At 48.9% G+C, this 57671-nt stretch carries 53 protein-coding genes and 1 tRNA gene (2 of these 54 only partly in view); 16 read left to right on the plus strand and 38 right to left on the minus strand.

Going from position 1 to position 57671, the window contains the following annotated elements:
* Both B9Y77_RS06015 and B9Y77_RS06020 read left to right on the plus strand, forming a co-directional pair.
* On the plus strand, positions 1 to 2786 hold the 3' portion of the coding sequence (locus B9Y77_RS06015; RefSeq protein ID WP_085490837.1) for an SNF2-related protein. 1123 nt of this gene lie to the left of the window's left edge; 2786 of the gene's 3909 nt are visible here — the last part of the coding sequence; the start codon falls outside the window, past its left edge; its stop codon occupies positions 2784 to 2786.
* A gap of 58 nt (positions 2787 to 2844) precedes the next feature.
* Positions 2845 to 3393 carry a pyridoxamine 5'-phosphate oxidase family protein gene (locus tag B9Y77_RS06020; protein ID WP_085490838.1) on the plus strand — a complete coding sequence of 183 codons (549 nt, stop codon included), beginning with the start codon at positions 2845 to 2847 and terminating at the stop codon, positions 3391 to 3393.
* Between the two features lie 23 nt (positions 3394 to 3416).
* On the opposite strand, the gene B9Y77_RS06025 is transcribed toward B9Y77_RS06020, so the two are convergent.
* The 8 genes from B9Y77_RS06025 to B9Y77_RS06060 all read right to left on the minus strand — a co-directional run bounded on the left by B9Y77_RS06025 (position 3417) and on the right by B9Y77_RS06060 (position 13127).
* A complete protein-coding gene (locus tag B9Y77_RS06025; RefSeq protein WP_085490839.1) occupies positions 3417 to 4133 on the minus strand; it encodes a fibrobacter succinogenes major paralogous domain-containing protein in 717 nt (238 codons plus the stop codon).
* Positions 4134 to 4298: 165 nt separating this feature from the next.
* Positions 4299 to 5192 (minus strand): riboflavin biosynthesis protein RibF, encoded by an 894-nt coding sequence (gene ribF / locus B9Y77_RS06030; RefSeq protein WP_085490840.1) that lies wholly within the window; start codon positions 5190 to 5192, stop codon positions 4299 to 4301.
* 15 nt (positions 5193 to 5207) lie between these two features.
* The gene (gene truB, locus B9Y77_RS06035; protein ID WP_085490841.1) at positions 5208 to 6164 is read right to left on the minus strand and encodes a tRNA pseudouridine(55) synthase TruB; all 957 of its coding nucleotides are present in this window, start codon (positions 6162 to 6164) and stop codon (positions 5208 to 5210) included.
* Positions 6165 to 6518, minus strand: a complete 354-nt coding sequence (rbfA, locus tag B9Y77_RS06040; protein ID WP_014546935.1) for a 30S ribosome-binding factor RbfA — start codon at positions 6516 to 6518, stop codon at positions 6165 to 6167. It lies immediately after the preceding gene.
* Complete coding sequence (gene infB / locus B9Y77_RS06045; RefSeq protein WP_254899938.1) at positions 6518 to 9607, minus strand: translation initiation factor IF-2; 3090 nt, start codon at positions 9605 to 9607, stop codon at positions 6518 to 6520. The genes rbfA and infB overlap by 1 nt, the downstream gene beginning before the upstream one ends.
* An 81-nt stretch (positions 9608 to 9688) precedes the next feature.
* Positions 9689 to 10912 (minus strand): transcription termination factor NusA, encoded by a 1224-nt coding sequence (nusA, locus tag B9Y77_RS06050; protein ID WP_085490843.1) that lies wholly within the window; start codon positions 10910 to 10912, stop codon positions 9689 to 9691.
* A 13-nt stretch (positions 10913 to 10925) separates the two neighbouring features.
* Positions 10926 to 11378 (minus strand): ribosome maturation factor RimP, encoded by a 453-nt coding sequence (gene rimP, locus B9Y77_RS06055; RefSeq protein WP_014546932.1) that lies wholly within the window; start codon positions 11376 to 11378, stop codon positions 10926 to 10928.
* 141 nt (positions 11379 to 11519) lie between these two features.
* Complete coding sequence (locus B9Y77_RS06060; protein ID WP_085490844.1) at positions 11520 to 13127, minus strand: fibro-slime domain-containing protein; 1608 nt, start codon at positions 13125 to 13127, stop codon at positions 11520 to 11522.
* A 187-nt stretch (positions 13128 to 13314) separates the two neighbouring features.
* Between B9Y77_RS06060 and B9Y77_RS06065 the strand changes: the two genes are divergently transcribed.
* On the plus strand, positions 13315 to 13524 hold the full coding sequence (locus tag B9Y77_RS06065) for a hypothetical protein (RefSeq protein ID WP_073423247.1): 210 nt from the start codon (positions 13315 to 13317) through the stop codon (positions 13522 to 13524).
* Between the two features lie 97 nt (positions 13525 to 13621).
* Here the strand turns inward: B9Y77_RS06065 and B9Y77_RS06070 are convergent, their stop codons facing one another.
* The 5 genes from B9Y77_RS06070 to B9Y77_RS06090 all read right to left on the minus strand — a co-directional run bounded on the left by B9Y77_RS06070 (position 13622) and on the right by B9Y77_RS06090 (position 18291).
* Entirely contained in the window at positions 13622 to 14344 is a 723-nt protein-coding gene (locus B9Y77_RS06070; RefSeq protein ID WP_014546929.1) for an NUDIX domain-containing protein, read from the minus strand.
* A complete protein-coding gene (locus B9Y77_RS06075) occupies positions 14341 to 15453 on the minus strand; it encodes a hypothetical protein (RefSeq protein WP_085490845.1) in 1113 nt (370 codons plus the stop codon). The genes B9Y77_RS06070 and B9Y77_RS06075 overlap by 4 nt, the downstream gene beginning before the upstream one ends.
* Positions 15454 to 15463: 10 nt before the next feature.
* A complete protein-coding gene (locus B9Y77_RS06080) occupies positions 15464 to 16249 on the minus strand; it encodes a M23 family metallopeptidase (RefSeq protein ID WP_254899939.1) in 786 nt (261 codons plus the stop codon).
* A gap of 132 nt (positions 16250 to 16381) precedes the next feature.
* Positions 16382 to 16972: an STAS domain-containing protein gene (locus B9Y77_RS06085; RefSeq protein WP_254899940.1), complete on the minus strand. Its 591-nt coding sequence runs from the start codon at positions 16970 to 16972 to the stop codon at positions 16382 to 16384.
* A gap of 8 nt (positions 16973 to 16980) precedes the next feature.
* A complete protein-coding gene (locus tag B9Y77_RS06090) occupies positions 16981 to 18291 on the minus strand; it encodes a PorV/PorQ family protein (RefSeq protein ID WP_176221716.1) in 1311 nt (436 codons plus the stop codon).
* Between the two features lie 59 nt (positions 18292 to 18350).
* On the opposite strand from B9Y77_RS06090, the gene B9Y77_RS06095 reads away from it, so the two are divergent.
* Positions 18351 to 19295 carry a tyrosine-type recombinase/integrase gene (locus B9Y77_RS06095; protein ID WP_085490848.1) on the plus strand — a complete coding sequence of 315 codons (945 nt, stop codon included), beginning with the start codon at positions 18351 to 18353 and terminating at the stop codon, positions 19293 to 19295.
* 8 nt (positions 19296 to 19303) lie between these two features.
* Here the strand turns inward: B9Y77_RS06095 and B9Y77_RS06100 are convergent, their stop codons facing one another.
* The 4 genes from B9Y77_RS06100 to B9Y77_RS06115 all read right to left on the minus strand — a co-directional run bounded on the left by B9Y77_RS06100 (position 19304) and on the right by B9Y77_RS06115 (position 23549).
* Positions 19304 to 20425, minus strand: a complete 1122-nt coding sequence (locus B9Y77_RS06100; RefSeq protein WP_085490849.1) for a hypothetical protein — start codon at positions 20423 to 20425, stop codon at positions 19304 to 19306.
* Between the two features lie 8 nt (positions 20426 to 20433).
* Positions 20434 to 21624 carry a hypothetical protein gene (locus tag B9Y77_RS06105; protein WP_254899941.1) on the minus strand — a complete coding sequence of 397 codons (1191 nt, stop codon included), beginning with the start codon at positions 21622 to 21624 and terminating at the stop codon, positions 20434 to 20436.
* A 95-nt stretch (positions 21625 to 21719) separates the two neighbouring features.
* Positions 21720 to 22253, minus strand: a complete 534-nt coding sequence (locus tag B9Y77_RS06110) for a DUF4416 family protein (protein WP_085490850.1) — start codon at positions 22251 to 22253, stop codon at positions 21720 to 21722.
* Positions 22254 to 22256: 3 nt separating this feature from the next.
* Positions 22257 to 23549 (minus strand): M12 family metallo-peptidase, encoded by a 1293-nt coding sequence (locus B9Y77_RS06115; RefSeq protein WP_254899942.1) that lies wholly within the window; start codon positions 23547 to 23549, stop codon positions 22257 to 22259.
* Between the two features lie 258 nt (positions 23550 to 23807).
* Between B9Y77_RS06115 and B9Y77_RS06120 the strand changes: the two genes are divergently transcribed.
* Positions 23808 to 26051 carry a DNA internalization-related competence protein ComEC/Rec2 gene (locus B9Y77_RS06120; RefSeq protein ID WP_254899943.1) on the plus strand — a complete coding sequence of 748 codons (2244 nt, stop codon included), beginning with the start codon at positions 23808 to 23810 and terminating at the stop codon, positions 26049 to 26051.
* A 100-nt stretch (positions 26052 to 26151) separates the two neighbouring features.
* Here B9Y77_RS06120 and hisN read toward each other — a convergent pair whose 3' ends face one another.
* Together hisN and hisC are read right to left on the minus strand one after the other, a co-directional pair.
* Positions 26152 to 27000 (minus strand): histidinol-phosphatase, encoded by an 849-nt coding sequence (gene hisN / locus B9Y77_RS06125; protein ID WP_085490853.1) that lies wholly within the window; start codon positions 26998 to 27000, stop codon positions 26152 to 26154.
* 9 nt (positions 27001 to 27009) lie between these two features.
* The gene (gene hisC, locus B9Y77_RS06130; protein ID WP_085490854.1) at positions 27010 to 28095 is read right to left on the minus strand and encodes a histidinol-phosphate transaminase; all 1086 of its coding nucleotides are present in this window, start codon (positions 28093 to 28095) and stop codon (positions 27010 to 27012) included.
* A 66-nt stretch (positions 28096 to 28161) separates the two neighbouring features.
* On the opposite strand from hisC, the gene B9Y77_RS06135 reads away from it, so the two are divergent.
* Positions 28162 to 28860: a hypothetical protein gene (locus B9Y77_RS06135; RefSeq protein WP_139260766.1), complete on the plus strand. Its 699-nt coding sequence runs from the start codon at positions 28162 to 28164 to the stop codon at positions 28858 to 28860.
* A gap of 5 nt (positions 28861 to 28865) precedes the next feature.
* Here B9Y77_RS06135 and B9Y77_RS06140 read toward each other — a convergent pair whose 3' ends face one another.
* The 15 genes from B9Y77_RS06140 to B9Y77_RS06210 all read right to left on the minus strand — a co-directional run bounded on the left by B9Y77_RS06140 (position 28866) and on the right by B9Y77_RS06210 (position 44345).
* The gene (locus B9Y77_RS06140) at positions 28866 to 31433 is read right to left on the minus strand and encodes an ATP-dependent Clp protease ATP-binding subunit (RefSeq protein WP_073423260.1); all 2568 of its coding nucleotides are present in this window, start codon (positions 31431 to 31433) and stop codon (positions 28866 to 28868) included.
* A 149-nt stretch (positions 31434 to 31582) separates the two neighbouring features.
* The gene (locus tag B9Y77_RS06145) at positions 31583 to 31996 is read right to left on the minus strand and encodes a hypothetical protein (protein WP_073423261.1); all 414 of its coding nucleotides are present in this window, start codon (positions 31994 to 31996) and stop codon (positions 31583 to 31585) included.
* A 113-nt stretch (positions 31997 to 32109) separates the two neighbouring features.
* The gene (locus B9Y77_RS06150; protein ID WP_085490855.1) at positions 32110 to 33807 is read right to left on the minus strand and encodes an ABC transporter ATP-binding protein; all 1698 of its coding nucleotides are present in this window, start codon (positions 33805 to 33807) and stop codon (positions 32110 to 32112) included.
* Positions 33780 to 34049 carry a PqqD family protein gene (locus B9Y77_RS06155; RefSeq protein WP_085490856.1) on the minus strand — a complete coding sequence of 90 codons (270 nt, stop codon included), beginning with the start codon at positions 34047 to 34049 and terminating at the stop codon, positions 33780 to 33782. The genes B9Y77_RS06150 and B9Y77_RS06155 overlap by 28 nt, the downstream gene beginning before the upstream one ends.
* Positions 34046 to 34525 (minus strand): S24/S26 family peptidase, encoded by a 480-nt coding sequence (locus tag B9Y77_RS06160; protein WP_217807222.1) that lies wholly within the window; start codon positions 34523 to 34525, stop codon positions 34046 to 34048. Before B9Y77_RS06160 ends, B9Y77_RS06155 begins: the two co-directional genes overlap by 4 nt.
* Positions 34522 to 35415, minus strand: a complete 894-nt coding sequence (locus B9Y77_RS06165; protein ID WP_085490857.1) for a hypothetical protein — start codon at positions 35413 to 35415, stop codon at positions 34522 to 34524. Before B9Y77_RS06165 ends, B9Y77_RS06160 begins: the two co-directional genes overlap by 4 nt.
* A 14-nt stretch (positions 35416 to 35429) precedes the next feature.
* Positions 35430 to 36557 carry a nucleotidyltransferase domain-containing protein gene (locus tag B9Y77_RS06170; RefSeq protein WP_085490858.1) on the minus strand — a complete coding sequence of 376 codons (1128 nt, stop codon included), beginning with the start codon at positions 36555 to 36557 and terminating at the stop codon, positions 35430 to 35432.
* A gap of 27 nt (positions 36558 to 36584) precedes the next feature.
* Positions 36585 to 37685: a nucleotidyltransferase domain-containing protein gene (locus B9Y77_RS06175; RefSeq protein ID WP_085490859.1), complete on the minus strand. Its 1101-nt coding sequence runs from the start codon at positions 37683 to 37685 to the stop codon at positions 36585 to 36587.
* Between the two features lie 391 nt (positions 37686 to 38076).
* Positions 38077 to 39477 carry a TldD/PmbA family protein gene (locus B9Y77_RS06180; protein WP_085490860.1) on the minus strand — a complete coding sequence of 467 codons (1401 nt, stop codon included), beginning with the start codon at positions 39475 to 39477 and terminating at the stop codon, positions 38077 to 38079.
* 1 nt (position 39478) lies between these two features.
* Entirely contained in the window at positions 39479 to 40270 is a 792-nt protein-coding gene (hisF, locus tag B9Y77_RS06185; RefSeq protein ID WP_014546916.1) for an imidazole glycerol phosphate synthase subunit HisF, read from the minus strand.
* A 92-nt stretch (positions 40271 to 40362) separates the two neighbouring features.
* On the minus strand, positions 40363 to 40686 hold the full coding sequence (trxA, locus tag B9Y77_RS06190) for a thioredoxin (RefSeq protein WP_073423270.1): 324 nt from the start codon (positions 40684 to 40686) through the stop codon (positions 40363 to 40365).
* 40 nt (positions 40687 to 40726) lie between these two features.
* Positions 40727 to 41488: an RsmB/NOP family class I SAM-dependent RNA methyltransferase gene (locus tag B9Y77_RS06195; RefSeq protein WP_085490861.1), complete on the minus strand. Its 762-nt coding sequence runs from the start codon at positions 41486 to 41488 to the stop codon at positions 40727 to 40729.
* A 470-nt stretch (positions 41489 to 41958) separates the two neighbouring features.
* Positions 41959 to 42029, minus strand: a tRNA-Gln gene (locus tag B9Y77_RS06200).
* A 56-nt stretch (positions 42030 to 42085) separates the two neighbouring features.
* Entirely contained in the window at positions 42086 to 43489 is a 1404-nt protein-coding gene (locus tag B9Y77_RS06205; RefSeq protein ID WP_073423272.1) for a hypothetical protein, read from the minus strand.
* Positions 43476 to 44345 (minus strand): TIGR02147 family protein, encoded by an 870-nt coding sequence (locus B9Y77_RS06210; protein ID WP_073423273.1) that lies wholly within the window; start codon positions 44343 to 44345, stop codon positions 43476 to 43478. Before B9Y77_RS06210 ends, B9Y77_RS06205 begins: the two co-directional genes overlap by 14 nt.
* Before the next feature lie 600 nt (positions 44346 to 44945).
* On the opposite strand from B9Y77_RS06210, the gene B9Y77_RS06215 reads away from it, so the two are divergent.
* From B9Y77_RS06215 to B9Y77_RS06225, 3 genes are all read left to right on the plus strand, one after another.
* Entirely contained in the window at positions 44946 to 45722 is a 777-nt protein-coding gene (locus B9Y77_RS06215) for an alpha/beta hydrolase (RefSeq protein WP_085490862.1), read from the plus strand.
* Positions 45723 to 45907: 185 nt separating this feature from the next.
* Entirely contained in the window at positions 45908 to 46645 is a 738-nt protein-coding gene (locus B9Y77_RS06220) for a hypothetical protein (protein ID WP_085490863.1), read from the plus strand.
* Positions 46646 to 46670: 25 nt separating this feature from the next.
* Positions 46671 to 47102, plus strand: a complete 432-nt coding sequence (locus B9Y77_RS06225) for a hypothetical protein (protein WP_085490864.1) — start codon at positions 46671 to 46673, stop codon at positions 47100 to 47102.
* Between the two features lie 20 nt (positions 47103 to 47122).
* On the opposite strand, the gene B9Y77_RS06230 is transcribed toward B9Y77_RS06225, so the two are convergent.
* The gene (locus B9Y77_RS06230; RefSeq protein WP_073423902.1) at positions 47123 to 47842 is read right to left on the minus strand and encodes a UDP-2,3-diacylglucosamine diphosphatase; all 720 of its coding nucleotides are present in this window, start codon (positions 47840 to 47842) and stop codon (positions 47123 to 47125) included.
* A gap of 118 nt (positions 47843 to 47960) precedes the next feature.
* Between B9Y77_RS06230 and B9Y77_RS06235 the strand changes: the two genes are divergently transcribed.
* The 3 genes from B9Y77_RS06235 to lnt all read left to right on the plus strand — a co-directional run bounded on the left by B9Y77_RS06235 (position 47961) and on the right by lnt (position 51271).
* Positions 47961 to 48461 carry a hypothetical protein gene (locus B9Y77_RS06235; protein WP_244536439.1) on the plus strand — a complete coding sequence of 167 codons (501 nt, stop codon included), beginning with the start codon at positions 47961 to 47963 and terminating at the stop codon, positions 48459 to 48461.
* Between the two features lie 171 nt (positions 48462 to 48632).
* Positions 48633 to 49319 (plus strand): 16S rRNA (cytidine(1402)-2'-O)-methyltransferase, encoded by a 687-nt coding sequence (gene rsmI, locus B9Y77_RS06240; protein WP_073423278.1) that lies wholly within the window; start codon positions 48633 to 48635, stop codon positions 49317 to 49319.
* Positions 49320 to 49339: 20 nt separating this feature from the next.
* On the plus strand, positions 49340 to 51271 hold the full coding sequence (gene lnt / locus B9Y77_RS06245; RefSeq protein ID WP_254899944.1) for an apolipoprotein N-acyltransferase: 1932 nt from the start codon (positions 49340 to 49342) through the stop codon (positions 51269 to 51271).
* A 59-nt stretch (positions 51272 to 51330) separates the two neighbouring features.
* Here lnt and B9Y77_RS06250 read toward each other — a convergent pair whose 3' ends face one another.
* The gene (locus B9Y77_RS06250; RefSeq protein WP_073423279.1) at positions 51331 to 51969 is read right to left on the minus strand and encodes an alpha/beta fold hydrolase; all 639 of its coding nucleotides are present in this window, start codon (positions 51967 to 51969) and stop codon (positions 51331 to 51333) included.
* 211 nt (positions 51970 to 52180) lie between these two features.
* On the opposite strand from B9Y77_RS06250, the gene B9Y77_RS06255 reads away from it, so the two are divergent.
* From B9Y77_RS06255 to B9Y77_RS06270, 4 genes are read left to right on the plus strand one after another with little or no spacing between them, the layout of a single operon-like run.
* Positions 52181 to 53251: a hypothetical protein gene (locus B9Y77_RS06255; RefSeq protein WP_085490865.1), complete on the plus strand. Its 1071-nt coding sequence runs from the start codon at positions 52181 to 52183 to the stop codon at positions 53249 to 53251.
* 2 nt (positions 53252 to 53253) lie between these two features.
* Positions 53254 to 54471, plus strand: a complete 1218-nt coding sequence (locus B9Y77_RS06260) for a hypothetical protein (RefSeq protein ID WP_085490866.1) — start codon at positions 53254 to 53256, stop codon at positions 54469 to 54471.
* A 60-nt stretch (positions 54472 to 54531) separates the two neighbouring features.
* Positions 54532 to 55332 (plus strand): TPM domain-containing protein, encoded by an 801-nt coding sequence (locus B9Y77_RS06265; protein ID WP_085490867.1) that lies wholly within the window; start codon positions 54532 to 54534, stop codon positions 55330 to 55332.
* A 15-nt stretch (positions 55333 to 55347) separates the two neighbouring features.
* A complete protein-coding gene (locus tag B9Y77_RS06270; protein WP_073423283.1) occupies positions 55348 to 56034 on the plus strand; it encodes a hypothetical protein in 687 nt (228 codons plus the stop codon).
* Here B9Y77_RS06270 and B9Y77_RS06275 read toward each other — a convergent pair.
* Both B9Y77_RS06275 and B9Y77_RS06280 read right to left on the minus strand, forming a co-directional pair.
* A complete protein-coding gene (locus B9Y77_RS06275) occupies positions 56031 to 56876 on the minus strand; it encodes a helix-turn-helix domain-containing protein (RefSeq protein WP_244536441.1) in 846 nt (281 codons plus the stop codon). The two genes, B9Y77_RS06270 and B9Y77_RS06275, sit on opposite strands and share 4 nt — an antisense overlap.
* A 159-nt stretch (positions 56877 to 57035) precedes the next feature.
* Positions 57036 to 57671: the end of a DUF3943 domain-containing protein gene (locus B9Y77_RS06280; protein WP_085490869.1), read on the minus strand. The gene runs 873 nt beyond the window's last position; the window shows 636 of its 1509 coding nt (coding positions 874-1509); the start codon falls outside the window, past its right edge; the stop codon is at positions 57036 to 57038.

Here is a 57671-nt window from a genome sequence, read left to right on the forward strand (position 1 = left end):
ATTTTTCGTGGCACCATTACTCCGTGCGTTACTTGCACTTGATGTTGCAAGTGGCGTTTTACCTTGTGCGCACCGGAGCGATTTACCCGCAAGTTTTCTGGATAGGGAAAGACGTGGCTCAAATGCGCTGGCTCCCCGCCGAGATGCTCCCCGAGATTTTGTACATTGTCGCAGACCTTGAAGTTACCGCCCCGCGAGAACTCGCGTGGACAAGCAAAGAAGAATCCTTCTTCGAAATTGCAGAACCCGCCGAGCACATTCTTTCGCTGTTCATCTCGCAGCTCTTGAAATTTGCACGCAAGTACAAGACGCCGATCAAGACGAATCACGGCAATTTGCTCTCGTTCTTTTTCGATAGCGTTTCGGGAAAGCTAGCGAACAACTCACATGCCATTCCGGGGAAAATCCAGCAATGGCTTTCGGTATATTCTTGCCTCGGTTGTCGTACGCAGATTCTCTTTGTCTGTAGCGAAAAGGATGAAGATGTGGCGCTGGACGTTTTTGTGCTAGACGAAGACGCTGCGAGTGCCGCCGGAAATATCGCAAGACGCACGCCACTTTCGGAACTATTCGAAAACAACGACTCGCGACTGCTCTCGATTATGAGCGTTCTGAACGGCATTGCCGATGGCTTCAAGCCGCTCGATGCATACTTGGAACGCCGTGCAAGCGAACCCATTTTGATGCGAGGCGCCGAACTCCTCGACTTTTTGCAGGATTGCCTCAAAAAACTCCAACTGTTCGGCATCCAGACGGAAATTCCAAAGAACCTTTTGAACATCGGAAAGCCGAAGCCCAAGATGCGCTTGCAAGGCAGCATGAGCTTTGGTGCATTTACTGCTGGCGACCTGCTTGACTTCGATTGGGAAATCGCCATCGGAGACGAAAATATTTCAGCAAAGGAATTCTTGGAACTCGCCGAACAAGCGGACGGACTTTTAAAATACAAGTCCAGTTACGTGCAAATTACCGAACAGGATTTGCAATCCATCCGCGATAAAATTGAAGGCAAGTCCGGAGAGTCTGCGAAAAACAGCAAAGGCAAAAAAGCAGCTAGGGATGATGCGGGAACGTCTTCTGAAAATGCCGCGGAAAACGCCGCGACCTCCACAGACGAAATCCTCGAAGAAGATTCCGTTCCAGAAATCACGCAAGCCAAACTCGTACAAGCTTGCTTCACCGGCGAATGCGACAACATCCCGGTTGAAATGGCGAGCGATTTCAAGCAGCAGTTCGATGCCTGGCGCGCCGAAACAGATATTCCGTTGCCCGAGAATCTGAATGCAACACTCCGCCCCTACCAAATGCGCGGCTACTCCTGGATGTACAAGAATCTGGAAATCGGATTCGGTTGCATTCTCGCCGATGACATGGGTCTTGGCAAGACGCTGCAAGTCATTACGTTCCTCCTCAAGATGAAACAGGAAGGCAAGTTCGCGGAGAAAAAAGCCATCGTCGTGATGCCCGCCGGCCTCCTTTGCAACTGGCAAGTCGAAATCAAGAAGTTTGCTCCAGAACTCACGTTCTTTGCGTACCACGGAGGCCGCCGCGACTTGCAAAAGTTCAGCGCCGACGTATTGCTCACGACGTACGCCACGTTCCGCAAGGACTTTGCTGAACTCGACAAGCACGAATGGCAAACGATTATCATCGACGAAGCTCAAAATATCAAGAACGCCGATAGCGAACAGAGTAAATTGCTCCGTCGGATGCGCGCCCCCATGAAAATTGCCATGAGTGGTACCCCTGTCGAAAATCGCCTCATGGAATTCTGGACCATCATGGATTTTGCAAACCACGGATTCTTCCCGAGCGCAAGTGAATTCCGCGAAAAGTTCGAAACGCCGATTCAAAAGAACGGCAATCAAGTCGTTGCCGAAACGTTCCGCAAAATCACAGCACCGTTCATGCTGCGCCGCCTCAAGACCGACAAGAGCATCATCAGCGACTTGCCCGACAAAATCATCCAGGACGAATACGCCGAACTCACGCGCTCACAAGCCGCCCTTTATCAAAAAACGCTCGAACACTTTATGCAAGAGCTTGAGATGGAGCAGGCGCTCAGCGAAAAGGCAAACGATGCCCACGCACTATTCAAGCGCAAGGGCATTATTTTGCAGATGATTCTTGCGCTCAAGCAAATCTGCAACCACCCCGCCACATTCCTAAAAGGCCTCGCCACAACCTCAGCACAAGACGCCGCGGCAGTCCCTACAGAAAGCGCCGCGCCCCAAAAGTCCAATAAGCTCGAATCCGGCAAGATGCAAATGCTCTTGGACCTTCTCACCTCCATCCAAGAGCAAGGCGAAAAGACGCTCATCTTCACGCAATTCGCCGAAATGGGCCACCTGCTGAAATCAACCATTGAAAGCGAACTCGGCCTCCGCACGCATTTCTACCACGGCGGTTGCACACAAACGCAGCGCTCCGAAATGATCCAGGATTTCCAGGAAAACCCGGACTGCAAAGTGCTCATACTCTCGCTCAAGGCTGGTGGCACCGGTCTCAACCTCGTCGCCGCCTCGCAAGTCATCCATTACGATTTGTGGTGGAACCCCGCCATCGAAGCGCAAGCCACCGACCGCGCCTTCCGTATCGGGCAAAAGCGCAACGTCCAAGTCCACCGCTTTATCACCAAAGGCACCTTCGAAGAGAAGATCAACTCCCTCCTCGAAACCAAAAAAGCCATCGCCAACTTGACCGTGAACGCTGGCGAAACATGGCTCGCCGACATGGACGACAAGCAACTCGCCGAAGTCTTCTGCCTGGACAACACGATTGTGTAGAAATTTAAATCGAAACCTATATTATATTTAAATCCAAACAGTAAAAAGTTGAGGAAAAATGCGGCGCAAGGACAGAGAAGTTTTAGGCGACGAAAACATCGCAAAGATTATCGAACAATGTACAACTTGTCATGTCGCAATGACTGATGATGCAGACCCAAGCATGCCCTACGTGATTCCATTGTCATTCGGATACAGCCTTAACAGCGGTGTTCTGGAACTGTATTTCCATTGTGCACATGTCGGCAAAAAGCTCGACTGCATCCGCAAAAATCCGAATGTCGCGTTCAGCATGTGCGTGGAGAATCGCATCGAGATTCACGAAGAAGCATATTGCAAGAGCGGGCGCTTTTATGCAAGCGTTGTCGGGCAAGGCAAAGCTGAAATCGTCGAAGACATCGCCGAAAAATGCCGTGGACTCTCGCTCCTAATGAAACGACAAGCCGCCCATGAGCCTCACCACCCAGATTCCGCGCATTCCTCGCAATCAGCGATCCCGCACAAGTTCGAATTCACGCCCGAACAAGCCGCCACCGTGACCGTTTTCAAGATAACGAGCACTAACTTTACCGGAAAAGCGAAAAACGACAAGGCACAAAAGTGCTAGAAAAATCCTAGCACGCTACACATTTAGTCCTTGACACAACGAACAGAAAAGCCACTGCTCTTGCCGAAGTCGAATGTGCTTATTGCCGCGTTACCATATTTGGACAAGTACATGTAGTACGCAGTCAAGTTATCGACCTCTGTAGAACTCCAGAAGTACGCATAGTCGCCCGTGCCCTCGTGATTATAACAGTCGCCCGAGCCATAGGGACCAACACTGATACCGCTGTGGCCAACAGGCAACGCCGAAAACGAGAAATCATCCGTATTGCCGTAATTATTCCAATCGGTTGTGGACTTGAGTCTTGTATCGATGTGTGCCAGTGGGTCGCCGAGTTTGACTGCATTGAATAGGGTACTCCACTCGTCTTGGCTTGGCAGGTGCCAACCACTAGGGCAAGCCGTTGTCGCCACATCCCACGTGTACAGGCGACCACCGTACTCGGCGCATTTTGCGCAGTAGCTCTGGGTGAAGTAGCCACCTGGTGCGTAGTTCACATTTACGGTCTTCATCTCGGCGCATCTAACGCAACAGCTGCCTTTTGTTTCGTAGTTCAGATTTTCGGCCATCCATGTCTGCGAACCGATGACAACCGTTTTATAGACCTGCCCATCGCGAGAATCAGTGAATGGGATTATTTCCGCAGCCTGAATTGGAGACGTGCCCACAGAATCTGACGAAGAATCACCACACGCCCACAGCAACAGAACAGGAGCAAATAACAAAATTTGTTTGGTCATAACACTACACCTTAGCAAAAGCACTACTAAATGTAAAAAAGAGCGATACATTGTCAAGTTTTTATTTTCGCTCATGTGTTTTACGATAGCACATGTTCCGTTTTGGAACATGTGAAAAAAAAGGCAACTCGTAAAGATTATTTACAAGTTGCTCATGCTAGTTCTCTACTCCGCCCAATGGTTTCCGTTGTAATTCTTGGCGGTGTCCGCGTCCATGCCGATTTGGCGAACCAAATCTTCAATGCTTGCGAATTTCTTTTCAGGGCGCAAGAAGGCGAGCAAGTCCAGCGCTAAGTGCTGGCCGTAAATGTCTTCGTTAAAGTCAAGCAGATACGCTTCGACCGCAAGGTTATGCGTTCCGGGCGTTGTCGGTTGCGTTCCGATGTTCACGACAGAGCGATAAATGCGACCGTCCGAGAGTCTTGCGCTTGCAACATACACGCCGCCTTTCGGCAAGAACTTGAACTGTTCCATCTGCACATTAGCCGTCGGAAACCCGATCGTATGACCAAGGCGCTTGCCTACCACAACAGTTCCAGACAAGCGATACGGGCGCCCCAGATAAGTCTGCGCGCGGTCCACATCGCCGTTCAAAAGCGCATTGCGCACTGCAGAAGAGCTCACGCGTTCGCCCTTGTGCAAAACCATTGAAAGCATCTGCGTCGAGAGTTCCGGGAACGCAGCGGTAATCGTCTCGTAATTGCCTTTGCCGCCAGCGCCAAAGCAATGGTCATGTCCAAAAAACATCGAAACGACTTCGCGCTTTTCAATCAGTTCCGTGCGGACAAATTTATCAAACGGGAGTTTTGCCAATTCGTGCGTGAACGGCAAAACCAAAAATTCAATACCGAGGCTCTCGACGAATTCGCGTTTTTCTTCGGTCGTCGTGAGGAGCAACGGATCGCCCGGCCCACGCAAGACGTAATTAGAATGGGGTTCAAAGCTGATGACCGTCGGCTGCAAATGGTTCACTTCGGCAACCGCTTTCAGCGTACGGAAAAGCGCCTGGTGCCCCAAATGGCATCCGTCAAAATTACCCATTGTCACAGCGCGTTTCATCCAATCATCACCTTTTTAATCATCACCTAAAAAGAACTTGGGGCAAATGCGGCCCGGGTCATAAACGCCAAGCCCAATCACAGCGCCATCTTTATCGGCGGTAAAGACAAACTTTTCCGACCCAGGCGTCGTGCTTAAATTTTCAACAGGAGTGCGCCACGGCACCCAATTTCCTAAACGAATCGCTTTCACCTGGTCGTCATTCAAGCGAACAACCGGAAAATCAAGCACCTGGTCCACAGGGAGCAAATGTTCCGGCGTGAGAGCGTCCCCGCGAACAGCACGATCCACAGTCACATCGCCAATGCGATGGCGGCGGATCATCGAGACGCAGCCGCACGTTCCAAGCGCACGGGCCAAATCACGACCGAGCGAACGGATGTACGTTCCCTTGCTACAGTTGCATTCCAAATCAAACGAGGCAAAGCTCTTGCCAGTGCAGCCTTCCGTCACAAGCCCCTCGCCCACGACTTTGAGCGATTCGATATGGATGCGGCGTGGCTTGAGTTCAATTTCACGACCACGATTTGCCAAGTCGCTTGCGCGATGTCCGTCGATTTTCACAGCACTGTAATTCGGCGGAACCTGGTCAATGTCGCCAATGAACTGCGGCAAAACCGCTTCGAGGTCCGCACGCGTCACCGAAGGCACTCCGCACTGGATCCTATCGCCTTCGGCTCCAGGATGACAACCCATCTTATCCTGTTCCACGACTTCCCCGTCCCATTCCAGGGTGTCGGTTTCGTAGCCAAGGTGGAGCCTGAACGTATAGCACTTGTCCTTCGCCTCAATGTAGGGCAAAAGGCGCGTTGCACGACCAGTGGCAGCAATAATGAGCCCGCTTGCACGCAAATCGAGCGTACCCGCGTGGCCCACGCGTTTAGTACAAAAGACCCTTTTCAGAGGGAAAAGGGCCTTAAAAGATGTTTCACCTGCAATTTTGTCCAAGAGGACGAAGCCGGAAGAGGACAATTAAAGTTCCCCTTTCTGCTTCAGTTCTGCAAGGATTTCTTCAATGTGCATGGCATGTTCGAGATTTTCGTCAAGAACGAACTTGAGCTCCGGAACCTTGAAAATCTTCAAGGCCTTGCCCAAGACGCCACGGATAAAGCCGGCGGAATTGTTGAGTCCGACAAGCGTATCGCGCTTTTCTTTATCGGAACCCATCACCGAGACGAGGGCCTTTGCATAGCTCAGGTCTTCAGTAATGTCCACACGGGTAATGCTCGCGAGAGTGCTCACGCGCGGATCCTTCAAGCCCTTCTGGATGAGCTTGGAGATCTCTTCGCGGAACTGCTCGCCTAATCTATCGGTTCTACGAGTCATTAAGCGTTTTCCTTCGCTGCGGCAGCTTCTTCAGCAGCCTTCTTTGCCTTTTCTTCAGCTTCTTCGCGGGCAACGTCTTCCAACGTACGGGCGACCTTGACTTCCTTGAAGAAGATGAGGCTATCGCCTTCCTTGATATCGTCGTAACCCTTGAGGCCGATACCGCACTCGAAGCCACGAGCGACAGACTTGACGTCGTCCTTCATACGCTTCAAGGACTGAACCACGGTCGTACCGAGTTCGATACCGTTGCGGTAAACGCGGACATGGCTCGTGCGGTCGACTTCGCCGTCGGTAACCATACAGCCAGCGATGAGACCGACCTTCGGGACCTTGAACACCTGGCGGATTTCGGCTTCGCCAACGAGTTCTTCGCGCATGATCGGCTTGAGGAGGCCTTCCACAGCGTTCTTGATATCTTCAATGCAGTCGTAAATCACGCGGTAGTTGCGGATTTCGATGCCTTCCTTCTGAGCCATTTCGCGGACAGCGAGAGACGGCATAAGGTGGAAGGAAATAATGATAGCCTGTGCGGTCGTTGCAAACAGGATATCGGATTCAGTAATCGTACCCACGCCCTTGCGGATGATGTTGACGCGGACTTCCTTGTTGGTAAGCTTTTCGAGGGAAGCGGCCAAAGCTTCTGCAGAACCACCCACGTCGGCCTTGACGATGAGGTTGAGTTCGGAGAGCGTACCTTCCTTCTTTGCGTTGAAGGAGTTTTCGAGAGAGACCGTCTTACGGGCGCGGAGATCGCGTTCACGAGCAGCCATACGGCGCTTGGAAGCAATTTCACGTGCGGTCTTTTCGTCTTCCACCACGACAAGTTCGTCACCGGCCTGCGGAGTACCGTCAAAGCCGAGCACCTGACACGGAGCAGAAGGAGGAGCTTCCTTCATCTGTTCACCGCGTTCGTTAAACATGGCACGGACACGGCCAGCGTAGATACCGCAAACAAACGGGTCACCCACATGGAGCGTACCGTTCTGCACGAGGATCGTAGCCATGGAACCCTTACCCACGTCGAGCTTGGATTCAACGACAGCGCCACGGGCGTGCGTATCCGGATTGGCTTTAAGTTCAAGAATTTCAGCTTCGAGAGCGAGCGTTTCAAGGAGGACATCCATGCCCTGACCCGTACGAGCAGAAACTTCGATACAGCTGGTCTGACCGCCCCACTGTTCGACTTCCACACCGCGTTCTGCGAGCTGGGCGCGAATCTTGTCCGGGTTTGCGGTCGGGAGGTCCATCTTTGTAATGGCAACGACCATCGGGACGTTTTCGCGCTTTGCAAGTTCAATACATTCAACCGTCTGCGGCATCACCATGGAGTCAGCAGCTACGACGAGAACGATAACGTCGGTCACCTGGGAACCGCGAGCACGCATAGCACTGAAGGCTTCGTGACCCGGAGTATCGAGGAAGGTAACCTTGCCCTGCTTGGTGGTGACTTCGTATGCACCGATGTGCTGCGTAATGCCACCCGATTCGCCGGACACCACGTGGGTCTTACGAATCCAGTCGAGGAGAGAAGTCTTACCATGGTCAACGTGGCCCATAACGGTAACCACCGGATGACGCGGCTGGAGATTTTCCTGAGATTCTTCCTCGATGCCGAGAGCTTCTTCTTCGTATTCTTCCATCAGCTGAGCTTCGTAACCGAATTCATCAGCCAAAATCTGGATCGTTTCGAAATCAAGGCGAGCGTTGATGGTCACCATCATGCCCATTTCCATGCACTTTGCAATGACGCGTGCCGGCATCTGGTCCATGAGACCTGCGAGTTCGCCCACGGTAATGAAGTCAGAAGTCTTGAGGATCTTCTTTTCTTCACCCGAGTTGTTTTCGGAATGTTCCTTGTGATAAACTTTCTTGACCGGGTTCTTGGAGAGGGATGCCATCACGCGGGAAACGTTCTGACGAACGGCTTCCTGCTGCTGTTCCCTCTGCATTTCCTGACGGTCCTTAGTATTGCTGCGGCGGTTCTTGTCGTTGCCATGGCGGCCGTTCTGACCCTTGCCATTGCCCTTACCATTCTGGTTGTTCTGACCGAGAGACTGGTTATTGTTGTTGGAAGCATTGAAAGCTTCCTGCATGGAACCGCTGGAGAATCCACCGTTACGACCGGTATAGCCGCGGCTACTGCTGCTAGCGTTACCGCCGTTCGGGCGACGATTATTGTTGTTATTGTTGCGGTTATCGTTACCGCCATTGCCGTTGTTCGAGAGACGGCCAAACGTACCCGTGTAACCCTGGCCATTGCCGCCATTGCGGTTTCCGCCATTCGGGCGATGGTTGTTGCGAGCGGCCTGAGCCTGCTGGCGAGACTTTTCGATACGGGCAAGGATTGCTGCATCGGGCTTGAAGACCTGAGCCTTCATCGGCGGCTGCTTGAGTTCCGTCGTAGCAGACATCATAGTCGGCTGCGGAGCAGCGGGCTTTGCGACGGCCGGAGCGGCAGGCTTTGCAGCCGGAGCAGGAGCAGCGGGCTTCGGAGCGGCTTGTGCAGGCGCCGGGGCGGCAGGCTTTGCCTGAGGTGCCGGGGCCGGGGCGGGAGCGGCGGGCTTAACAGCCGGAGCAGCAGGTGCTGCGGCCGGTGCGGGAGCAGGTGCTGCCGGCTTCGGTGCCGGAGCGGCAGGAGCCACTTGAGCCGGAGCAGGTGCGGCAGGCTTCGGTGCAACTTGTGCCGGGGCCGGGGCGGCCGGTTTTACGGTAGCCGGAGCAGCGGGTTTTGCAATCGTGGATTTCAATTCCGGTTTAGCAGCAGGCTTCGGAGCCTCCTTGCGGGGACCCGGGCCTTTCTTGAGGCTCACCTTCAAGCCAAGTCTGTTCGTCGCAACCGACGTTTCCTTCTTCTTTGCAGGAGCGGAAGCGGAAGAATCAGATTCAGAAGCGGTCGGCCTCTTGAGATTCTTGTTGCGGGCATCCTGCTTCTGTTTTTCGGCAGCGGCAGCATCCTCGATTTTAGCAAAGTCTGCCATATCCAATTTGGACATATGGGTACGAACTGCAACGCCTGCATCGCGGAGCAGCTTCATCACCACATCAACCTTCAATCCATGAGCATCAGCCCAATCCTTAGGTTTCATTTGAGATTCATTCGTCATGAATAGCCTATTCAATTCCTTTTCTTATTCTTCCGTTAAACTATTTGCCCTGCGCAAAAGTTTTTAAGCGTTCACGTCCTTCTTGACAGCTGCGGCCTTTGCCTTTCTGTCTTCGTCCATACGCTTCGCTCTCATTCTTCTTTCATCCTCATAGTTCGGAGCGAGGATGTTGTTCTTGGCTTCTTCGTCCATCTGAGACCATTCCTGTTCTCCATGGACATCGAGCTTGCGATCCACCAAACGGCCGGCGAGTTCCACGTTCTGGCCACCCTTACCGATAGCCTGAGCGAGGTTTTCGTCATCCACGATGATCACGATACGGTCCGTATCCGGAACCGGGAACATCTTGAGGACAGAAGCCGGAGCCAAGGAACGCTGAACGAACACATCGAAGTTTTCGTCCCAGTGAACGATGTCGATACGTTCGTTGCCGAGTTCGCGGACAATCGTCTGCACGCGAGCACCCTTCATGCCGACGCAAGCGCCAACCGGGTCAATCTTTTCGTCACGAGAATAGACGGCAATCTTTGCACGGCGATTCTTGGAGTCACGGGCAACAGCCTTGATTTCGACAGTGCCTTCGTAGATTTCCGGAACTTCCTGACGGAGAAGCGCCTTGAGGAAGTCGGCGTTGGATCTAGACAAAATAACCTGAGCACCGCTCTTCGTAGATTCTTCCACGCGAGCAATCACAGCCTTCACAGAAGCGCCCTGAGTCAAGCGTTCGTGCGGGATCTGTTCGCGAGCCGGGAGCTCAGCTTCAATCTTGTTGCCAAGGTCAACGATAACATTACGTTGTTCCAAACGGAGCACCGTACCGTTGATGATCGTACCGATGCGGCTGCGGTAGATGTCCATGATGCGCTGGCATTCGGCACTGCGGATGTGCTGGGTCAAGAGCTGCTTTGCAGTCTGGATGGCCTGACGACCAAAGGAGGAGGTCGGGAGTTCCATATAAAGGCTGTCGCCTGCCTGAGCATCTTCGTTGAAGTCGCGAGCTTCATCGACGAGCATGTAGCCTTCGTCCATTTCAGCCACTTCGTCGGCAGTCATGTTCGGGTCGTAGTCCGGATAGTCATCAACAACTTCGACGTTCAAGAACACATGGACTTCGTTGGTTTCCATGTCGATATCGACGTTAATCTTCTTTTCGATGTGCAGATACTTGCGGGCCGCAGAAATAAGAGCCTTCTTGAGGGCGTCCAAAATCACGGAATCATCGACACTCTTGTCTTCAACGACTTCCTTGAGTACGTCGAGCAAGTTTACTTTCGGTTCGTTCTTCATATAGTTGACCTTCCTATTTAATTTCTACTTCGACCTTGGCCGAAAGCACTTCGGACCGCGGTATGACGATTTCGCCGGCATTGCCCTTGAGCTTGAGCGTCAGATTTTCTTCGTCGGCATTCAAAAGTTCACCAGTCACTGGCTTGCCCGTCGAGCGTGTCACACGGAGCAGGCGCCCCTTGTTGCGTTCAAAATCCGCCATAGACTTGAGGGGGCGGTCTATTCCCGGAGAAGAAACTTCAAGCGTATAAGCGCCCTCGATCAACTCGGGATCCAGGTCCAGCGCATCCGAAAGGAAATGACTCACGTTCGTGCAGTCATCGATAGTAACACCTTCGGGCTTGTCGATAAAGATTCGCAATGTCTTGCGTTTGCCAGCACGGAACACATCAGCTTCCACAAGCGTAACAGATGCGGACTTGCATGCATCGGCAATGAGAGAATTCAGTTTTTCTTGGGCGACCAAATAAACCTCTTACAATAAACGGCGTTCGTATTCGGGCCCGAATCCGGCTCGTTCAAGCCAAATTTGAACCCACGAACGTCAGTACATACCAAATAGAGAAATTTTTTTGCCCTTAGGCAACTCTCCTAAATGACTTTAGCGTCAATTAACGCAATTTTCGTCATCAGCGCCCTTCTTATCCGATTCACCAGAACCTGCAATTTCTCCAGGATCAACAGCAAAAGACGAAGGTAGCGACATCGAGAAATCAGAGATTTCGGTCTGACGGTTAGCGACAAAGAAATGCAAATGGTGCAAGGATCCATCCGCCCAGCCCGTCACATCAGAAGCCCCCTCACAATTCGAATGCTGCGCTAACGGTTCTCCGATATGGCAACCATGATTATTTTGGGCTAGAGTCTGTATTTTTACACTACCCGGAGCAGGCATGTGCGTACCGCCCAAATCAATGACCAAAACACCATCGACAAACACCCACAAGTCTCCACTACTAACAAACTTCAGTTCTTCTGGTTCCGGCAACTGGTTTGACGCCTTATACTGGAAACTCATGTACCCCATCATGGTAAAACCATAATTGCGCAAGTGTTGCAAACCAAGTTTTCCATTTGCTATTGCGGCCTGCAAGGCGGCGCTATGTCCAGTACCATTAGAATTTACAGCACGCGGACCACCCGCATTCAACCAGTCTGCACAAAGCTTATAGGTGTTCTGACCAGACAGATCCTCCTGAGTTCTTGCATACTGATAATCATAAGGCGGACAGAAAATAGAGAGCGACTGAGGTTCAAAGACTTCACAAGAACCCGTCGGCTGGATAAATTCAATACAAGATTTTGCACTTACCCATTCATGATTCACCGGATTCACGCTATCTAGCGGGAAGAACCCTCCATTATTAGAATTAAAATTGTAAACAAAGTCATTACTTTCGTCTGTGGACTTCGGAAGTTCAAGAACCATATTGACGCGCTTGTTTACAGTAGGATCATCCACAAACCACTGGTCAAAGTTCTTATTGTCACAGCGTTCATTCAGCTTTTGGATGACAACATCATACATATCGACAGATCCGTCATCGCCCATGTTATTAAACAACAAATGAGGATTCACCATGCCCGGTGTATAAACAACCGGGTTTGCCCAATTATTTTTTTCATCAGAGCACTTATCGCCATTCACGTTACCAAGAGCATTTTTGTAGCCGCGTAAAAACTTAATCCCAGATTGAACATTCACAACCTGAAAGCATTCCCCGTATTCCAAGACCGGACCCGCAGAAACCTGCTGCAAATACTCTGGCAAAACAGGATTTTTCCGCATCGGTAAGCCATCTACGCCAATTTGTATTCCAGTACCATTTTTTTCAAAAGAATACATATTGCCACATGAACTATGATAAGCCGCAGCCGAATACCATTCTTCATCAAAGCCAAAAGCTTTCATGGCAGCGCCGGTTGTACTCTCATAGCTATAGATATCATCCAGATGTTCAACCGTTTCTTCCGAGAAATTTTCAAAATCAGAATGATTCTGCTGAAAATCGCGAATAACGACATCTAAATTAAGCGAAGAAATTTCAGCACTACTCCCCTCTTTCGCAAGAGGTCTAGCCCCATCCGTAGGGCAAGTCGTTTTTTCTGGAGATCCACTAACAGGATCATCTGGCGCCGGGTCAACTTCTGAGCAAGCGGCGCAAAACATCATCATAGGCACAATTAGTGCCATCTTTCTTTTATTCCTATTCATTTTTCCTCCTTACTATAGCTATAGCGACAAAAATCGCACTAGCACCGAATAAAAGTTTGTTCTTAAAATATATTATTTTTTTGCCAATATGCTATATGGCACTCCGTTGGAGTGCATATAGCTCAGCTCGGTCATGCCAACAAGTAAACTTGTTGTCGCGACGCTCGCTTTATGCTATATTTAGTATATGGCTTACGTATTACTCATCCTTATCAGCATCGGCGGGCTTGCGCTCTGCGGTTTTTATCTCAAAAAGAACATTATCCGAATCAAGGATAAGAATAAGGATGAACCGAAAAAATACAAGCGTATACTGAACTACGTCCCGACCGGACTTTGGTACGGCTACTTGATCCTATTCTTCGCAGGACTTACAATCAACAATACGATTTTCTAGTCATTAGTCAATAGTCAATAGTCATTGGTCATTAGCATAGTAACTGCAGCATAGCCGCCTAACTTCAAACTAATAACTAGAAACAAACAACTAATAGCTAATAATACACTTTCTGGGCTTCGAGCCAGCGTTCGTACAAGAACAACGCAATCAGGTTCTTTCCATCAATGAACTTGTGAGCAGCTTCTTCGTACGGCAAAACTTCCGTACGGATCCATTCGTTCTCGTCGGTGTAGGTCTGGTTCTTGCCATCCATCGCTTCAAGTTCTTCGCGCGTCACGCTACGTTCAATCGCATAAAGGCGGATGCGCTCGTCCAAAAGACCACAGCTCCCGGCAAAGCCTTCGCTTGAGCCCTTGTACCAGAAGTCCATCAAGTCAATCAGTTCAGAATCCTTAGCCTTGATTTGCGCTTCTTCTTCAAGTTCCGAGAGCGCCACCTTGCGAAAATCGCCCGACCAGTCGAGAATCCCCGCCGGGATTTCAAGCGACGCCGTTTCCGAGATTGCAAATCGCGGTTGGCGCACCAAGAGCAAATAGCGTTTGCCTTCGCAATGGAGCACGACAAGCACACCCACGGCATGGCCACGCACAAGCACAATCCCATGCACCGGCTTGCCGTCCGGCAAAAAAGCGGTCGCATTCAGCTTGATGAACAGCGGTTCGTGGCGCTTGCTAAAATAGTCGACCGAAGCAAAATGCACCTTCGTGATATTGAATTTTTTTTCAGAAGCTTCAAGCCACTGCTTATAAATCTTGCTTTCAAGAATTACAGGCTTGTCTTCTTCGGCAATTTCAGCGGCAAAGGTATATTCAATCATTTTGACTCCGTCGAATCGGTGCGGAGCGTATCGTTTGCAACCGTCGCCGACTTCCAAATATTATACAAACTATCTATAGGCGATTCTTCGTCATCTTCGCTTTCGAGTACGAGTGCATTTTTATCTAAGCGATAAGCCACCCAGTCTTCTTTTGTCGAAGGTCCACAAGAACGTTCGCTTTCATCAGGCACAAAAAGCTGCCGTACAAACGTAGTTTTAGCACCATAAGTAAAACCTGAATACAAAAAGCCGTTCATCATCGCGCACTTGGGAATTTCTTCGACGTAATACGTGCTCGTATGCCAAACCGTATCCAAGCGTTCCATGATCTTACCCAAAGATGTCGAATCGTATTCCCATTTAGAACTCAGGCAGTACGTGGAATCCGAAGATGCGCAAGCATAACGTACCGGCACAAGCGCCGTATCATTTTCGCTCCAACTCGACGGATAAATCGTATCTGCAACAACCTCATCGCACATATCCACACGCATGGTGCAGTTTGCACGGAGCGTCCTCCAATGGAATTTCTGCGGAGTCAGAGAATCCAAGACTCGCAAAATCGAAGGAGATTCCTTCGTGCGTAACGGAAGTGAAGCAGGTTCAGCAAATGCAGAATCCACAAAGATGCGGAACGTATCGAGTTCAATTTTTCCACGACGCAGCATAATGGAATCCAAAAGCGAATCCACATCATTTTTCACAACGATCTTCGTGATATTCGAAGACACACTATTCGTGAGCATCTTGAACGTCGAATCCGGGCGGTACATCGGCGATGGGCAATCGTCCGTATTAACCTTGATATTCACAGTCGGCGCAAAAACGACAACCGAATCATCAAAGGAATAATTCAAGTCAATCGATGTAAGCGAGCAATTCGAAAAAGACCAAATCTTCGAAAGCGTAATATAAAGCGTATCCGAAATCAGATGAATCGTCTTGCCAGAATCCAGTGATGCCGCCTCAAAAAATCCCTTGCCTTCTACAGATTGTCCATTAGGCATCACATCCAGCGGGCCATCGCCATCCTGAGCACAAGACGCGAAAAAAGCTACCAGCAGGGAAAATAGAAAAACAAGAGAAAACTTGACAGACTTAGGGTTCATACAAACTCACTCAAAAAGGCAACTTCTTTTTGAAACTAGCAATTTGGGCGGAGTCCACCGGATGCGTCAACTTGTAGAAATCTTTCCAACGCACAAACAAGCCGTTCTGTCGCACCGTCAAGAAAAACGAGGAACTGTCCTGCGGAGAGAGGCGCCCCACGGCATCACTAACATTCAGCATTTTACCCACCGTAGGTGCCATCTTCCAGGACCCGATGCCAAACATGCGCGAAGTAATCCCGTTTCCGTGATTGAGTTCCACAAACATGCCAAGAGAATCGCGCCCTGCCTCAAGCACAATACCCGGAAGCACAGGGTAAATAGGAGCTTCCCCAAGACCTTTAAACAAGTCCGCCGACAAGAGCTGTTCCAAGCCTTCAAAGTCAAAGTTGTCTACAATCGCAAGAGCAGACCATCCGAGCGGCACGTGCGGGCACGGCCCCGGGAAAAGGCAACCCGTCTTGCTCGAAATCCAGACTTTCGAAGAATCCTCTCGCATCATGTGTAAAAAGACATTGCGCGTTGAATCTTCAAGGACCACCAGGAGAGCATCGCCAAAATCTTTCTTGGATGCCACCCAATGAATTTTCGACCCGTCCGACGCCAAATTTTTCACATAGCGCAAGAACGTGTTCGGAAGCGCCAAAGAGTCGGTTACAATCCACGAACACTGGGCATAGTCATTCTTGAGTTCAAACGGAGTCCCGTCATACGAAGTACACCCCGCAATCCAATCCTCAACAACAGGAGGTGCAGGTTCTTCGTTCCCAGGCAGCGGGAGTTTATCCACCAACATACGGAACCACCCATTGGTATAGGCGGCAATAGTCAATGAAAAGACTATAATAATCCTAATTAGCGGAAATTTACGAGCTTCCCGTTTTCTTTTCCGTTTACCGTGATACTCAGAAAATTCAACAGCCATCGGTTACAAGACCAAATAAGATACAACCGCTATGAGAATCAGCAAAAGCACCAAAACCGCAACAAGAGTTCCCTTCGAAGAAGAAGTCTCGTCCACTAGCGGATTTGTATCCATGATTTTCGGAGCGACCGGAGCTTGCGGAGCAGGGCTTGCCTGAAGAATAGCATCTGCGGGTTTCTCGACCGCAGCATTTTTTGCAGGCTCAACAGCAGCTTTAGCAGGTTCCTCAGCAGGAGCCACCCCCTGTTCGACCCGAGGATACGCAGCCATATCCGCTTCACTCATGAATATACGGATAAAGCGTTCAAGCCCCACCTTTTTTAAGCTCCTGGCTAGCGATTCCCTATCGGCAAGAACCGCAAACGTACCATTACGTTTGGAAAGTTCCTGATGGAACTGCATAAAGGCGTTATACGCATCGCTATAGACAAAATCGAGTCCGGACAAATCTACGCCTATAAACTTGGCGTCAGCTTTTTCCGTCATCAAAGAACGGAAATTCGCCTTGAACGTTTCGGCATCGAAAGCTCCAATCGGATTGAGTGGAGCGGGAAGCACAAGGAATAAACCCACATTTTTTGTTTCAGTCATCATGTAGCCCTCTATTCCAAGATTTCATCATCAGTTTCAATAATCGGAGTTGCTGGCGCCGTAGGTGCAATCGGTGCAGCAGGCGTTACCGGAGTAGTAGCTGTCGGAGCTGAAGCCGGAGCTGTTGCAGGAGCCGTTTCAACCTTTGGAGATTCCACTTTTTCTGGAGCTTCATTCAAAGCAGGTTTTACCGGAGCGACAGGAGTTTCCTCCACGCGTTCTTCCACAAATTCATCCGCTGGGAATTCATCTTCCGTCACAAGTTTCTTTGCGGCATCAGTCTTGCTCAAGTGTCCTTCTTTCTTCGGCTTGTGGCCAAAGAGGTACGGGCTAAAGCTTACACTCACGCGATGCACCGGAGAGAACACCGGATGCGATTCAAACGCGTAATCCACCACAAGGAAATTTGCAATCGTAAGACCGGCACCAGCCGTCACGCTCTTGAATGTCGTAAAGCTGCTGAGGCCGACTCGCAACTTGAGTCCAAAATCAAACGCAAATTCGACGCCACCACGACCGCCAGACAGCCAATCCAACGGATCTTCCCAAATGCGATCGCCACCATGGGTATCTTCGTCAAAGTCCAAGTCTCTTGCATCATGATGGAAAAAACCTGCACTCTGCCAGTAAAAATTGAACTTGCCATACAAGTACTGGACGGGCAGCCCATAGCTTAAAGCCAAGTAAAATTCAGGAGCGGAATATTCAAATTCGCCAGATTCCCAAGAAGTCGCCGAAGAAGTCCAGCCTTTCAAAAGACCCGCTACGTAAAAATCATCCATGATTTGATAACGAGCGCTAGCATCGCCGCGGAAGCCCCAGCCAGTCTGGTCCATATCACGATAAAGCACATGGAACGCAATTCCCAAGTCCAAGCGGTCTATAATGCGACGCCCCCAGGCGACAGAAAATACCCAGTCCGCATAGGAGAGCGTGTTGTAGTCCGAGCCTTCAGGCACCGGTTCCCCTTCCCTAATGTACGGGATATCATCGGCACCAAACCTTGAGAAAGAAACACCTAACCCCTGGTTTTTAGGGAGAGGGATGACCATGGATGCATAATCGTACTTGGTATCTTCGTAATAAGCCGTATGCGAAAACGATGCCCACATGTATTTGGCTTGAGATAACTGGTACGCATTGGTCAAAAGTCCAAGGTAATCGCCCTCAACAGCCAGAGTTGCAGAACCCAAAGCCGCAGAGCGTGCACCCGGTTCCATATCAAGAGTCGCATTCGCACCCACAACGCGGTCAGCAGCAAAAGCCGATGACGCAAACGCACAGGCAAGGAAACAAGTCCGCAGAGATATAAATTTTTTCAAAAAAGACATTTGGTGACAACTAAAATAGATATTTTTCTTTTTGAAAACACTTTAAAAAAATGCTTTTAGACGATTACATCCAAAATTTCTTGATATACCTGCAAACCCAGCGCAGGTATTCCGAAAGAACAGTCATTACATACCGCAAATCGCTCGAAAAATACCTCGCGATGCTAGCCGGGGATGCACAGCGCAACCCCAATGCACAGCAAGCAACCGCAACCAAGACGGCTGCGCCTCTTGAATCGTTCTCTGAAACAAACGTCAAGAATTTCGTGTGGGACATGAAAATCAAGCAGAAACTTGCACCCACAAGCATCTGCGAGCACCTCGCCGCACTGAAAAGCTTTGGCAAATACCTCGTGCGTTCGAAGATTTTGCAAAAGAACCCCGCCGAAGCAGTCCCCATGCCCAAGCGCCCCAAGCGCCTTGTGCAATTCCTCGGGCAAAAGGACCTCGCCGAAGAAAAATTCCCTGAATTACCTGAAAATCCGACTCTCCCGCAAGTCCGCGCACGACTTTTGCTCGAACTCATTTACGGCTCGGGACTGCGAATTTCGGAATGTCAAAGCCTCTGCTGGAACCAATTACAGACAAAAGAAAAACTTGTCCGAGTCATCGGTAAAGGCAACAAGGAACGCATCGTTCCAATTACTGACGTGCTCATTTCTTGGCTCGAAAAATTCAGGGCTGCTGAGATTGAAGCCGGACACGCCCCAACAATTACAAGCTACGTTTTCCTAAGCGAAAACGGAAAGCCCTATGACATCCGCACATTGCGAAACGACATTCACGACCTGCTCCGAGAAATCGGCTGGGAAGGGAAAGCAAGCCCGCACGTGCTGCGCCACAGTTTTGCCACGCACCTGCTCGAAAACGGCGCCGAAATCATGAGCGTCAAAGAAATGCTCGGGCATTCGAACATTTCCACCACGCAAATCTACACGCACGTGAATGCCGAACGACTAAAACAAGCCTTCAAGAAGACGCACCCGCGCGCATAGCCCTCTAACTAAAAGAAGCTTCCCTTAACGCCAACGGCGATAGTCCACTGCTGACCGATATCACTCCAGTCCGGAGCGTTCCACTTCTTCATCGGCTTTTCGCTGTATTCATTCATTGCATCAGCGCCACCCGCCTTGTCATGGATCGGGAGCGAGAACGCAAGGAACACCGGGAAGTCCGGGTTCGAGAATTCCAAGCTATACACAAGCGAAACAGACCAAGCCTGGTGATCTGGATCCGGCCTTGGGTCGTAAGTTCCTTCGGATTCAGAAGAAATCCAAGCCACGCCAAGCGGGATCGAGAAATTCAAGCCAAACGACTGGACAATGCCCGTACGACCACGATAACCATAAGCGACAGAACCACCAATCGAAGGCGGAGTAAATGCACCGAGGTCATTTTCGCCATATGGCTTGAAGCGGTACTTGAAGCGGTCTCCATGCTTCTTGATATTCTTCCAATAGCTGTCGTTAAACTCATTTTCGCCCGAGAACAAGTGCATCGCAAACGGGTGCGTGTAGCTCAAGCTATAGAGCCAGATGCCCTTGTCCGTATCGCGGCTGTAGTCCCATCCAAGCGTCAGTGAATAAAGACCGCTCCCCTTCTGGAAACTACTCGGCAAGATTTCCTTACCGCCATCCTTACCGCGCTTGATATCATACTGCCCCGTCGGAATCGAGAGCGATGCCGAAAGCGATGCTGCACCGCCACTGCCAATCGTTTTCGAAAAATCAAACGAGATATCGCCAAGACCGCCCGTAGTGCGGTCAGTCGGAGTCTGGTTGCTGCGATACTGCACTTCGCCCTGATGGCTCATGAACGGGATCGTCACACCAACCTTCGTATCCCACGTTGGCTTGATCGAGAAATGCGGATTCACCGTAAGAGCTGAGAAATTCTGCCCCACGTTGTACTTCGTAAAGACTTCAGCTTCGAGATAACCGCCCGAAACGCCCTGACCAATCCACTTGATGCCATCGCCGGAACCGCCACCGGAACCGCCAGCACCGCAACCGCCAATGGACTCCCACGGAGTCGCAGGCGTCACAGGGGAATTAAAGCCAGCATAAAAAGCAACCGCAACAAGTGCGACAAGAGAACAGCCTTCAATCAAAAAATTCTTCTTCATACCGCACCTCACGGAAGCTTAAGCAAATAAGCGTACTTATAGCCAGTCGACAAGAACTTGCCATCGGGAGAACGCCCGCCAATCATCGGGACCGGCGCAAGTTCCACATTATCGTCTACCCATTCCACCAGTTCACTCTTAGAAGCACCCGTTTTCAAGCGAACCTCACGCATTACCGTACGCCCGGCAGAACCGTCCTGAGCCGAAGCATTATCTAAATGGATCTTGTTGTAGTATGACGTTTGAGTAAATTCCGTCCAAACCACAAACAGGCGCCCATCCGATTCAAACCAGTGCGGCTGAGCCGGTTCAGACTTCATGTCCTTCGTAAGAGGGATTTTAACACCTTCGGCATCTTTGGAAAGTTCCTGGATATAGGCTTCCCAGTTATCTTCCGATTTCGTCATCAAGTTATACACGACAAAATTACCATCCGGCGAAATCATCGGGCTTTCAACTTTCCAGTTGCTACGATCCGTAGGCTTCTTAAGCTTAATCGCCTTCGACTTTCCGCCATTGGCATAATCGATAAATACGATATTTTGCGGATCTCCATCCGTTCCGTCCGCATAAGTCAGACGCACATTTTTCGTACCAAAGAAGCCTTCGACGGTCGATTCATCCCCATCGGCTTCCGCTTTAGCCGTAGGATCTACCCACACATGCGGAGTCGCCTGTTCAATAATGTCTTTGTCAAAGAACCAGAACTTTTTCTTGTCCGACGTACGGACCGCAAAAATGCCGTAATCCAAGACGTCACCACATGAACCCCCATTGAGTCCCTGACCGCGCAACGAGACGATGAAATCAGGATGAGTACTCCATTCCGGGTCCTGGAACTGGCATTCGCCCTTATCCTTATCAATCATCAAATACCACTTCACGTTATTCGCGGTATCCGAAACGGTCAAACGATCATGCTGCTTAACATCTGTAACGGGGAATTCGTCATCATGTTTATTGACTTTAATCTTGCTAAAGTTCAACCAAAGCATCGAAGCCGGGAAATTGACCGTATCCTGCGAGATGGACGGGTTGCAGATTTGCTCACTTCCATTGACAGAGTATATCGTCCCCATTTCAGAACTACTCTGCTTTTTGGAATCATCATCCAAAGATTCAGCCTCGAATGGTTTGGGGCTATAGCACGCCAAAAACGTAAGGGTCGAAAGACCTAGGAGTAAAAGCTTCTTATTCATCAGCATGCAATATAAAAAGAATTGGAACATCGAGAAACGTCCTTCTCGACCAAAGGGAGGGAATCTAGCAAAAATTCCTAATTTCGAACTCCGGATTATCCCTTGCGCGCTTTCTTGAACTTTTCACGGATAAGCTGTAAATCGTGCTGGTAGGGATTTCGCACAAAGTCATCAAACGCCCAGGCGGTCGGGTGGAATACGCCCTTCGCATACGTCAAAAGCATATCGAGCCATACGCCCTTGCCCGCATAAAGCTTGAACGGTCCACGCTTGTAGCTCGGGAGCACCACCTTGTCCATATCCATGTAGCCAATGTCAATGTTCACATGGCGCAGTTCCGGGGTTTCCGCCGATGCGGTCGTGAGTTCTAATGCGTTACTGCGTTCCTTTTCTTCGGCAATCGTCTCTGGCGGGATTTCCTTTTCAAAAGAGACCACCCCACGATACAAGTCATCACCCATTTCAGGCTTGTAATAATCCGTCTTATCAAATGCAAAAAGGCGCCCCTTATGGCGGATAGGGCCCCAAGTTTTTTCCAAAAGCTCAATGACGTTTGGGTCCCATTCAGACCCTTTTTGCAACACAAACGCAATCAACTGCGCATTTTCAGAGAATTGAGAAGCTTTCATTTTTTAGTGCGGGATAATCGACAATGTCGATCGGATTATTTCCATCTGCTGTTCCGAGAACGAGAGATCCTGAGCACATTCGACCGTTACCGGGAACATAATGTTACTTAAATCAGGACAAATATAAATAGACGAATAACGTTTGCGGTCTGAACAGCTTTCGTGAATCGCCCTATAAACAAAACCTGAGGCTTCAAAGGCGGGTTCTTCAGCCTGCTTGTATAAATTACTCCTTAAAATTTCTTCACAAAACGGCGTATCCGTTAATCCATCATCAATATTGGACCAGTCGCCGACCAAAACGCCAGTCTTTTCATCACCACCGAGATATTGCTTCATATCGAGCTTCGTCGCCGATGTATGCCTGAGACCAAAAGAATGCCCAGTTTCGTGAATCATCGTCATCACAATGTTGTACGACGACTGCAATTCAAGTTCGCCATCTTGGTTATGGACATATTCTCCAATAACAACAGCATTTTCCTCGCCCGCACCAAGTTCCCCGGCAAAGAGACGCGAGAGCCCCATGACATTGTTTCCCGCAATACTATGCATGAAAAACACATTCAAGGTATTGCTATGCTTTTCGTCAATCGAACTAGCAAGGTCCCCCAAAAAGATATCTTCGGAACTCGTCCCAGCCTCCCAAGGATAATCAGCCGTATACTTACGCCCTAATGTAGGATGCTCGTGGGCATAGAGGACATATAGAGTATCAATCGTTACACCATAATACTTTTCACGAAACGCTTCTAGCATATAATGCGACAGTTCTTCGATATCCATGCCATCTTTCGTTTTCCCGACAGCACCAACAACAATCAGATTCAAAGCAAAATGATCTTTATAAGTTCCAGTCCCGGTAAAGCTAATGTTCTTAACTTCGCCTTCGTAATACTTGCCATTGTTACCGAGCGATGTATACCACACCGTCATTTCATTTTCTTCGCAGATAAAAGAATAGACATATCGCTTTCCGACAACTGTAGGCGTCAAAGTACGGACCTTACTCAACCCGAAAAGCCCCGCATCGATGCTATAGGGGCGGAACAACTGCAATTCCGGAGCCGGAACAGTAGAATCGATATCAAAAGAAAGCTTGTACGAAGCCCCTGGATGCACAGCGAGCATGATTCCGTGCGCAATATTTGCGGCTGCCGAATCGTTTCTAGCCAAGTCATTCGGATAAAGTTTATGGACAATATATCGACTTGTATCGGGTTTTAGGATTATTTCACCATCAGCCTCAACTGATGTCGTGCATGCAGTAATAAAAAACGACAACAACAGAGCCAAAAAACCTAAAATCCACACTTTTTTACAAAAATTTTTCATAAATACCCGAAACAAACACTCCTCAAATGCGTGTATAGAAAGTAAACACCACATATAAAATACAAAAGAAAAAAGAAAATGAAAAAAAATAGCAAAGAAAAAATATTTAACGCATTTAAGGACCTTATTGCTCCCCTTGACGGTAAACCCGCCTTGGTGAGTGCAATAGTCGTTGCAACAACGATAGCCTCCCTAGATGAGCCCAAATTTGCCCTTTTTATGCTTGGATCGCTGATTTTACTCACACATTTCTTCAGAAGGCACATCCAATGGGTGATTTTTGTGTCTTTAGCGGCAGGAATTATCGCCCATGAAGGGGTGGTCGAAATAGCCGAAACTGTTCGCAAAAATGATGCCATCAGCAATACCGACTGCGGGAAAGTCGAATCCAGGCTCCCACGGCCTAAAGGGACGGCTTTTATCATCAATGTTTCGGGAAATGCCGAGGAGACGGCTATTGGAAATACTCATGAGAGTGCGCGCGAGGGGTATAAAGTACGTCTGACTGAGAAGCGGAATTTGCCGGACCTCCCCTTGCCAGGGGATTCCATCTGTTTTGAGGCTTCGTGGTACCCCGAGACACCACCAAGCGTGCCTGGCGCTTTTGATACGCAAAACTGGCTAAAATCACAGGGACTCGCCGCTTACGGCAAGTTCAAACAGTGGACGGCTTACCCCGGCGACTGGACTTTCGAACGGAGCTTTTTTAAGTTTAGGCAATTTATGCAGGCGAGATTCGCAAAGTTCCTCGACCCTGCCGAAACGGGGCTTTTGATGGGGCTATTGGCGGGTGACCGCTCGGGCATTCCAGAGGTGTTACGTAGCGATTTTCAACGGTCGGGGCTTGTGCACGTGCTTGCAATTAGCGGTTTTCACGTCGTTTTGCTTGCAGGCATGCTCATGATTTTCTTGAAAGCGACCGGACTTCCGCATAAAGCGGTAACCATCATCGCCGTCACACTCCTTGCTATTTACGTTCCCGTCACGGGAGGCTCGCCAGCCGTGCGCCGTGCGGTCATGATGTTCGCCATTCCGCAAATTGGCACTTTATTCGGGAAACCCGCAAATACGCTCAACAGCTTGGGTGTCGCATTGCTCCTCATCATCTTGCCAGAGCCAAGCGTCATTTGGAATCCGGGATTCCAGCTTTCGTTTGCTGCGACCGCAGGGATTATCATCGGCACACCGCATAACCCGACAAAGCTTTTGCCCGATAGCCTCAAGCAAAACAAGCTTTGGCAAAAGATTCAAGCATTCGCCATTGACCCCACGTATGTGACGCTTTGTGCAACGCTCGCCACAGCACCATTCCTCATATACCATTTCAAGACACTATCGCCGTTCGCATGGTTCGGGAATATCATCATCGTGCCAGCCATTTCGCTAGGCATGCAGGCGGGGCTTTTCGCACAGCTCTCGCCTGTAGACTTTATCTGCGGAACATTCTGCGCCGCCGCGAGATTCTTTTTGCGTTTGGCATCGCTTTTGACGCGAATTCTTTCGGATTCTGCGGCCGCCTCGATGACCGTCGGACCATTCTCGCCTGCGGTTCTGCTAGCACTCGGAATCTTGATTTTACTTTTGCCGGTTTGCTACAAGAACTACATCGCCCGCAAGTACGCGTTTATATGCGTTCTAGCCGCCGCCGCTTTATTCGCATTTGAAAGTTACTGCGAAGTTCTGCACCCGTCGTGGACGCTCACGACCATCGATGTCGGGCAAGGCGACAGCCATCTCATCAAGGCGCCATCCGGCAGATATTTTCTCGTGGACGCTGGCGACAACAGCCGCCAAGATTCCGGCAAAGACATCATCGTTCCGTTTTTACACCACATCGGCGTAAGCAAGCTCGATGCGCTCATCATCACACACCCCGACAAGGATCATTTCGGCGGAGCGCTTTCGCTTTTGAAAATGTTCCCCGTCAAGGAACTTTGGGCAAGCGATTGTTCAATGAAAGAAAGCAAACCCGACTGGCAACAAGTCCTCAGCGAAGCCCGCAAAAGGAACATACCAATCCGCAACATCCATCGCGGCTTTCTGTGGAAAGAAAACTTCTTCGAAATGCGAACAATCCATCCGCGAAACGATGTTTGCGTCGAAGCGAACGAAGGGAGCATCACGCTTCGGCTCAAAGGACTCGGGCATTCTGCGGTACTTACCGGAGACCTCACCGTCAAAGGCGAAAAAGAAATCATGAAGACAGACGCTTATCTGAAAAGCGATGTGCTAAAGCTCGGGCACCACGGTTCCAAAACATCTAGCAGCGTACCGTTCTTGAACGCAGTCTCCCCCATGTACGCCATAATCCCCAGTGGTCGCAAAAACAAGTTCCGACACCCGCACAAGCAAGTGACCGACCGCCTCGATTCGCTCCACATTCCTTACATCAACACCGCAAAAAAAGGGACGATAACATTCACATTCGTCCCTGATTCCATCAGCTATACAACAATGTGGTAAGCACGTCATCCCGAAACACCTCACTCACCGTCATCCTGAGCAAAGCGAAGGATCCAGTCAAATCTTGTAGTTACTTAACTTAACTGGATTCTTCAGGCTTTCAGCCTTCAGAATGACGTGTAAGGAAATCAAGTGCAGTATCGTGCAACAGCCCGTTCGTCGCAATGCTCGTGAAGCCTTCGTAAATCGGAGCAGTCGGCTTGCCGTTTGCATCGAAGAGTTCCGTCTTGCCATCGATGGTACTGAACTTGCCACCCGCTTCCTTCATCAAAAGCGGGAACGGGGCAATGTCCCACATCGACACAACCGGATCCACCATGATTTCGGCACGACCTGCAGCCACGAGGTAATAGCCGTAGCAATCGCCCCAGCCGCGATGCAAGCGAGCGCTGCGGCGGAGCTTCGTAAAGCCTTCGCCAAAACCCTTGTCTTCCATCGTGTTGACCGTACCCGAAAGCACGAGCGCATCGCTCAACTGCGATACCTTCGAAGCGCGAACTTCGCGACCGTCCAAAAAGGCGCCGCCACCATTCACCGCCCACACAGCGCTCTTCATTGCCGGCAAGCGGATCACACTTGCAATCGGAACGTTCTTATGCCACAGCCCAATGAGCGTTCCGAACAAAGGCACACCGTGGATAAACGACTTGGTGCCGTCAATCGGGTCAATCACCCACTGGTATTCCGCATCCGGGCTTTCAATGCCAAATTCTTCGCCAATGACGCCAAAGCCGGGAGTTTCCTTCGCCCAAAATTTGCGGGCGAGTTCTTCCGTTCCCTTGTCCGCAATCGTCACGGGAGTCTTGTCAGCCTTCCATTCGACACCCACATCGTTCTGGTAAAACTTGAGGATGTTCTCTTCGGCAAGTTCAGCCGTCTTGAGCGCAATCTTCAAGAGTTCCAAATTCTCGGGAGCGACACCAGCCTTTGCAATTTCGCGATTTTCCATAACAAGCTCCTAGCCAACCCACTTCTTGACAAGCGAAACGAGGAGTTCGTTTTCTTCGGGCTTGCCGACCGTGATGCGGATATGTTCCGGCATACCAAAGCTCGTAAGACCACGAACGATCATACCGTTCTGTTCCAAGAACGAAACGAGTTCCTTGGCACGTTCACCGATGTGCACGCAAATAAAGTTTGCCTGCGTCGGAAGCACCTTGAAACCAAGCGCACCAAGTTCGCGGTTCAAATATTCAAAGCCAACAGCGTTGTTTTTGCGGGTCGCTTCAACGTGAGCGGTATCAGCAAGAGCTGCCACGGCAGCCACCTGAGCAGCCTGGTTCACGTCAAACGGCGGCTTAATTTTCCACATGGCACGGACGACTTCAACACTAGCCATCGCATAACCCACGCGGAGCCCAGCTAAACCGTAAATCTTACTGAAAGTACGGTTGAGGAACAAGTTCGGATATTCCGAAAGCAGCGGAGCCATCTTCGGATAATCGGCAGCCGTTGCAAATTCAGCGTAAGCTTCATCCAAGAACACGAGAACATTCGATGGCACTTTTGCAAGGAAACTGCGAATTTCAGCTTCGGTGTAATAGTGACCGGTCGGGTTGTTCGGGTTGCAAATGAAAGCCACGCGAGTCTTTTCGTTAACAGCAGCAGCGAGCTTATCAAGCGTTGCCTTTTCATCGCCTTCGCCAACGCCAATAAAATCGGCACCGTTCGAAAGCGTCGTAAACTTGTACACGGAGAACGTCGGCGTAATGCCCACGCAATTGTCACCCTGGCGGATAAAAGCCTTGCCCACCATGTCGATGATTTCATCGGAACCGTTACCAATCACAATCTGATTGGTAGAAACGCCATACATCTTTGCAATAGCATCAATGAGCTTCGGAGCATCGCCGCGTGGGTACAAGTGCAACGAATTTGCAATTTCGTGGAACGCTTCCACCGCCTTCGGAGAAGCACCCAACGGATTTTCGTTAGACGCAAGCTTTACAACATTCTTAAGACCATAACGTTCACGAATTTCGTCGATGGACTTGCCTGGGACGTAATCGGAAAGTTTTGAAAGTTCTGGACGCGGTTCGACCACAAATACCTCCATTTTAACGCGTGTAAATTTAGCTTTTACCGAGCGATTTATCTAACTTTGATGGACATGAAACACATTCTTTGCCTGCTATTTGCGATTTTAGTAACAAATGCTTTTGCAGTGGACCATTTCTGGGACATGCGCTACAACTTTGGTCCCGAAAGCCGCCCCTCTCCAAAGATTGGCGTCGGTCTCGGCATCCGCTCGCCGTTCAATTCCGATGTGCTTTTTCCCATCAACTTCACCACTAGACTCAACAAACAATTCGACGTCGGTGCAAAGCTCGACATCAACACTTACGGTCAGCTCGAAGAAATCAACACTGCCTTGGACATCGGTGTCCGTTACCGCTACAGACCAAGTTCATTCATCGCATTTGACGGCTACCTCGACTTGAGCGAAACAAGCCAGAGCGCATTGGCATTCACCATCGGCACACAACAGTTTATCGCGAAGTGCTTCGCAAACTACTACGAACTCCGCGCAGGTTTCCTTGACGGTGCAACCGGCAAAGACGGCTACGTAAAGTTCTCGGCATCCATGATTCCGACACTTGTTTTTGGACAAGTCCTCCGCATGTTCCTTGAAGTCACATCATCGGCTAGCGTGGGTAACCTGAAGGAAGATTTCATGGTCGACATTATCCCGAAGATTGAACTTACCTTTGGCGGTACGCACGTCCGTATTGACTTCGACGTGGGCGTTATGCAAGAAAAGAACAATGATCGCAAGACCATTGCTCTTTACGTTATGACAGCATTGTAGACTAATTATTTCACCACAAACATTCCGTCCTTGTAGTCCACCACGGCAGGCTTTGCCGCACTCACGGTTCCCGAGAGTATAGCGTGGCTCAACGGACGTTCTATGTTGCGTTCGATGTAACGCTGAATCGGGCGAGCGCCGAATTCCGGCTGGTAAGCACCTTCCGCAATAGCATCAAGTGCCGCATCCGAAAGCGTAAGCACCAAGTCCTGACGGGCAGCGCGGTTCGCCAAATCCGCAAATTTGAGTTTCACGATTTCGCGAATTTGCTTCTTCGAGAGGCTCTGGAACACAAGCACTTCGTCCAAACGGTTCAAGAATTCCGGGCGGAAGAATGCATGCAAGTCGGCTTCGACATCCGCAAGCGCAACCTGCGGCGGTTCACCGTTCTTGGCGTTAGCCGCACTCAAGCGGAACTTCTCGGCACCCAAGTTCGAGGTCATCAAAATCAAGGTGTTCTTGAAGTTCACCGTACGGCCCTTGCCGTCCGTCAAACGACCGTCATCGAGAACCTGCAACAGCGTATTGAACACGTCCGGGTGCGCCTTTTCGATTTCGTCGAGCAAAATCACGCAGTACGGATGCGTACGCACAGCTTCGGTCAGCTGACCGCCTTCTTCGTAGCCCACGTATCCCGGAGGAGCACCGATCAAACGGCTAACGCTATGCTTTTCCATGTATTCGCTCATGTCGATACGAACAAGAGCATTTTCGCTATCGAAAAGTTCCACAGCCAAAGCCTTTGCAAGTTCCGTCTTACCCACGCCCGTCGGGCCCAAGAAGAGGAAGCTTCCAATCGGCGCATTCTCGCGGCTTAAACCGCTACGGTTACGTAAAATCGCTTCGGACACAGCTTCAACAGCTTCGTCCTGGCCAATCACGCGAGCATGCAAACGTTCGTCCAAGTGCAACAACTTCGCCTTTTCACCTTCGCAAAGCTTTGTCACCGGAATACCCGTCCAACGGCTCACCACAAGGGCAATCGTCTCTTCGGTCACTTCTTCGCTCAAGCCACCTTCTTCGGCACTCTTGCGGAGCGCTTCGGTCTTTTGAGCCAGTTCCTTTTCGATGTTCACGATCTTGTTGTACTTGAGTTCCGCAGCACGGTTCAAGTCGTAACGGGCTTCGGCCTGTTCCATCTCGTCCTTTGCAGCCTTCAAGGATTTCTTCAAGTCCTGAACTTCGGCAAATGCGGCACGGCGATCCTGCCAGCGTTCCTGCATCTGCTTTACCGCAGCATCGGTCACGGCAAGGTCTTCACGGAGTTCTTTCAAGCGCTTGACGCTCGCTTCGTCCGTTTCCTTCGAAAGTGCCTGCTCCTCGATTTTCATCTGGAGTTCCTTACGCTGCAACGTATCGAGCGCTTCTGGAACCGTGTCCATCTGCGTTTTCACAAGGCTTGCCGCCTCGTCGATCAAGTCAATTGCCTTATCCGGGAGGAATCGGTCACTGATGTAACGGTTCGAAAGTTTCACTGCAGCCACGAGCGCGTTATCGTGCAGACGCACGCCGTGGTGCGCATCAAAGCCATCCTTAATGCCACGCAAGATGGAAATTGCTTCGTCTTCGCTCGGTTCCGAAACCTGCACCGGCTGGAAACGACGTTCCAAAGCAGAATCCTTTTCAATGTACTTGCGGTATTCCTGAGTCGTCGTTGCACCAATGCAATGGAGTTCGCCACGAGCAAGCTTCGGCTTAAGCATATTGCCCAAGTCCATCGAGCCTTCGGTCTTACCAGCCCCCACAATGTTGTGGAGTTCGTCGATGAACATAAGCGTATTGCCATCTTCTTCAATAGCATCAATCACAGATTTGAGACGTTCTTCAAAGTCGCCACGGTACTTGGCACCCGCCATCAAGGCAGACAAATCAAGCGCAAAGACCTTCTTGCCCTTCAACGCATCCGGCACGTCGCCGCGGTAAATACGTTCGGCAAGGCCTTCGACAATAGCCGTCTTACCCACGCCCGGTTCACCGACCAAGCAAGGGTTGTTCTTTGTCTTACGGCTCAAAATCAAAATCACACGGCGGATTTCTTCTTCACGGCCAATCACCGGCGAGAGCTTTCCATCAGCCGCCATTTCCACGAGTTCACGACCGTAGAGTTTCAGCGGAGATTGTTCCTCGGCATTCGCGGCACCCGCAAACGGGTCCGAAAGCCAAGTTTCCACCACTTCGGTCGAACCAAGGGCATCTTCAAAAACCTTCGCCAGTCCGCGGTCGCCCGAGAACTTCATCAACGCCACGAGCAAATCGCCTGGCGTTACCATACGGCTGACCTGACGGGCCGCCTGCACAGCGGCACGCAAAATACGGTTCAAGTCGCTATCCGGTTCTACATCCGGGTTCACGCCTTCCATGCGCGGGATTTTCTGGACAAAAGGTTCCAAACGACCACGGAGTTCGTTCGTCTTGACGCCCTTGGACTTATAAAGTTTCTTCAGGGTTGCATCGGGGCCTTCAACAAGACCAACGGCCAAATGAGCCGCACCCAGATAAGAGTGCGAACAGCGGTCGCGCAAGCTTTGCGCCTTGGCCAAGACCTTTTCTGCATCGTTAGTAAAATCTGACATAATAGACCTTCTTTCTTTTTTACGCCTTACCCTATGCAAATGGCGTGCCAAAAAGAAGAATTTGCCTTTTTTGAGCAAAAAATGCGAAAAAACAAAAAGAATGTCGCATTTTACTGCGACATTCTTTTCAAAATAAAACACTCAAGTGTTTACTGCGGCAACGTCGTTCCGCCCAATTCCTGGCAAGACTTGCCATGAGCATTCAGAATCTGGACAGCATCGCCACTCACCACCGGACGAATAAAGCGCCACGGCCAGAAACCAAATCTCTGAGAACCTCTATAGTTCGCGACAGCGTTACCACCACGAGCCTTAGCCTTCGCTTCCAACTTCGGCAAAAGACCAGCAGCGGAACCATAAGTACCACCACCAACCTGGACCTTGCCCATGACCTTAAATGCAGCGCCATTCGGTTCAGTTTCAAAATAGCAGAATTCTTCGAAAGGCACGACTTCTTCGCCTTCAACCAGCGGGACTTCGTTATAAACACGAGCCTGGTAGTTAGAACAAGCCTGCAAAGCTACAGCGGCAAGCGCCAAAAAACAAATTTTCTTTATTTGCATAAAATACTCCTTGAATTTTCACGAAATATAATAACAAAAGAGTATTCTAGTTCAAATAAATACTTTTTTTACTGAAAAATTAAGCAAATACCAAATAAAAGAGCAAATTACAACTAAACGAGTCGCACCGTTTCATCGCACATTTCACACACAGCAGTCCTGTGCGTCACGAAAATCATCGTTTTTTCCGGGAAGGCTTCAAACAAACGGTGATAAAGTTCCGACTCGGTCGCCTCATCCAACGACGAACTGATTTCATCCAAAAGCAAGATATTTCCCGGTCGCAAAAGTCCTCGGGCAATCGCAATACGCTGAGCCTGACCTTCGCTGAGACCGTGTCCGCGTTCTCCAATTTCACAATCCAAGCCCTTCGGCAGTTCGTTCACAAATTCAGCACAAGCGATTTGCAAAACCCGCTGCATTTCATCTTCAGTCGCATCCGGTTTTGCAAGCTGTAAATTATAGCGCACGGAGCCGTTCATCAAGGTATTGCCCTGCGGAACATACACAAAATTCGATCGGGTCGCCTCCGAAACAGACTCCATTCCTGCGACATTTTCGCCTTCCGAATAAAGAACCATTCGACCCATGTCAGGCTTTATAAAGCCGAGCAAAAGCCGGAACAAAGTCGTCTTGCCCTTGCCCGTCTCGCCCATGACGGCATTCTTGCTACCGGGCTTAAAATCGTGCGAGAACCCGCAAATGACTTCGCGGTCTCCACCCGAATAGCCAAAACTTACGTTGTCCAACCGCAATCCGAGCCGCCCGCGCATTCCCGAAAGCTTTTCTGCACGTATTTCAGAAAGCATTCCCGAGCGCGATTCGCTCAAAGTCCCGTTAGCGTCCTTTTCCAGTTCATCCAAGCGGTCTATGCTCGCCGTAGAATGCACTAGCTGCGGCACCAAGCCAAGCAAAGTCAGAATCGGGTGCTGGATTTGCCCCACCAACTGCAAAAAAGACGTCATCACGCCAAACGTAATCGTACCGTCACGAAGCCCAAGCCCGCCCCAAACAAAAGCCAACAAGTAACCAAGTCCAAACGCAGAACCAATCGCAAAACGCGCCACCGTCGTAAAGCGGGTCCGCCTCATCACATCATTTACGAGTTTATCCTGTTTTAACCCAAGCCTCTCCACCACCCATTTTTCGCTTTCTAGCGAGCGCAATACGGCATTGTATTCCACGCCTTCCTGCACCTGCATCTGGATGCGGCTTTCGCATTCACGAATTTCCAGAGTCATATTGCGGAGCTTACGAGAAATCAGCTTCCCTACCACAACCATCACAGGAGTAAGTAGCAACAAAGCCCATGCCAATCGCGCATCGAACCAGCGCATCAGCAAAAACGCCCCAACAAGCTGAATTCCAGTTACCGCCATCTGCGGGAGCGTATCAATCATAGACGTCGATACCGTTTCGATATCCTTCGAAAGTCTCGAAGACACATCGCCCGAATGTAACTCATGACCGTCAAAAAGACTACGCTTGAACAACGTTCCAAAATAGAACAGCCTAAGTGCATTCGTCATTTTCACTGTGGCAGAGGCAGTCATGTAGTAATACAAAAGCCTAAGAACAATCGACCCCACCACTGTGAGCACCAAAAGTAGGATCATCCGCACAACATCGTTTTGCGTCCCGGTGAGAATCGTCTCGTCTATAAACCGCTTGCTGAGCCATATCATCAAAAGGCCGCACACCACGCGTGCAGACCCCGCCAAAATGCGGGTGACGATATTTACGCGAAAGCCTTTCGTCCCGCGCCACAGCCAAGCGACATACTTCATTCGAGCACGTTCACCTTTAGCCATTCGCCGACAATTGCAGCAACATCGATCCGAGCCTGTTCTTCGCTCACTTCATACTCTTCGCAAAGAGCCTGGGCAAGCGAATCCACCGTAAAATCACCTTGCAGTTCCGCCTGCTTCCAAAGCCATGCAGCCGTTTCATTCAGGCACAAGAGGCGCCCAAAATCCAGAGCGCCAATACCTTCGCCCATAATGACCTGTTCGCCACACACTTCGCGCAATACAAAGCCTTTCTTGATTTTCATTTTTTTACCTTCTTGTATATCCAAAGTAAATAACGCCTAAAGGGTAACAGAATATACCAAATTTTCGCTGCGCACCTTTCGGCAAAAGTCCCTTGCAGGCTTTTTTTCCCATTGGGTCTGACCACGCCAATTACCTTGGCATAAACATCAGTTCGTTTGCAGTATTCTCGCTGCACTAGGTTTCCATCCCCCATGAGGACCACATTTTCGCCCGAGAACGCAACGATTCTATGGATAACATAATGCTTTTCGACATTTTCCAGATGAAGAACATTATCCGGGATTGTAAGCGCCAATACCACATCGCCTACGCACAAGTCCACAGGCTTTTCTAGAATCACGCTATCGCGACCGCCCACAATAAAAGGCAACATGCTACACCCGTTCACGGGGAACGTTACACTCACGCCCTCGTTTACCAGACGAATGGCTTCCGCCATAATCAGCGCATCACTTTTTTTTGCGGAATCCATCATTGAATCTCACGTACCACCGTTTGGCAACACAGCCTTGCCGCGTCTTCGTCCGGCAAGCATTCCAAGAACCACACAGGGACACACGAAGCAAGTCCATTTTCAGTTTGGTGCAATCCATCGGCAAGATTCTTGTTCCAGCGCATTCCCGAGATACTCGGCATTATCGCCGCATAGGCAGAAACGCCCCTAAGCGGAGAAATCTTGTTAAACGGAGCTTGCGACAACAGCACAAAACCGCCCAATTCCATTTCAACATTCTTGTAGCAAGGGGTCTTTCCACTCCACGGCGAGCCATAGGCAACCGCAAACTTTCGGCCGTCTTTTTCGAACAAACGCACGACAGGATTATCGTCATTGAACAACTCCGAGCCCTCATTGTACTTGAGCCACAACCGTGCGTGCGTGCTTTTGCCAGTACCACTTTTTCCCAAGAACAAGTAGCCCAAGCCCTTGTATTGAATTCCTGCCGCATGGAATAAAGCCGTTTCAAAGCCCGCAGTCGCAAGAGCATACAAGACCATCAATGCATTGTTTACCGCAAAATTGCTCGATTCAGCAGGGATTTTTTCCTTACCCAATAACAACACCGCATGCTTAAAATCCTTTTCACAAACAAGCACGCCCATAGGCTTTCCAAAAAGCCAAAAATCAAACGCAGGCAAACCATCAGACGTTCGCCCGCATATAATCACCTGCCCTTCTTCATCCTGTCGAATATCCTCGGTATATTCAGGAGCGACCTCATTCTGCACATCAAGCGAAAACACAGAATTTTTGCAAGACGATTCAGCACCCGAGTCAACCGCAAAAGGCGCATAATTACTCATTTGCGACAAGATTTCATCGCAGGCATTGACCTCAAAAATATGCTCGGCAACTTTATAGAACATTTAAACGCCCCAATTCATTTCGTATTTTTCAAATACCATAGCGACAACCGTCTAAACTTGATTCGAATCCAAATCGACTTGATAAAACCGAACCAATAATTCAATTCGCAGCCCAAGATTTCAACGGGAGAAAACCAAAACTTGCGTATAATATGATACCGGCGCCAAAGCCAAAGAACAGCCCAATGTTTACTTTTACTGGACTTACAATACATGCCAAAATTTCCGCCAACAAATATTTCGTCAAGCATCTTTTTTCCGAGTTTTTGATTCGGCGAACAAATCATCTTAGATGCATCAAGTCCAAAGATACGCCCCAAGATCCACATCAAGGCTCCCGCAAACCTTAAAAGTCCTAAAGAAGACAACTTGGCATTTATTTCTCGACGATTTTCCTCGGTAGCATGCTTCAGCAAAATAAAATAATCGATAATTTGCTTTAAACCGATACCATCCATCAAAAAATGATGCTGGATATGCGAAAGCTGCATCGCAAGGGCAAATGTCATCGAAGGAATATTGAATCCTTCAGGCACACGCTCCACATTCTGAATTTTTTCTTCCAGATAACGCATCAGTCGCGCACTCGAAAATGGACTCCAATTCTTGGAAGAGGGCTTATAATGGATTTCAACAGAAACGTCTCCCTCCGGTCGCAATTGAACATGATGCGCCGAGAGCAAGTCCTTTTCGAACAATTGATAGCCCATTTGTTTAAGCAAGGCAATCACACTATCTCGACCACCTTCAACCCACAAGTCGATATCTCCTGCTTGCCGCATATTGGGGTCGGGATAAAGCCTCGCATTGGCAGGTCCCTTAAGCACCGCCGTTTTGCGCCCCTGAGCTTCAAAAAGTTGCGTAAGACGAGATGCTTCTGCGTTCAGAAGACCATTATGTCCTTTAACAATTTCAGCCTCGACTGCCCACTGGAACATTAATTTCGAGGGAGGTTGCTGTTCCGCCGGCAAATGGGAAACGGCTCGATAGACAACAGCACTAATCTGCTGCTTGTGGCACATCGACCGCAATGACCGCCATTCTTCATCATTCAGCTTGCGCGTAAAAAAACGCGGAGAACAGTCGTCATCGACCGCCATTCGCAAAAGATCGAACAAAGCTTCATCTTGAGAAAATTTCATCAGCTTGCAAACTAGAAAAAATGTGTTTTAAATGACACCTCTCAATGAGACGCGCCTCATCTTGATGCGTAGAGGAATAAATTTAAAAAATGTTTTCCAATACGCCAATTCACAACAGACAACATCAACAGGAGCAAACCAGAACATCCGAATCATACGCCAACGGCGCTTTAACCAGAGAATAAAAAAATGATTACCCTTATTGGATTCACAATGCCTGCCAAAATTACCTTCGGACTGAATCATGGAAAGCACCTTTTGACCATTTTTCGCATCGGGTTTGCAAATCATTTGAGACGGAGCAAGTCCCCAAATATATTCCATAATCCACATCAGCGCACTGCCCATTTTCGAAAGTCCCAAACTCGAAAGTAGAGCAGACACATCGCGCCTATCCTCCTCAGAAGCTTGTTTCAACAGAACAAAATAATCGACAACTTGCTTTAAGCCAATCCCTTCCCACAAAAAATGATGCTGGATATGCGATAGCTGCATCACAAGGGCAAACTTCATCGAAGGAACACAAAATCCCTCGGGCACACGCTCCACGTTCTGGATTTCTTTTTCCAGGTAACGCATCAGCCGTGCATTCGAGAACGGATTCCAATTCCCTGAAGATGGCTTATAATGTATTTCAACAACAATCCCCGATTTTCCATCCAAATGGACATGATGATCCACTTTGAGATGTTCTGCAGAAATTTCATAGCCCATTTTTTTCAGCAATTCAAGCACACTATCACGCCCGCCATCAACCCACAAGTCTATATCACCAGCGTTTCGCATATAAGGGTCAGGATACAGCCTAGCATTTGCCGGTCCCTTGAGCACCGCCGTTTTCCGCCCTTGAGCCATAAACAGCTCTGTAAGCCGGGCAGCTTCGGCATTCAACAGCTTATTATGCCCCTTGATTGCCTCCACTTCACTAGCCCACTGGAACATCAACATTTTCGGAGGTTGTTTACCGCAAGGCAAACGACAAATTCCACGATAGATGATTCCCGCAATCTGCTGTTTAAGGCTTTCCGAATGCAAATATTGCCATTGAGCAGAATCAAACTCTTGCGCAGGCACTCCAAAAGCGATTCGCAAAAGTTCAAAAAAATCATTTTTTTCAGCGTGATTCATTGTTGTGAAAGTTAGAAAATATAATTCAGATCAATTATTGGGGCTTTATTACAATATACGGAATACAAAAATCGCCGTTTTTCATCAAATTTCGCCAATTTTTCATAAAAAGCCTGTTGTAAGTGTTGTAAACCTTTACATCAGAAATGTTCTAAAAAATACCACTAATACTCCAATTTAAACTATTTTATGGATACAAAACCAAACATCCCATACACCAAAACAACGGCACCTCTCACGAGATGCCGTTGTTTCTTTTTTACATGCTTTTCTTGTTTTATTCGAAATGGTTTTGTACTTTACTTGTATTGACAACCCATAATACTCCAAAGCCCTCTTACGAGGGCTTTTCCATTTTCATGGGAATGTTCCAATTTCGTTGGGAGCGCGACTACCGTCCGCCGACGAGGATTTGATCGACCTTAATGGAGGGCTGACCAACAGTCACCGGCACATGTCCCGAAGAGGCTCCGCAAACACCTGCGGCCTGCTCAAAGTCTGAGCCGACCATGCTAATGCGCGGCATAATCTCGTGACCTTTACCGATAAGCGTTGCGCCACGGACCGGTTCACAAATCTTGCCATTGCGAATGACGTAACCTTCATCGACGGCAAAGTTGAATTCACCCGTTGCCGGGTTCACAGAACCACCAGCCATGCGAGCCGCATAGAGACCGTTGTCCACGCTTGCAATCATGGAATCGAGCGTATCCTTGCCCGGAGCGATAAACGTATTGCGCATACGGCTTACAGGCGCGTACTTGTAGCTTTCACGGCGGGCACTTCCGGTGCGTTCCACACCCACTTCCATAGCGCCCACACGGTCGCTCATGTACGTTTTCAAGATGCCGTTTTCGATAAGCGTCGTGCGCTGCGTCGGCGTTCCTTCGTCATCGTACTTGAGGCTACCCCACACACCATCCATCGTGCCATCGTCAATGGCAGTCAAGCAAGGCTGACCAATCGCTTCACCAAGCTTTCCGCAGAACGGGCTTGCATTGCGACGGATAGATTCCGTTTCAAGCGGATGGCCGCAAGCTTCATGGAAAATCACGCCGCCAAAGCCATTACCCATCACGACCGGCATCTGACCGCCAGTGATGTAGCCGGCATCGAGCATGCGCAGCACGCGCTCGCCACATTCCGTTGCCAAAGCTTCTGGAGAATAATTTGCTAAAAGTTCATAGCCACCGAGCGCACCCGGTGCTTCGTGCGTCGTCAAACGTTCCGTGCCGTCTGTTGCCGTCACGTTCACGTTTACACGCAAACGACCGCGCGTCATTTCCAGATGCAAGCCTTCGCTATTCATAAGCGAAATCGAAGTGCAGCTGTCGGTTACGCTGGCGCCCACCTGGGCAATCTTCGGCGAGAGCGCACGAGCCGTCTTGTCCGCACGGAACAAGAAGTCCTGCTTTATAGCCTGACCGAGCACACGCGGATCCTTGTAAGCGCCAAAATTATAATCGCAAATGCGCTTTTCCGGTGCAAATTCAAACGGCCTTGCAGCCAAGCCTTCCGCCCCCGCTGCGGCGGCGATGCGCCCGAACGCAAGCGTCTTCACAAGCTTCACGAGAGCTTCTTCGCTGTCGTCGCTCGTGAATCCGTACAGGACTTCCGTCCCGTACAAAAGGCGAACGCCGATACCGTACTCGGTACCCGCGGTCGCCGTTTCAATCTGGCGGTCCTTCAAGCCGAGGCTTGAACTGCGGGTCTCTTCTTCGAAAATTTCAACAAAGTCAGCCCCGGCACTCTTGCCGGCTTCAAAAATCTTGACGGCAACTTCCGGATTCATCTTACACCTCGCCGTTCATTTTCTTGCGTACCGGGATTCCCGCAGCAAGCATTTCGCCCTTGATACCAGGGACCGTATAATCGCCAAAATGCACCATCGACGCGACCAGTGCCGCATCGGCACTCGTCTTGCGGAACAAGTCCACGATATGCGCCGGAGTTCCAGCACCACCACTTGCAATCACAGGCACCTGAACCGCCTTTGCAATCATGTCGGTAATCGTGAGTTCGTAACCGTTCTTGACGCCATCAGTGTCAATGGAGTTCAAGCAGATTTCGCCAACGCCGAGTTCCTCGGCGCGCTTTGCCCACTGCAAAGCGTCGATGCCCATCGCCTGGCGACCACCGCGGATAAACACTTCGTAACCGCTCGGAATCTTGTCCGAAACGCCCACGAACTTCGCATCCATGCCAAGCACGATGCACTGGCGACCAAACGCCTTAGCACCTTCGGCAATGATTTCAGGATGAAGCACAGCAAGGCTGTTCACGCTCACCTTTTCTGCACCCGCGAGGAGCGCTTCGTGCATGTCGTCCAAGTTGCGGATACCGCCACCCACTGCAAATGGGATAAACACGCGCTTTGCAATCTGGCGAATCATTTCCATGTCGCATGGGCGGTTCTCGGCACTCGCTGTGATATCATAAAAAACAAGTTCATCGACACCTTCATCGCTATAGCGTGCGCCCATTTCTACGGGATCGCCAATGTCGATATTACCTTTAAACTTTACACCCTTCGTGACCTTGCGGTTACGGACATCCAAGCAGACAATTAAACGTTTCGTGAGCATATTCCAAATGTAGAAAACTGGCTAAAGCCGTCAACAAACAAAGAGCCCGGCACATTCCGCCCGAGCTCTTTCAAACGCCTTTTTCCAAGCGATTAGAGATTCTTTTCGATAGCGTTCTTGAGCGTGTTCTTTGGCACGGCACCGACGACGTTACCCACTTCGACACCGTTTTTGAACAACTTCATGTTCGGGATGTTCGTGATGCCAAAACGAGCGCAAATGTCCGAAACACCTTTGTCATCGACGTTGATCTTTGCAATGATTGCGCGACCATCAAATTCGTTGGAAAGTTCTTCAACCACCGGACCCATCATCATGCACGGACGGCACCAGGTTGCCCAAAAATCAACGAGCACAAGCTGACCCGAAGAAATAACTTTGTCAAAGGATTCTGCAGTAAGATTCAATGCTGCCATAAAAATTTCTCCTATTTACCGATAGATAATATAGCAATTATTAAACCATTTTTCTCATCTTCGCACAATAGATGGGGCCACAACCATGAGCTTTGTCCGGCAGAATGTGAACGCCGAGTTCCGTGCGATCCGCCCCCCCCGGCAAGTCCTCAATTCGAACAAATTCCATCATCTTGCGTTTCTTCAGGATTTTAGCGACCACGGCATCGTTTTCGAGAGGCGAAAGCGCACAAGTTCCGTAAATCAATTCGCCGCCCGGTCTAAGCGCATCCACAGCTGAGGCAAGGAGCGAGCCCTGTTCCACCGACAAGCGCTTCACACGCTTTACCGACCACACTTCCAAATGCGAAGGAGAATTCAGCACATGCCTATCCGAAGAGCACGGTGCATCGAGCAAAATGCGATCGTAGCATTCCTTCTTGTGCATGCCGAATTTCACGCCATCATAGCCCGTGACGTTGATAATCGAGCGCCAGGACTCCGGCAAGGAATTTTCGAGCACATGCTGCAAGCGGAGACGCCTATCCGGCGAGCGGTCGTTGCACTGGAGCGAACCTTCGCCCTTGAGCATCGAGGCAATCACGAGCGATTTACCACCCGGAGCGGCACACATGTCAAGCACATCCATTCCCGGTTCTACAGCAAGAGCCTTAGCCGCAAACACCGAAGCTTCGTCCAAAAAGTACGGTTCCAGAGCATCATCAAACTGGAGCTTCGTTGCGCAGCCTTCGCCCTTCAGCGATTCCAGCAACGTAGGCCAGCGCTCGCCATAAACCTCTTCAAAGTAATCGAAAAATTCCATGACACAAATTTAGTCATTAGTCAATAGTTCTTAGTCATTGACTCTCCAAACTCAATAAAAATGCCCTTTAAAAACCGACAAATCAGCCAGCACAAACAAACTAAATCACCTGAAAAAATCCAAATTTTTGAAAAATGCCCCAATTTACGTGAAACTAAATCCATATCATCAAATTTTCACGTAATTTTTCAACATTATCTGTAATATTTTTTGATTTTTCCCAAATTTAGCCCATACTCAAGTGTTTTCTTCAGTAAAAACATTACAAAACACCCGCAAAAAGCACCCTCTTTATTCAATTTTGCTTAATTTATATACAAAATTACGTAAATTTCCGCATTTTCCCCTAATTTTTCACGTAAAAAACGCACTTTTTCCAAATTTCGCACATCCGGCGGCATCTCGAGGCATTCTGCCGCCGCACAAAACAAAAAACTCTCTGCTCAGGAGTAAGAGCAAAGAGTTTTTAGTTGAGCTACCAGGATTCGAACCTAGACAAACAGAGTCAGAATCTGTTGTGCTACCGTTACACCATAGCTCATCAGTGCGCACCAATTTTAGAAAATAATTTTCAGCTTGGCAAGGGATAATTGAAAATTATTTTTCGTTTTGTAAAGTTGGCGGTTCAAAAGTCATCCATTGCTGGTCAAGAGTATCATTTTTCGGCAACTGGACGTGTGCAATTCTCACATAATCCTCAAAAGGAACGTCAGCTTCCTGGAGCGTCTTGACCACTTTCGGGTCACCCGAGTAAAGCACAATATCATGACCACCAGCCGGAAGGTCACCAATACGCAGCATATTGCAAGTCACTTCTCTCACAAAATGGCTCGTACCCTTCAGCCCCACAACAACGCTATTCACCATAGACATGCAATTAGTCGTCTTCGTGGTATCCGTATCATCAATGGCAAGCATAACACCACTGACAAGCACAGACGGCTTTACAAGGGTCGTATCGCCCACATCAAGCGTATCCTTCAAACCTTTAAGCTTCGAAGCACGAATGTAACGGCTCACACCTGCGAGTTCAACCTTTCCATCTTCTCCCAGCAAGCGGTATTCCATGCGAAGGCTATCATACGGAACTTTTTCCGGAGCAGGCAAGACCCAGCGGCCAGAATCATCTGTCACCGTCTGCATCATAAAGCCTACGGAATCGCCTTCAACAAAGTCAAAGCCGTACAAATCCGTAATCATCTGCACCTGAACATTCGAGCAAGCGCTATCGCCGCACTTCACAGTACCAGACAAATACGGCTTAGCCCTCTTCTTTTCTTCAAGCTTGATCAAGGAATCCACCTGCATCGTCGGGCTCCAGATAAACGGTCCCTTCGAAATCGTATCACCAGACTTAACCTCACCATCCATGTTCCATGTACGATAAATTAACGTATCGGCAACACCGGAATCGGCAAGTCGAGCCACAATCTGCGGATCGCCCGGGCAGAACCCAAGCCACCATTCACCGGCAGGAATCAGTATCGAGAACGAATCCCCAGCAAACACGCTCTGCGAGAACGGCGTACCCGGCACGTAGACCTTAAAGTGAGAGCCAACTGCCATCGACGGTTCGACGACGTCTTCGTAATAAAGCACGCTACTGAACACGGCTGCCTTTTCAAGCTTGATGCTATCCAAAGAGCCTGCACTCTTTGTTGCACGCGGCTGGTACGAGATTTCCTTGTACTCTGCATCGACAACAGCAAGCTGGAAAGTATCTGCAAATACAGAGTCAAACGAGAACACCCCCTGCGAGTCCGTCACAGTCTCGATATATTCAGATTCAGTAAGAGTATCACTTGCAGAAGGTTCACGGGCAACACGGACCATCGCCGCAACAGCACGAGAACCATCGGTACGAGTCACCACGCCACCAAGCGCAATCGTATTACCCGTATCCGTAACAGTACCTGCAACACCACCATTTTCACTTGTGCAAGCATACATGCAAGCACAAACTGCAACCAGCAGTCCAACATACGACTTAGCAAATTTCATGTTCATCCTCCTCGACGTCCGTCTCAGGTGGAAGATTCATCTTTTCCTTGCTCAGCGGGAAGAACTGGATGTTCAATTCACAAACCATGGATTCACCCTCGTCCGAGCGCACGATATCCACGATTTCCTTGCGGAACAAATCAATTTTGCTAATGATACGTTCCAAACCCTGCGCCGACACACTCATCGTCATACAAGATACATTTCTGCGTTCCGTACTGTAGTGATCCAACGCATCTTTACCCAAATCAATCATCTGCTTTTGGAACTGATGAACGAAAAGCGGGGCGATTTCACTGCCATTCGTAATTGCCTTGTTTACGGAATGGTAGAATCCATCTTCGCCGAGCTCTATAAGTCCCAAGTTGAGAAGGAGCTGGATAGTCTGTTTAGCCTGCGGGAGTGAAATTTTCGGATTCAAGAAGAGCGCGAGTTCCTGAATGTTCTTGTCGTTAATCTTCAAGACGGCTAGAGCTTCACGAGCCACAACGTAATACCACTTGCTGTAGTATTCCTGCTGGTTCTTGGTCAAGTTCTTGATAGTTCGCGGGAGGAGCGCGGACATCTGATCAAAGATCTGCTGCTTCGAAGACGCCGTAGTCGCATGCGTGAAATCCACCATCAAGGCGAAATATCGACCTTCCCTTTCGTTGAGCCCGAGAGCTTCGATAAACTTCGGGATCATCTGTTGAGTGAGCGACTTGCGGCCGCGAATCAAATCCAAGTAAAGACCGGACGAGGAATACCCAGCCTTCTTTGCAAAAGACCGGTACGAGAAATACCTCTGCACGGACTTACGATACTCGTAGTAGTCCTGGAGGTACTTTCGATAATTGTAGTAGGCATAAACGTTCATCGGAAGGAAATCTAATTTTTTTTGAGTTTTTTGGGAACACCTATTTTTGAAAATATCCCGTAAAAAAGCCCTATTCCATTCTGAAATCGACAAAAAAGAACACCTTGGGAACACTTTTTATTTTTGAAGTGATACGCTTTCAAAAAAAATTGCTTAATTTAAAGGAACACCCAATCCCATCCCTCGGACTTCCGGTTGTACTCCACCGGAAGTCCTTTTGTTTTTGACCCAAAGGGTCAAAAACAAAACGCGACGGCTCGGTCATACCCAAGCTAGCTTGGGTGCGACACTCGCCTTAGGCGTTTTTGCGTTATAGGCTCACGCATTTGTGTATTTTGGCGCAGCCCCCTTTCTAGCATCTCTCGCCTTAGGCGTTTGTGTTTATTCGCATTTCGTCATGCTGAGTGTAACGAAGCATCCAGTTACTTTTCATCATCAAACAAACTTCACGTTCGTTCAGGATGACAATTCCTAATTCCGACTTCCAAACTCCTAACGTTCAACCATTCCCCACAATCTTTTCTAAATTCACTACTAACTAAAAACATTGACTAGTAACTATTGACTAAAGACCAATAACCAACAACCATTAACTAATCCATGAAGATAAAAGAACTCGCCCTGGGAACACTGAGCCGCATTTTACGTTACGCAGGAATTCTTCTCCTTATATATATCAGCATGGTCTTTTACCTTGCTTTAACTGAACGCCGCAACGCCTTCCCTCGTGCCATCACACACAACGAAGCACGCACCGCCATCACAGACAAGGCAAGAGCCATCAACTGCACACTCGATGACGGAACAAAGCTCGAAGGTTTTGTTGTCGGAAACGAACAGAATAACGTTCTTCTCTACTACCCCGATGCAGACGAAGATGCAGCACAGTTCCTCGCCGAGCTAGACAGTCTTCCAGGCTTTGCCGCAGCTACATTCAACTACCGCGGAAGCGGCGAGAACAAAGGCACGCCATCACAGGAAACTTTTGAATCCGACGCAAAAATGATTTACGAATGCGCATCACAAATAAACGGAAACGCTCCAAAAGTTATTGCAGGTCGCGGCACAGGCGCCATTTTAGCGACAAAAATGGTCAAAAAGGAGAATATTACAATCTTGATTGACCCAGTTTGGAGCATTGCCAATGCGATTTCTGACAAATACCGTTTCCTTTACCCCAAATTTCTTGTTCGTGCAGACGTAAAGATCGAAAAAAAGGATATTTCGACCTCAAATAACATAGTAATCCTTTCAGATAGAGCCCGTTTTAATGACCGAACACAAGCAATTTCGCAAACTATAGTGGGTGTTAACTTGTCAAAGCGAGACTCAAAATCCCTTTCTGAAGCCATATTAGACGTGATTACGCGCAAATAAAGAAAAAATTTTTTCATTTGTTGCAATATTTTACTTTTTTATTATTATTTTTTATACAACAAATGTTATTGGTTACGAAAAAGCTATTTTTATCATTTGTACATGCTTTTTTCGTGAAATTCTTTGACATTTGGACTATAAATTTTTATTTTATCGTCAATCAAAAACAAACAAAAGAGGTGTAAATGGAAAACGTAATCGTTAAAATGGATGTTCGTGGATTCATCAGATTCCCGGAAGAAGCTGTCAAGGCTCTTAAGCTCGACAAGCTCGCCACTCAAACAAAAACTGAAGACGGTCGCACAGTTGATGTTGGTCCTTATGTAGATGTCGAAGTCGACCCGGTCGGCAAGCGCGTCGCAATCACTCCTATCAAAACTCCGAAGTCCACTTCTTTCCGTTTCATCAACGGCATTATCGGCTCCAAGTCCAAATTCCTCTATTTCAAGGGCGCATTCAACGCCATCGGTCTCCAGGTCGCCACTGGCGCTTACACATTGGTCAAGGAAGGCAACAAGTATGTCTTCACAGCAAAGGGCGCAAAGAAGAAAGGCGAATGGACGACTCTCGCTTGCCGTAACGCAGTGGGCAACAAGACTATGCTTTCCATCGATACCCGCGGTACAATCATTTTTGACCACAACACCAAAAATGCATTGAACACCAAGGAAAACAAGACGATGGTTGCTGAATACGATGCATCCAAGAAGACCTTCAAGCTCACATTCAGCAAGAACAAGGGTTTCATTAACGTCCGTACAATCGCTAGCCATGCCAATGCATCCTTCATGGGTACGCTTTCTTCTCACGGCATCGCTCTTCCGCTCAAGAGCTTCCGTACTGAAAGCCAGGTAGACAAGAACGTCCTCACGTTCAGCGTCGCCGCCCTTGTCGCACAGCAGAAGGCAGCAAAGAAGAAGTAATTCTTCGAGCTAGAGGGGAGATAAAATGATTGAAGTATTCAAAGTATTTTATCCGACTCATTACAACTTCGCCGCGCTCACTATATTATTAGTTCTGCTTTTAATATATCTGCTGACGAAGAAGAACTTCAAGTGGAGCATCATAACCTTAGTCCTGCTTGTGGCGTTCAATCTCGCTATTTACAAGCGCACTGCAGACAGGACTTGGACGATCACCATTGAACCGGAAGCATCCTCCGATCCTTATTATACCCCGCAGGCAAAGAAAATGACCTTCTCGGTACATAAGGACTGGACGATAACCGACGAAAAAGGCGAAGTCCACCACTGGTGCTGGGTAGAAGAATACTGGCAAGAATTTGCAAGCATCGACCTTGTCGCAAAGCTCTGGGGTGAAAACTCGAGCAAAAAGATGGTCAAATCCACCGAAGGTCGAGCAAGCGATATCAACGAGTAGCTTCTACTTACAAAAACCGCTTAAAGAGAAATCAACTTTAACCCACCATTTTCCATAGAGAGAATGGTGGGCTTTTTTATAAACTCGCCCGGAGAAGCAACGATTCCATTGGGCATATTCCAGATTCCCGAAATATGATGATGTCCATGGATACAGTAATCGCAGTGTTCCTTTTCCAACATGCGGTTTCCCCATTCCAGGTATTCATCAACCTTAATGACCCTAGTTTGACCATATTTGCGGCTGTTACGCCCCACAAAACGCGCAAGCCCCATTCCCCAATCAGGGTGGATTTGCTTGAAAAGGAAACGGTTTAACGGCAAGTCAAGGACTTTTCGCATAAAGCGGTAACCGTAATCAGACTTCGGAACTCCATCGCCATGGGTCAAATAAACACGCTTGCCCTGAATTTCAAGGATCAGGGATTTATGTACAGCCACGCCAAGACGCTTCGGGAAAAATTCTCCATACGCAAAGTCGTGATTCCCTTGCAAGACGTGGACTTCGACACCAGATTCTACAAGTTCCGCGAAGGCACGGTACAAATCCAAATGGGCAGAAGCAACATAATAACTATACTCGTACCAAAACTCAAAAAGGTCGCCAATGACAACGACATGGCTCGCCTTGCCTTTCCATGAGGAAAGCAACTGGATTAGTTTTTGTTCCCTGTCGGGGACCGCTCCAGGAGGGTCAATTCCCAAGTGTGCGTCACTTATAAAATAAGCAGGTAATTCCATAACTCCAATCTTAATAAAATCAAGAGCTTTCGTTTTTTTATATCTTTGAGACATGCGCTCCATCGTCAAAATTTTGTGTTTCACAACTGTTCTGGCAGCCATTTTTTCCGGTTGCTCCATGAAACTCACACAGGGCGACCTAGAGGGGATCCCGCTAACAGACGAAAAATTCAGCTTTTTCGGGAACATCCCATTTATTTATGGAGGCGATTCACTAGAACTATCCCACGACCTGCTACGAGCCTACACAAAAGCTGCCAGTGAAACGGATTTTCCAAGAAACTCCTGCCGCGGAGAAGCAACAATCAAGGCGACTGTAAAACAGAACGAGCCAAACTCCGCTTGGAATATTGGCGTACTCATTCCGCTTTGGCCCATCCTCCCCGTCAACGAATCCTGGACTTATGAACTTTCGGCACGCGTCTTTTGCAATGGGACACTCGTACGCCACGTGGAATTCATTGAGCAACAAGACGTTAACGCCATTTTATATGGGCGTCTCCGCACCGATCTCGTGAACAAGGCTTCCGACGAAATGCACCGCAAGCTCGTACAGCGCTTGGCGTTTGAACTCAACGCAAACAGACTTACCGATTTAAACAGCGTGAGCGACTATTAGCACTTAGTTATTAGTCATTGGTCTTTGGTTATAAATCTCTAGTTTAAAAAATGAAGCCCATATGCAATTATAAAACTAATAACTAATGACTAACGACCATTGACAAATTCTAATTACTATCTTTCGTCTATAGTCAATAGGGCAAAGCCCGTTCTTTCGTCTTAATCTAGTATGTCATACACTTTATACATCGTAGCAACTCCCATCGGGAACATGGAAGATATCACCTACCGCGCTGTGCGCATCCTTAAAGAAGTTCCCCTCGTCCTTGCCGAAGACACCCGCCATTCGAGAATTCTCTTTGACAATTACGGCATCACGACGCCCATGGAAGCCTACCATGACTTCAACAAAGAAAAGGTCACGCCCAAGTACGTCGACTTTTTGAAGAACACCGGCGACATCGCCCTCGTAAGCGATGCAGGAACGCCCGGCGTTGCAGACCCGGCATTCAATCTCGTACGCGAATGCGTCCGCGAAGGCATTGACGTTCGCGCCATCCCAGGACCATGCGCGATGATTACCGCACTCGTCTCTTGCGGCATGCCGACCGACCACTTTACGTTCCAGTATTTCTCTCCCAAGAAGAGCGCCCAGCGCATCCACTTGCTCGAGAAGTTGAAAGACGAAGAAGCTACTCAAATTTTCTACGCCAGCCCGCACAACATCGACAAGTTCGTCGAAGAAATCAAGCTTGTCTTTGGCGATATCAAGATTGCACTCATGCGCGAGCTCACCAAGAAGTTCGAGGAACACCTCATCGGAACGCCAACGGAAATTTCTGCGCACTTCAAATCGCACCCGCCCAAAGGCGAATTCGTACTCGTGTTCAATCCCCAAGACAAAAGCGGTCTTTAAGTTCTACCGACTAACGACTAATGACTATCGACCAGTTCCTAAACAAGCTTAAAGCTCTTCCGCGGGCTTACAAGATTTACATTGCAGTTCTTGTTGCAATAGAATTTGTGTTGTTCCTGTTGCGTCCGGACACGCCCGGGCTTTACACGCAGATTCCGCAGCTGTTGCCAATCATTGCCGCACTCCCGTTCTTGTTCATAAAGAACGTCCGCCGTCCGTTTGCGCGGTACATGAACACGTACGGCATCATCGTCTTTGCGTTCCTAGCCTTGGATTACCTCACGCGCAGCCATGCGGGGCTTTACCAGATTGTAACGACATTTATCCCGATGATGCTTTACTGGTTCGCGCTTTTTGCACGCTGGAACGTGAAGCTCTTTAAGCAAAAAGATGCACGCATCGCACTTGCACTCGCTACGATTTCCTGGGGATTTGTCGCATTCGCCTTCCCGCCTTTGCCGCTTGGTCCCGCCATGCTCGTGCTACTTGTTCCATGGTTCATCATGCTCAACAAGTACAATCGCGAGACTGCAGTCTTTGCGACATTCTGGGCAAGCATGGTCTACAACACCGTCAATTACTATTGGATCCGCAATGTGATGAACGTGGAAACTGCGCCTTCGGGACTTATCTTCCTTGGGCTTATCCTCCTCATCGCCTACTTGAGCTTGTTCAACGTCCTCGCCGCATTCGCTTACTCTACTGCAAAAAATTTAAAGATCAAGGGCAAGGCTTGCTTGTTAGCCCTCTTCCCGTTTTTCTTTGCGGGAATCGAAATGGTGCGCACAACAGGCGACTTCGCGTTCCCGTGGAACCACCTCGGTTACACATTCGGTAACCACCTCGAACTGATCCAGGCACTTTCCATCATCGGCGTGTTCGGCTACACAATTCTCATTGTCGCCTCGAACCAGATTGTCGCTTACGCCTTCTTGCAGAAGGGTCGCAAAAAGCTCGCACTATTTGCAATCCCGTTCGCGATTTTCATGGTGCTACTGACATACGGAAGTAGCGTACTTTCGGCACAAGAAGCAGCCCCGTACTACAACGCAAACGCCCCCGAAAACCCATCCATTGCAATGGTGCAGCCAAGCATTGCGCAAGGTGCCAAGTGGAGCAAAGCCCGTTTTGATTCCATCATCACCAAGACGTTCGGCATGGCAATGGACAGCACCCCCAGCGGAGCCAACCTGATACTCCTTGCCGAAACCGCTATTCCGGATCACCTCCGCAGGCAGCCGCAAGTTATCCGACGCTTGCATGAGATGGCAGACAGCAAGAATGCAAGCATCCTTACCGGGGCACTAGACTACAAGCGCGTTTCAGCCGACATCAACAACCCTCGCCGATTCGATATATACAACGCGTCATTCCTCTTTACACCTAACGATCCCTATTTCCCGAAACGCTATATCAAAAAGCATCTCGTGCCCTTTAGCGAACGCATCCCCTTTGATGATATATTCCCCATCTTAAACTACGTGGATCTCGGTGAAGGCGACTTTGTCCCCGGAAAAGAAACGCCTGTTTACGGACCATACAACTGGACGCCCTACATCTGCTACGACGCCATCTTCGGAGACCTTATCCGAGAAGCGATTCAAGCAGGTTCCCGCCTGATGGTAAACATCACCAACGACGGCTGGTTTGGACGGAGCACAGCCCCCTTCCAGCACCTGAACATCGTCCGCCATCTCGCCGTGACTTACGGTTACCCTGTCGCACGCATTGCAAACAGCGGCGTTTCAGCATTCATAGACCAGTACGGGCACTACGACCAGAACACCAACATTTTTGAAACGCGCGTCATCCAAAGAAAAGTGCCTCTCAAGACGAGAAGCACCTTCTATACATCTGTAGGCGAATTTGTCGAAAAAGCTTTGCTCTGGTTCTTTGCGATTTATCTTGTCGCGCTGTTTGCATTATCAAGAATTCAGAAAAAATTTAAATGAGTTATTAGTAGTTGGTCATCAGTCAATAGTTTAAAGCTTGGCACCGTTGGTGCGATTACTCAAAGCAACAGCATTGGGGGCCAGTGGCCCGCTTTGGGACGTTCCTTGAATTCCGCATTAGGCAAGAATTCCTTGAGTTTTAACGTCCATTCCGGCTGGACTGTCGCATCCAGTCTCCCATAAAGAACCTGGATATTCTCGCTGTTCGGAATAACAGATTCCACCTTGTGCGATGCCAAATACATAAGTCCTTTAGCTAAAGACGGAGCATCATACTTTTTGGCTTCATCGAACCAGTCGTCCTGCCAATCGCCAAAATCTTCCTCGAACAGTTCCATAAAAGCCTTGAGCGCAGGCTCCGTAGTCGTTTCGAGTTGGTGCGCCATAAAATGCAGATTCGGCACCGTCCAGTTGCCTATTTCATCGCAAAAATCAGCATATGGCGAAAGCAAAATCCACTTTTGTCCCTTTTGCGGACCCGCCGTAGAACACATTAACGACAAAGCACCAAGCCCCCATGCCACAACCGTAGACGCCTTCTTAAACTCCGGAATATCCTCAGGCTTTTCCAAAAATTCAGCCAACTGGCTATATTGCACATAATTATGGTTCGCTGAAGGAGCTACGTCCATCAGATCATCTTCCCAAATACCGAGATTCGAGGCCCAATCAGGCAGCCAGATCCATTTTTCGCTCATATTCAACCTCACTTATGTGAAGAGCCTACTAAACACACTCGAAACTACAAATAAACGTAGCTCTATAGGTATATATATCCAATTTTCGCTTTGATAGCAACTCCTAAAAAAAGTATTTTACAATTCGTATTATTTGTTTACTTCTGAAGACAAAACATTGTATATTATCCGTATACAAAATGTAGGAAACCTTTAAAGAGATTTTAGAACTATGAGACATTTGATTCCTTCTCTCTGCTTAGCACTCCTTCTGGCGGAAACGGCCTGTTCCGCACCCAATGCGGTAAAACGCAACGCTTCCGACACTCGTCAGAAGAATGCAGCCACACGCCAAAGAGCAGAAAGCGCCTACAATGAATTAGACGGTTTCGGTTCCACGACGGCGTCTACCGCAAAATCAACCACAGTCTCTGCACCTACTGCATTCAATGCCAGCGCACCGTCACAGGCAGTAAGCAACAAGTCAGCGGCAGTCTCTGAAGCTACCACGGAAACTTATGCCAACGCAAGCGCCATTCAGGATATCGGTACGCCGGTAATTATGGTCTCGCCCAACCTGACTCTGAAAGACGGTGTTCCTGATCTCTCTAGCGAAAGCCCTTACTCCCGCACCACGGCAGAAGCCATTAACGGCTACCTCACCAAGAAGAACTACGAAGTCAAGTCCGTTAACGGTCAGGCAGAACTGAGCAGCATTCTCCAAATGCAAAGCGACATCGCCAACACCGAAGATGACTTGTCTTACCTCGCCAGTATCGCTCTTGATGCAGATATCTATATCAAGTACTCTCCGGAAGTCACAAACGACGAAGTTTCTGTCGAAGTATCTGCATACGAGACATCGACCGCCCGTCTCCTCGGCTCGCAAACATCAGTCGTACGCAACAACGGGCATACGTCTAAAATCAACATCAATTCAAATATCGGTGCCGCAGTCCGCAAGGCAATGCCCGGACTTGAACAGAAAATTCTCGGCTACTGGAAGATGGACCTCGCCAAAGGCACTCAGTACAAGGTCGTAGCCAACATCAAAGGCGAATACTCCGATAGCCAGACCGAAGACCTTCACGATGCCATCATGAAAGGCCTCAAGAGCAATTTCAGTTCCGTAAAGGTCAACGTGATGACCGCCAAGACACTTGATTTCGTCATCTACGCCAATCCCTTAAAATACAAGGATTCCCAGGAAGTCTATACCAAGATTAGACAGATCCTGAAGCCTATTACGGAAACCAAGAAAAACAACATCACTCGTAAGCTGATTTTGATGGAGCTGAACTAGTAATGAATATTAAAAGCCTTATCCTTTGCGCTTGTCTCGCGGTAGTCCCGGCTTTGGCAGGGAAAATCGTCACTTATACCGCCACCTCGACAGTTTCTCAGGAAGACGCGAACAATTCTGCCATGGCAGGTGTCGCAAAGCAAATCAAGTCGCAGGTTAACGCCACTCAGACTCTTACCAAGTACGAAGACATCAACGATGGAAAGAGCGTCCTTGGCGAAACATACAGGTCCAAGAGCAATGTCAAGAGCGACGTTGTCCTCAAAGGCGTCACAGTAACTCCTATAAAAGTGGATAAGGGATTTAAGGCAACCGCAACTCTCGACATGGACGAATATACGGCAAGCCTCCAGTTCCGTTTAAAGACTCTCCAGCAAGAAATTGCACAACTCGAAAAGTCTGCACGCAAGGCAATCGACACCCGCATTTATGTCAATGCAGCGACGGATTTGGAAACAGCCGAAGACAAGGTCAACGAATACAATTTCTACTTGCTCCAGCTCGCAGATATCTACCCTCTCAACGACAGCCATCGCTTGCAACATGGGCTCCCAGAAATCGAAAAGCTTCTCGAAGCAAGGCTTTCGAGCATTACGATTACAATGACTTCTGAACAGGATTTTGAACTGACCCGTGCAGAAATGCCGACTTGGAGCGTAATCGTCAAGGACTCTATTGGTCCAGTGCCAAGTTTCCCGCTCATCGCCCGCCAGAGCAAAACACTCTCCGAACGCCGCACACAGAAGAACGGTACCGCCACATTCAACCTCCGCAACGTGAACTTTGAAAAAGGTCCGTACGTGATTGTGGTAGAACCGAACCTCCCGCTTGAACTTCTGAAAAAGACCGGTTTAAGAAACACTCTCGAAGTTCCTTACCGCGTGCGCCAGTCTCGCTGCTACGTCAAGATTGATTGCGAAATGATTGCAAATGCCTGCAACGCTCTGGAAAACGCCCTTTCCAAGAAGTCCATTTTTGTGACGACAGAAGAAGACTCTAATGCCCCAGAACTCAAAGTGGATATCGAAAACACCTTTAGAGGCAGACTCGGATTCATTTCGTCCTTTGACTTTACCATCTCCATCAAGGGCGACAAAGTCAACTTCTTCACAACAGCAAAGGGTGTCGGCAGAAACGAAGTCGATGCAACAGTCAGCGCTCTCCGAAAGACGGATTTCACGCCGCTCCAGAAGCAGCTGATGCCGATTTGCGGAAAGTAGTTGGTATGACACCAAACTAAAAATGTATCTTTACAAAGCCGCTGGTTAGCGGCTTTTTCTATGTCAAAAAGAATTTTATCGATACTGTTCATTCTGTTGCTCGCAATACCTGTTGCGGCAAGTTTTAAAGTAAACAAGGCGGGGCTCCCAAAGCGCCCGCAGAACAGTTACGTGTACGATGAAGACCGTTTGCTCACAAAGCAAGAAGTGCTATTCATCAACGTACTTTCTGAAGAGCTTTACAAGAAGGCAGGCTTTGGGCTTGCGGTAGCACTCATCCATGATATCGGCTTTGCAGACTTTAGAGATTACGCTTTGAACATTGCCGAAAGCTGGGGCGTTGGCGGCAAATCGAACGAAGGCGTCCTGATTTTTGCGGCGATGAAACAGCACAAGCGCAGTGTCGAAGTCGGTTACGGCGCCGAAGGTTACTTGCCCGACGTGCTCGTGGAACGGCTCCAGCAAAAGACAATTGTCCCTGCATTTAGGGTTGAAAAATATGGTCAAGGAGTCATAACGCTCGCTTGGGAAATTGCGCAAGTCGTCGCCAAGGAAAAAGGCATCACGCTTGAAGTCAATACCGACCAGCTCCCGCAAGAAGAAGAAAACAGCCCATTCGGACTCGCACTCATTATTTTCGTGATTCTGTTCCTGCTTGTTTCGAAGAATGGCGGCGGACGCGGAAATGGTTGTCTCTGGTTCTTGCTCGGGAACGCCCTCAGCAACAGCAGTCGTGGCCACCACCGCGGTGGTTTTGGCGGTGGATTTGGAGGATTTGGCGGAGGCGGCTTTGGTGGCGGTTTCGGCGGTGGATTTGGTGGAGGCAGTTTTGGCGGAGGCGGCTCCGGCGGAAGCTGGTAATTTAGAGGTTCCCTTATGAGAAAGATTTTAAGCGTTGCAGAATTTCAGAATTCAGAATGGCCGAAGCTTTTTGAAGAAGCGCTCGGCGACAACCTCGTTTCAGCATTCATTCACGGCGATTGCCTTATGGAAGGATTCTCCTCGCTGGAATCCACGTGGACCGTCAGCTTTATTCTAAAGTCCAATTCCGTCGAGGACTTGCTCCCGTTGCAGAAGCTCACAGCAAAAGCAAAGCGTGAAAACATCGAGTTCAACCATGTGTTTACCCGTTACGAAATCAAGACTTCACAAGACGTGTTCCCGCTGGAATTTTTGCATATCAAGAGCCGAAATGTAACGATTTGTGGCGAGGCGCCGCTTGCAGACTTTTACCCGAACCTCGCAGAACTGCGTATGGAATGTGAACGCGAACTGCGCGGGTTGCTCGTACATTTACGCCAATTTTTTCTTTACCTCAAGGAATACCGCAATCCGCACGAGATTTATGTGCGTTCAACAATAACGCTCCTCCCCTTGCTTTACGGAGTCTATTACCTTTCGACAGGCAAATATCCCGAAAATCACGAACAAGTTTACGAGATGTTCCCGGGCGTGCGCATTCCAAACATGACCGATGACAAAAACGTGATTATATCAAACATCAACAAGCACATCGAAGCTGTGATGACAATCGTCAATCAAGTCGATGCGATGAAAGTTTAATCCGTCGTTTTGCGGTAGGCTTTGGGCGAAACTCCGACGAGGCGCTTGAAGAATTTTCCAAAGAACGAAACGTCCGGGAAGTTCAGAATCTTGGAGACTTTCTGGATGTCTCTGGAAGACGAGCGCAACAGAACTTTCGCATCGAGCGCGATGTGTTCGTCAATCCAACGCTTGGCATTCTTCCCGGTCTGCTCTTCGGCAACGGCAGAGAGGTACTTCGGCGTAATCCCAAGTTCATCGGCGTAAAACTTCACGGAATGCTGTTCGCGATGATGTTCGACAACGAGGTCAATAAACTGCGCGAATAGCACCTGACCACGACTTTTGACCACATCCGTAGCAATAGGCTCGTCTACAATTCCAATGCACTCATACAAAAGCGCAATCAAATGATTCTTGAGAACCTGCAAACGGCAAGCGTTCGTTTCCGTCGTTTCAAACTTTTTCTTCAAAAATTCAAAGCTTGCATTCAATTGATCAAACTTAACTTTATCAAGCTGCTGTAAAGGATTTTCACGATACCGCAAAATAAGCCGCGTATTATCGTCAAAACGAATGATCAATTCATCAATCATGTTCTTGGAGCAAGCAATGCACACCGGGTCAAAATCGGCAGAAGCCATCTTGGCCCGTAACACCTGTTCCGGGAACACGACAAACAAGGCTCCCGCTTCAAGGTGATAAGTCTTAAGGTCTAGTTCTACATCCACAGAGCCGCGTTTCACCAAGAGAAGCACCGCCGCCTGAACTTTTACATAATTTTCAAGCCCGAATTCCTTAAGACTGGTAAACATGGCAATCTTATCGGGCAACACGTTTGCTTGACGCAGAAAATTCAACATCGAAAAATCCGCAGTGCGGATATTCGCATTCTTATGAAAAGGAAGGTCATTCATTATATAAACATCATAGCAAAAAGTAGAATGAATGTCAATGGATCCCCTCCCTAACGGTCGAGGATGACATTTCTAATAACTAGTAACTAAGGACTAATAACTCCATTAAAACAGTTTGTAGCTGAAGTACAGGGTGTACGCAAAGACGCCTCGGCTCATCGGTTCAAAAAATTCGGAGGAGTAAGCGGCGACCTTGGCATAAGTATCCAGGCGCCCACCAATAGAAATCTTATCCGTCAAATCGTATTCCATCGTAATATAGTTCTTCAACAACATGTCCCAGCCGTCAGCACCATAGTGCGGTAGCGAGCCCGGAATGGTATGCAGAGCATCAACCACGGTTTTCGTCTTTACACGGAAACGGTTTCCAACCAAAAGTTCCAAGCCCAACACATATTTCGCACCCATGTTGTACTGGTAATTGTCCATATCCGACTCATATTCTGGATGCACCGCCCGGATCAGGTCATCGTAGCCCATATCCGTTGTACCAAGCAATATGAAATAAATCTGGTGATACATGCGGAATCTCAATGACGGCAAAAGCCAAAGCGAAAAATCGATACCCGTTCCAAGAGAAATCGTCCCAACCGTCGCGAAGTCGCCGTAGAACGTGCTGTAATCGAGATATGTCGCAAAGTCGACCCAGTGACCACGGCCATGAACACCTGCATTCGTGAGTTTGCCCGTCACGTCAAGCTGGAAAAGCGTCCCGTCTGGACCAACTTCACCTCGAGTGTA

Source organism: Fibrobacter sp. UWB13 (assembly GCF_900177805.1).
Taxonomy (GTDB): Bacteria; Fibrobacterota; Fibrobacteria; order Fibrobacterales; family Fibrobacteraceae; genus Fibrobacter.

Coding starts and splice junctions, on each gene's coding strand:
- B9Y77_RS06020 (WP_085490838.1), top strand. CDS start 2,845: ATGCGGCGCAAGGACAGAGAAGTTTTAGGCGACGAAAACATCGCAAAG.
- B9Y77_RS06025 (WP_085490839.1), bottom strand. CDS start 4,133: ATGACCAAACAAATTTTGTTATTTGCTCCTGTTCTGTTGCTGTGGGCG.
- ribF (WP_085490840.1), bottom strand. CDS start 5,192: ATGAAACGCGCTGTGACAATGGGTAATTTTGACGGATGCCATTTGGGG.
- rbfA (WP_014546935.1), bottom strand. CDS start 6,518: ATGACTCGTAGAACCGATAGATTAGGCGAGCAGTTCCGCGAAGAGATC.
- infB (WP_254899938.1), bottom strand. CDS start 9,607: ATGAAACCTAAGGATTGGGCTGATGCTCATGGATTGAAGGTTGATGTG.
- nusA (WP_085490843.1), bottom strand. CDS start 10,912: ATGAAGAACGAACCGAAAGTAAACTTGCTCGACGTACTCAAGGAAGTC.
- B9Y77_RS06060 (WP_085490844.1), bottom strand. CDS start 13,127: ATGAATAGGAATAAAAGAAAGATGGCACTAATTGTGCCTATGATGATG.
- B9Y77_RS06065 (WP_073423247.1), top strand. CDS start 13,315: ATGGCTTACGTATTACTCATCCTTATCAGCATCGGCGGGCTTGCGCTC.
- B9Y77_RS06070 (WP_014546929.1), bottom strand. CDS start 14,344: ATGATTGAATATACCTTTGCCGCTGAAATTGCCGAAGAAGACAAGCCT.
- B9Y77_RS06075 (WP_085490845.1), bottom strand. CDS start 15,453: ATGAACCCTAAGTCTGTCAAGTTTTCTCTTGTTTTTCTATTTTCCCTG.
- B9Y77_RS06080 (WP_254899939.1), bottom strand. CDS start 16,249: ATGTTGGTGGATAAACTCCCGCTGCCTGGGAACGAAGAACCTGCACCT.
- B9Y77_RS06085 (WP_254899940.1), bottom strand. CDS start 16,972: ATGATGACTGAAACAAAAAATGTGGGTTTATTCCTTGTGCTTCCCGCT.
- B9Y77_RS06095 (WP_085490848.1), top strand. CDS start 18,351: ATGCTTTTAGACGATTACATCCAAAATTTCTTGATATACCTGCAAACC.
- B9Y77_RS06100 (WP_085490849.1), bottom strand. CDS start 20,425: ATGAAGAAGAATTTTTTGATTGAAGGCTGTTCTCTTGTCGCACTTGTT.
- B9Y77_RS06105 (WP_254899941.1), bottom strand. CDS start 21,624: ATGAATAAGAAGCTTTTACTCCTAGGTCTTTCGACCCTTACGTTTTTG.
- B9Y77_RS06110 (WP_085490850.1), bottom strand. CDS start 22,253: ATGAAAGCTTCTCAATTCTCTGAAAATGCGCAGTTGATTGCGTTTGTG.
- B9Y77_RS06120 (WP_254899943.1), top strand. CDS start 23,808: ATGCTTGGATCGCTGATTTTACTCACACATTTCTTCAGAAGGCACATC.
- hisN (WP_085490853.1), bottom strand. CDS start 27,000: ATGGAAAATCGCGAAATTGCAAAGGCTGGTGTCGCTCCCGAGAATTTG.
- B9Y77_RS06135 (WP_139260766.1), top strand. CDS start 28,162: ATGAAACACATTCTTTGCCTGCTATTTGCGATTTTAGTAACAAATGCT.
- B9Y77_RS06140 (WP_073423260.1), bottom strand. CDS start 31,433: ATGTCAGATTTTACTAACGATGCAGAAAAGGTCTTGGCCAAGGCGCAA.
- B9Y77_RS06145 (WP_073423261.1), bottom strand. CDS start 31,996: ATGCAAATAAAGAAAATTTGTTTTTTGGCGCTTGCCGCTGTAGCTTTG.
- B9Y77_RS06150 (WP_085490855.1), bottom strand. CDS start 33,807: ATGGCTAAAGGTGAACGTGCTCGAATGAAGTATGTCGCTTGGCTGTGG.
- B9Y77_RS06155 (WP_085490856.1), bottom strand. CDS start 34,049: ATGAAAATCAAGAAAGGCTTTGTATTGCGCGAAGTGTGTGGCGAACAG.
- B9Y77_RS06160 (WP_217807222.1), bottom strand. CDS start 34,525: ATGATGGATTCCGCAAAAAAAAGTGATGCGCTGATTATGGCGGAAGCC.
- B9Y77_RS06165 (WP_085490857.1), bottom strand. CDS start 35,415: ATGTTCTATAAAGTTGCCGAGCATATTTTTGAGGTCAATGCCTGCGAT.
- B9Y77_RS06170 (WP_085490858.1), bottom strand. CDS start 36,557: ATGAAATTTTCTCAAGATGAAGCTTTGTTCGATCTTTTGCGAATGGCG.
- B9Y77_RS06175 (WP_085490859.1), bottom strand. CDS start 37,685: ATGAATCACGCTGAAAAAAATGATTTTTTTGAACTTTTGCGAATCGCT.
- B9Y77_RS06180 (WP_085490860.1), bottom strand. CDS start 39,477: ATGAATCCGGAAGTTGCCGTCAAGATTTTTGAAGCCGGCAAGAGTGCC.
- hisF (WP_014546916.1), bottom strand. CDS start 40,270: ATGCTCACGAAACGTTTAATTGTCTGCTTGGATGTCCGTAACCGCAAG.
- trxA (WP_073423270.1), bottom strand. CDS start 40,686: ATGGCAGCATTGAATCTTACTGCAGAATCCTTTGACAAAGTTATTTCT.
- B9Y77_RS06195 (WP_085490861.1), bottom strand. CDS start 41,488: ATGGAATTTTTCGATTACTTTGAAGAGGTTTATGGCGAGCGCTGGCCT.
- B9Y77_RS06205 (WP_073423272.1), bottom strand. CDS start 43,489: ATGAAATTTGCTAAGTCGTATGTTGGACTGCTGGTTGCAGTTTGTGCT.
- B9Y77_RS06210 (WP_073423273.1), bottom strand. CDS start 44,345: ATGAACGTTTATGCCTACTACAATTATCGAAAGTACCTCCAGGACTAC.
- B9Y77_RS06215 (WP_085490862.1), top strand. CDS start 44,946: ATGAAGATAAAAGAACTCGCCCTGGGAACACTGAGCCGCATTTTACGT.
- B9Y77_RS06220 (WP_085490863.1), top strand. CDS start 45,908: ATGGAAAACGTAATCGTTAAAATGGATGTTCGTGGATTCATCAGATTC.
- B9Y77_RS06225 (WP_085490864.1), top strand. CDS start 46,671: ATGATTGAAGTATTCAAAGTATTTTATCCGACTCATTACAACTTCGCC.
- B9Y77_RS06230 (WP_073423902.1), bottom strand. CDS start 47,842: ATGGAATTACCTGCTTATTTTATAAGTGACGCACACTTGGGAATTGAC.
- B9Y77_RS06235 (WP_244536439.1), top strand. CDS start 47,961: ATGAAACTCACACAGGGCGACCTAGAGGGGATCCCGCTAACAGACGAA.
- rsmI (WP_073423278.1), top strand. CDS start 48,633: ATGTCATACACTTTATACATCGTAGCAACTCCCATCGGGAACATGGAA.
- lnt (WP_254899944.1), top strand. CDS start 49,340: ATGACTATCGACCAGTTCCTAAACAAGCTTAAAGCTCTTCCGCGGGCT.
- B9Y77_RS06250 (WP_073423279.1), bottom strand. CDS start 51,969: ATGAGCGAAAAATGGATCTGGCTGCCTGATTGGGCCTCGAATCTCGGT.
- B9Y77_RS06255 (WP_085490865.1), top strand. CDS start 52,181: ATGAGACATTTGATTCCTTCTCTCTGCTTAGCACTCCTTCTGGCGGAA.
- B9Y77_RS06260 (WP_085490866.1), top strand. CDS start 53,254: ATGAATATTAAAAGCCTTATCCTTTGCGCTTGTCTCGCGGTAGTCCCG.
- B9Y77_RS06265 (WP_085490867.1), top strand. CDS start 54,532: ATGTCAAAAAGAATTTTATCGATACTGTTCATTCTGTTGCTCGCAATA.
- B9Y77_RS06270 (WP_073423283.1), top strand. CDS start 55,348: ATGAGAAAGATTTTAAGCGTTGCAGAATTTCAGAATTCAGAATGGCCG.
- B9Y77_RS06275 (WP_244536441.1), bottom strand. CDS start 56,876: ATGTTGAATTTTCTGCGTCAAGCAAACGTGTTGCCCGATAAGATTGCC.